At 71.5% G+C, this 56,858-nt stretch carries 54 protein-coding genes and 1 pseudogene (2 of these 55 cut by a window edge); 13 read left to right on the top strand and 42 right to left on the bottom strand.

The window, feature by feature from the left end; all coding sequences use genetic code 11:
• From ACFYOB_RS04975 to hisI, 10 genes are all read right to left on the bottom strand, one after another.
• On the bottom strand, positions 1–128 hold the 5' portion of the coding sequence (locus tag ACFYOB_RS04975) for a DsbA family protein (protein ID WP_388554626.1). It extends 784 nt beyond the left edge of the window; only the first 128 of its 912 coding nucleotides appear in the window; its start codon is at positions 126–128; the stop codon falls past the left edge of the window.
• A 120-nt stretch (positions 129–248) separates the two neighbouring features.
• Positions 249–1,079, bottom strand: coding sequence for a tryptophan synthase subunit alpha (gene trpA, locus ACFYOB_RS04980; RefSeq protein WP_388554629.1), 831 nt, complete (start codon positions 1,077–1,079; stop codon positions 249–251).
• Positions 1,076–2,320: a tryptophan synthase subunit beta gene (gene trpB, locus ACFYOB_RS04985; RefSeq protein ID WP_388554632.1), complete on the bottom strand. Its 1,245-nt coding sequence runs from the start codon at positions 2,318–2,320 to the stop codon at positions 1,076–1,078. Before trpB ends, trpA begins: the two co-directional genes overlap by 4 nt.
• 201 nt (positions 2,321–2,521) lie before the next feature.
• Positions 2,522–2,746 (bottom strand): tryptophan biosynthesis modulator TrpM, encoded by a 225-nt coding sequence (trpM, locus tag ACFYOB_RS04990; protein ID WP_388554635.1) that lies wholly within the window; start codon positions 2,744–2,746, stop codon positions 2,522–2,524.
• 8 nt (positions 2,747–2,754) lie between these two features.
• Positions 2,755–3,564, bottom strand: a complete 810-nt coding sequence (gene trpC / locus ACFYOB_RS04995) for an indole-3-glycerol phosphate synthase TrpC (protein ID WP_388554637.1) — start codon at positions 3,562–3,564, stop codon at positions 2,755–2,757.
• A 172-nt stretch (positions 3,565–3,736) separates the two neighbouring features.
• Positions 3,737–4,213 carry a DUF2752 domain-containing protein gene (locus tag ACFYOB_RS05000; protein ID WP_388554639.1) on the bottom strand — a complete coding sequence of 159 codons (477 nt, stop codon included), beginning with the start codon at positions 4,211–4,213 and terminating at the stop codon, positions 3,737–3,739.
• A gap of 83 nt (positions 4,214–4,296) precedes the next feature.
• Complete coding sequence (locus ACFYOB_RS05005; RefSeq protein WP_388554641.1) at positions 4,297–4,548, bottom strand: HGxxPAAW family protein; 252 nt, start codon at positions 4,546–4,548, stop codon at positions 4,297–4,299.
• Between the two features lie 112 nt (positions 4,549–4,660).
• Complete coding sequence (locus ACFYOB_RS05010) at positions 4,661–5,305, bottom strand: TIGR02234 family membrane protein (RefSeq protein WP_388554643.1); 645 nt, start codon at positions 5,303–5,305, stop codon at positions 4,661–4,663.
• A 14-nt stretch (positions 5,306–5,319) separates the two neighbouring features.
• A complete protein-coding gene (locus ACFYOB_RS05015; protein WP_388554645.1) occupies positions 5,320–6,810 on the bottom strand; it encodes an anthranilate synthase component I in 1,491 nt (496 codons plus the stop codon).
• A 15-nt stretch (positions 6,811–6,825) separates the two neighbouring features.
• Positions 6,826–7,194 carry a phosphoribosyl-AMP cyclohydrolase gene (gene hisI / locus ACFYOB_RS05020; protein ID WP_388554647.1) on the bottom strand — a complete coding sequence of 123 codons (369 nt, stop codon included), beginning with the start codon at positions 7,192–7,194 and terminating at the stop codon, positions 6,826–6,828.
• A 92-nt stretch (positions 7,195–7,286) separates the two neighbouring features.
• Here hisI and ACFYOB_RS05025 point away from each other — a divergent pair, with 92 nt between their 5' ends.
• On the top strand, positions 7,287–7,919 hold the full coding sequence (locus tag ACFYOB_RS05025) for a TIGR03085 family metal-binding protein (protein ID WP_388554650.1): 633 nt from the start codon (positions 7,287–7,289) through the stop codon (positions 7,917–7,919).
• 94 nt (positions 7,920–8,013) lie between these two features.
• On the opposite strand, the gene hisF is transcribed toward ACFYOB_RS05025, so the two are convergent.
• From hisF to hisD, 8 genes are read right to left on the bottom strand one after another with little or no spacing between them, the layout of a single operon-like run.
• On the bottom strand, positions 8,014–8,769 hold the full coding sequence (gene hisF / locus ACFYOB_RS05030; RefSeq protein ID WP_388554653.1) for an imidazole glycerol phosphate synthase subunit HisF: 756 nt from the start codon (positions 8,767–8,769) through the stop codon (positions 8,014–8,016).
• The gene (locus ACFYOB_RS05035; RefSeq protein WP_388554655.1) at positions 8,766–9,152 is read right to left on the bottom strand and encodes a RidA family protein; all 387 of its coding nucleotides are present in this window, start codon (positions 9,150–9,152) and stop codon (positions 8,766–8,768) included. The genes hisF and ACFYOB_RS05035 overlap by 4 nt, the downstream gene beginning before the upstream one ends.
• A complete protein-coding gene (priA, locus tag ACFYOB_RS05040; protein ID WP_388554657.1) occupies positions 9,149–9,877 on the bottom strand; it encodes a bifunctional 1-(5-phosphoribosyl)-5-((5-phosphoribosylamino)methylideneamino)imidazole-4-carboxamide isomerase/phosphoribosylanthranilate isomerase PriA in 729 nt (242 codons plus the stop codon). Before priA ends, ACFYOB_RS05035 begins: the two co-directional genes overlap by 4 nt.
• A complete protein-coding gene (hisH, locus tag ACFYOB_RS05045) occupies positions 9,877–10,536 on the bottom strand; it encodes an imidazole glycerol phosphate synthase subunit HisH (RefSeq protein ID WP_388554659.1) in 660 nt (219 codons plus the stop codon). The genes priA and hisH overlap by 1 nt, the downstream gene beginning before the upstream one ends.
• The gene (locus ACFYOB_RS05050; RefSeq protein ID WP_328925204.1) at positions 10,533–10,700 is read right to left on the bottom strand and encodes a hypothetical protein; all 168 of its coding nucleotides are present in this window, start codon (positions 10,698–10,700) and stop codon (positions 10,533–10,535) included. The genes hisH and ACFYOB_RS05050 overlap by 4 nt, the downstream gene beginning before the upstream one ends.
• A 2-nt stretch (positions 10,701–10,702) precedes the next feature.
• Positions 10,703–11,296, bottom strand: coding sequence for an imidazoleglycerol-phosphate dehydratase HisB (hisB, locus tag ACFYOB_RS05055; RefSeq protein ID WP_326591415.1), 594 nt, complete (start codon positions 11,294–11,296; stop codon positions 10,703–10,705).
• A complete protein-coding gene (locus tag ACFYOB_RS05060) occupies positions 11,293–12,399 on the bottom strand; it encodes a histidinol-phosphate transaminase (RefSeq protein ID WP_388554663.1) in 1,107 nt (368 codons plus the stop codon). The genes hisB and ACFYOB_RS05060 overlap by 4 nt, the downstream gene beginning before the upstream one ends.
• On the bottom strand, positions 12,396–13,718 hold the full coding sequence (gene hisD / locus ACFYOB_RS05065) for a histidinol dehydrogenase (RefSeq protein WP_388554666.1): 1,323 nt from the start codon (positions 13,716–13,718) through the stop codon (positions 12,396–12,398). Before hisD ends, ACFYOB_RS05060 begins: the two co-directional genes overlap by 4 nt.
• Before the next feature lie 123 nt (positions 13,719–13,841).
• Between hisD and ACFYOB_RS05070 the strand changes: the two genes are divergently transcribed.
• From ACFYOB_RS05070 to ybaK, 3 genes are read left to right on the top strand one after another with little or no spacing between them, the layout of a single operon-like run.
• Complete coding sequence (locus ACFYOB_RS05070; RefSeq protein ID WP_388554669.1) at positions 13,842–15,455, top strand: oxidoreductase; 1,614 nt, start codon at positions 13,842–13,844, stop codon at positions 15,453–15,455.
• A gap of 44 nt (positions 15,456–15,499) precedes the next feature.
• Positions 15,500–16,237 (top strand): LON peptidase substrate-binding domain-containing protein, encoded by a 738-nt coding sequence (locus ACFYOB_RS05075; protein WP_388554672.1) that lies wholly within the window; start codon positions 15,500–15,502, stop codon positions 16,235–16,237.
• A gap of 3 nt (positions 16,238–16,240) precedes the next feature.
• Complete coding sequence (ybaK, locus tag ACFYOB_RS05080; RefSeq protein WP_388554675.1) at positions 16,241–16,729, top strand: Cys-tRNA(Pro) deacylase; 489 nt, start codon at positions 16,241–16,243, stop codon at positions 16,727–16,729.
• A gap of 59 nt (positions 16,730–16,788) precedes the next feature.
• Here the strand turns inward: ybaK and ACFYOB_RS05085 are convergent, their stop codons facing one another.
• The 4 genes from ACFYOB_RS05085 to ACFYOB_RS05100 all read right to left on the bottom strand — a co-directional run bounded on the left by ACFYOB_RS05085 (position 16,789) and on the right by ACFYOB_RS05100 (position 20,671).
• Positions 16,789–17,433: a hypothetical protein gene (locus ACFYOB_RS05085; protein WP_388554677.1), complete on the bottom strand. Its 645-nt coding sequence runs from the start codon at positions 17,431–17,433 to the stop codon at positions 16,789–16,791.
• Between the two features lie 34 nt (positions 17,434–17,467).
• The gene (locus ACFYOB_RS05090; protein WP_388555559.1) at positions 17,468–18,277 is read right to left on the bottom strand and encodes an ABC transporter permease; all 810 of its coding nucleotides are present in this window, start codon (positions 18,275–18,277) and stop codon (positions 17,468–17,470) included.
• A gap of 11 nt (positions 18,278–18,288) precedes the next feature.
• Positions 18,289–19,263 carry an ABC transporter ATP-binding protein gene (locus tag ACFYOB_RS05095; RefSeq protein WP_388555562.1) on the bottom strand — a complete coding sequence of 325 codons (975 nt, stop codon included), beginning with the start codon at positions 19,261–19,263 and terminating at the stop codon, positions 18,289–18,291.
• Positions 19,264–19,366: 103 nt separating this feature from the next.
• A complete protein-coding gene (locus tag ACFYOB_RS05100) occupies positions 19,367–20,671 on the bottom strand; it encodes an NYN domain-containing protein (protein ID WP_388554679.1) in 1,305 nt (434 codons plus the stop codon).
• Positions 20,672–20,884: 213 nt separating this feature from the next.
• Here ACFYOB_RS05100 and ACFYOB_RS05105 point away from each other — a divergent pair, with 213 nt between their 5' ends.
• The gene (locus tag ACFYOB_RS05105) at positions 20,885–21,052 is read left to right on the top strand and encodes a hypothetical protein (protein ID WP_388554681.1); all 168 of its coding nucleotides are present in this window, start codon (positions 20,885–20,887) and stop codon (positions 21,050–21,052) included.
• Between the two features lie 105 nt (positions 21,053–21,157).
• Here the strand turns inward: ACFYOB_RS05105 and dnaE are convergent, their stop codons facing one another.
• On the bottom strand, positions 21,158–24,700 hold the full coding sequence (gene dnaE / locus ACFYOB_RS05110; protein ID WP_388554683.1) for a DNA polymerase III subunit alpha: 3,543 nt from the start codon (positions 24,698–24,700) through the stop codon (positions 21,158–21,160).
• Positions 24,701–24,891: 191 nt separating this feature from the next.
• Here dnaE and ACFYOB_RS05115 point away from each other — a divergent pair, with 191 nt between their 5' ends.
• From ACFYOB_RS05115 to ACFYOB_RS05140, 6 genes and pseudogenes are all read left to right on the top strand, one after another.
• A complete protein-coding gene (locus ACFYOB_RS05115) occupies positions 24,892–26,217 on the top strand; it encodes a DUF2252 domain-containing protein (RefSeq protein ID WP_388555565.1) in 1,326 nt (441 codons plus the stop codon).
• A gap of 71 nt (positions 26,218–26,288) precedes the next feature.
• The gene (locus ACFYOB_RS05120) at positions 26,289–26,978 is read left to right on the top strand and encodes a hypothetical protein (protein WP_388554685.1); all 690 of its coding nucleotides are present in this window, start codon (positions 26,289–26,291) and stop codon (positions 26,976–26,978) included.
• Between the two features lie 45 nt (positions 26,979–27,023).
• Positions 27,024–27,818 carry a DsbA family protein gene (locus ACFYOB_RS05125; RefSeq protein ID WP_388554687.1) on the top strand — a complete coding sequence of 265 codons (795 nt, stop codon included), beginning with the start codon at positions 27,024–27,026 and terminating at the stop codon, positions 27,816–27,818.
• Between the two features lie 130 nt (positions 27,819–27,948).
• A complete protein-coding gene (locus ACFYOB_RS05130; protein ID WP_388554689.1) occupies positions 27,949–29,610 on the top strand; it encodes an alkaline phosphatase D family protein in 1,662 nt (553 codons plus the stop codon).
• Positions 29,611–29,833: 223 nt separating this feature from the next.
• Positions 29,834–30,787 carry a zinc metalloprotease gene (locus ACFYOB_RS05135; RefSeq protein ID WP_388555568.1) on the top strand — a complete coding sequence of 318 codons (954 nt, stop codon included), beginning with the start codon at positions 29,834–29,836 and terminating at the stop codon, positions 30,785–30,787.
• A 36-nt stretch (positions 30,788–30,823) separates the two neighbouring features.
• Positions 30,824–31,771, top strand: a pseudogene (locus ACFYOB_RS05140) (serine/threonine-protein kinase); the annotation flags it as partial.
• Between the two features lie 21 nt (positions 31,772–31,792).
• Here the strand turns inward: ACFYOB_RS05140 and ACFYOB_RS05145 are convergent.
• On the bottom strand, positions 31,793–32,362 hold the full coding sequence (locus tag ACFYOB_RS05145) for a dienelactone hydrolase family protein (RefSeq protein WP_388554691.1): 570 nt from the start codon (positions 32,360–32,362) through the stop codon (positions 31,793–31,795).
• A gap of 56 nt (positions 32,363–32,418) precedes the next feature.
• Here ACFYOB_RS05145 and ACFYOB_RS05150 point away from each other — a divergent pair, with 56 nt between their 5' ends.
• A complete protein-coding gene (locus ACFYOB_RS05150; RefSeq protein ID WP_388555571.1) occupies positions 32,419–33,462 on the top strand; it encodes a mechanosensitive ion channel family protein in 1,044 nt (347 codons plus the stop codon).
• Between the two features lie 237 nt (positions 33,463–33,699).
• Here the strand turns inward: ACFYOB_RS05150 and ACFYOB_RS05155 are convergent, their stop codons facing one another.
• The 5 genes from ACFYOB_RS05155 to ACFYOB_RS05175 form a co-directional block, all read right to left on the bottom strand.
• A complete protein-coding gene (locus ACFYOB_RS05155; protein ID WP_388554694.1) occupies positions 33,700–35,292 on the bottom strand; it encodes a Na+/H+ antiporter in 1,593 nt (530 codons plus the stop codon).
• Positions 35,293–35,441: 149 nt separating this feature from the next.
• Entirely contained in the window at positions 35,442–35,864 is a 423-nt protein-coding gene (locus ACFYOB_RS05160) for a GNAT family N-acetyltransferase (protein WP_388555574.1), read from the bottom strand.
• Between the two features lie 41 nt (positions 35,865–35,905).
• A complete protein-coding gene (locus tag ACFYOB_RS05165) occupies positions 35,906–36,847 on the bottom strand; it encodes an RluA family pseudouridine synthase (protein WP_388554696.1) in 942 nt (313 codons plus the stop codon).
• Between the two features lie 41 nt (positions 36,848–36,888).
• Positions 36,889–37,449 (bottom strand): signal peptidase II, encoded by a 561-nt coding sequence (lspA, locus tag ACFYOB_RS05170; RefSeq protein ID WP_388554699.1) that lies wholly within the window; start codon positions 37,447–37,449, stop codon positions 36,889–36,891.
• A gap of 113 nt (positions 37,450–37,562) precedes the next feature.
• The gene (locus ACFYOB_RS05175; protein ID WP_388554702.1) at positions 37,563–38,459 is read right to left on the bottom strand and encodes a TraR/DksA family transcriptional regulator; all 897 of its coding nucleotides are present in this window, start codon (positions 38,457–38,459) and stop codon (positions 37,563–37,565) included.
• Between the two features lie 586 nt (positions 38,460–39,045).
• Here ACFYOB_RS05175 and ileS point away from each other — a divergent pair.
• Complete coding sequence (ileS, locus tag ACFYOB_RS05180) at positions 39,046–42,192, top strand: isoleucine--tRNA ligase (protein WP_388554704.1); 3,147 nt, start codon at positions 39,046–39,048, stop codon at positions 42,190–42,192.
• A gap of 500 nt (positions 42,193–42,692) precedes the next feature.
• Here ileS and ACFYOB_RS05185 read toward each other — a convergent pair whose 3' ends face one another.
• The 13 genes from ACFYOB_RS05185 to ACFYOB_RS05245 form a co-directional block, all read right to left on the bottom strand.
• Positions 42,693–43,880, bottom strand: a complete 1,188-nt coding sequence (locus ACFYOB_RS05185) for a DivIVA domain-containing protein (RefSeq protein WP_388554707.1) — start codon at positions 43,878–43,880, stop codon at positions 42,693–42,695.
• Between the two features lie 82 nt (positions 43,881–43,962).
• A complete protein-coding gene (locus ACFYOB_RS05190; protein ID WP_030155988.1) occupies positions 43,963–44,259 on the bottom strand; it encodes a YggT family protein in 297 nt (98 codons plus the stop codon).
• A gap of 60 nt (positions 44,260–44,319) precedes the next feature.
• The gene (locus tag ACFYOB_RS05195; RefSeq protein ID WP_388554711.1) at positions 44,320–44,940 is read right to left on the bottom strand and encodes a cell division protein SepF; all 621 of its coding nucleotides are present in this window, start codon (positions 44,938–44,940) and stop codon (positions 44,320–44,322) included.
• 149 nt (positions 44,941–45,089) lie between these two features.
• Positions 45,090–45,809 carry a YggS family pyridoxal phosphate-dependent enzyme gene (locus ACFYOB_RS05200; RefSeq protein ID WP_388554714.1) on the bottom strand — a complete coding sequence of 240 codons (720 nt, stop codon included), beginning with the start codon at positions 45,807–45,809 and terminating at the stop codon, positions 45,090–45,092.
• Positions 45,810–45,812: 3 nt separating this feature from the next.
• Positions 45,813–46,544 (bottom strand): peptidoglycan editing factor PgeF, encoded by a 732-nt coding sequence (pgeF, locus tag ACFYOB_RS05205; RefSeq protein WP_388554717.1) that lies wholly within the window; start codon positions 46,542–46,544, stop codon positions 45,813–45,815.
• Positions 46,541–47,743: a cell division protein FtsZ gene (ftsZ, locus tag ACFYOB_RS05210; protein ID WP_388554720.1), complete on the bottom strand. Its 1,203-nt coding sequence runs from the start codon at positions 47,741–47,743 to the stop codon at positions 46,541–46,543. Before ftsZ ends, pgeF begins: the two co-directional genes overlap by 4 nt.
• 277 nt (positions 47,744–48,020) lie before the next feature.
• Positions 48,021–48,857, bottom strand: a complete 837-nt coding sequence (locus ACFYOB_RS05215) for a cell division protein FtsQ/DivIB (RefSeq protein WP_388554722.1) — start codon at positions 48,855–48,857, stop codon at positions 48,021–48,023.
• A 31-nt stretch (positions 48,858–48,888) separates the two neighbouring features.
• Positions 48,889–49,983, bottom strand: a complete 1,095-nt coding sequence (murG, locus tag ACFYOB_RS05220; RefSeq protein ID WP_388554724.1) for an undecaprenyldiphospho-muramoylpentapeptide beta-N-acetylglucosaminyltransferase — start codon at positions 49,981–49,983, stop codon at positions 48,889–48,891.
• Between the two features lie 6 nt (positions 49,984–49,989).
• The gene (ftsW, locus tag ACFYOB_RS05225; protein ID WP_388554727.1) at positions 49,990–51,351 is read right to left on the bottom strand and encodes a putative lipid II flippase FtsW; all 1,362 of its coding nucleotides are present in this window, start codon (positions 51,349–51,351) and stop codon (positions 49,990–49,992) included.
• 66 nt (positions 51,352–51,417) lie between these two features.
• Positions 51,418–52,845: a UDP-N-acetylmuramoyl-L-alanine--D-glutamate ligase gene (gene murD, locus ACFYOB_RS05230; RefSeq protein ID WP_388554730.1), complete on the bottom strand. Its 1,428-nt coding sequence runs from the start codon at positions 52,843–52,845 to the stop codon at positions 51,418–51,420.
• Positions 52,827–53,897 (bottom strand): phospho-N-acetylmuramoyl-pentapeptide-transferase, encoded by a 1,071-nt coding sequence (gene mraY, locus ACFYOB_RS05235; RefSeq protein ID WP_388554733.1) that lies wholly within the window; start codon positions 53,895–53,897, stop codon positions 52,827–52,829. Before mraY ends, murD begins: the two co-directional genes overlap by 19 nt.
• Positions 53,894–55,318 carry a UDP-N-acetylmuramoyl-tripeptide--D-alanyl-D-alanine ligase gene (murF, locus tag ACFYOB_RS05240; protein ID WP_388554736.1) on the bottom strand — a complete coding sequence of 475 codons (1,425 nt, stop codon included), beginning with the start codon at positions 55,316–55,318 and terminating at the stop codon, positions 53,894–53,896. The genes mraY and murF overlap by 4 nt, the downstream gene beginning before the upstream one ends.
• On the bottom strand, positions 55,315–56,858 hold the 3' portion of the coding sequence (locus ACFYOB_RS05245) for a UDP-N-acetylmuramoyl-L-alanyl-D-glutamate--2,6-diaminopimelate ligase (protein ID WP_388554739.1). It continues 151 nt past the right edge of the window; 1,544 of the gene's 1,695 nt are visible here — the last part of the coding sequence; the start codon falls outside the window, past its right edge; its stop codon occupies positions 55,315–55,317. The genes murF and ACFYOB_RS05245 overlap by 4 nt, the downstream gene beginning before the upstream one ends.

Consider the following 56,858-nt stretch of genomic DNA (forward strand, 5'->3'; position numbering starts at 1 on the left):
GCCGCCGACACGACGAGGGTCCGCCGGCGCTTGTCCCGGGTCTTCTGCCGCTCGCGCTCCACGAGGAGTCGCTCCCGGGCCGATCGTTTCGTCGCATCGCGGTTCGCACCGTCGTTCTTCTCGCTCACGTTCGGCCAAACGAAGCGGGGAGGCACTCGCGTGCCTCCCCGCTCCCACTTCCACCCGATCGGGCTACTGGGGGCACCTCCCAGCGTTAGCCGGGGGACCGCCCGGACATGCCCTTCACGTCAGCTCCTGCGTACGCCTTCCGCGAGCTCGCCCGCCAGCGACCGTACGGCGGCCAGCCCGGCCGGCAGGTCCGGCGCGTCCAGCAGCAGCTTGACGAAGGCCGAGCCGACGATCACCCCGTCGGCGAAGGCCGCGACCTCCTTGGCCTGGGCCGGGTTGGAGACGCCGAGCCCGACGCAGACCGGGAGCTCGGTCGTCGCGCGGGTGCGCCGCACCAGCGCCTGGGCCTCGTTGCCGACCGATTCGCGGGTGCCGGTGACACCCATGAGGGAGGCCGCGTAGACGAAGCCGGAGCCGGCCGCCGTGATGGTGGCCAGACGCTCGTCCTTGCTGCTGGGAGCCACGACGAAGACGGTCGCCAGACCGTGCTTCTCCGCGTGCTCACGCCACAGCGCGGACTCCTGGACCGGCAGGTCGGGCAGGATGCAGCCGGCGCCGCCCGCCGCCGCGAGCTCGGCGGTGAACCGCTCGACGCCGTAGCGGTCGATGGGGTTCCAGTACGTCATCACCAGGACCGGGGCCCCGGTCGCCTCGTGCGCCTCGCGCACGGTGCGGATCACATCGGCGATCTTGACGCCGCCGCGCAGGGCGATGTCGTCGGCGGTCTGGATGATCGCGCCGTCCAGGACCGGGTCGCTGTGCGGGAGGCCGACCTCGACCACGTCCGCGCCGCCCTCGATGACGGCCTTGACCGCCTCGATGGCACCGTCGACGGTCGGGAAGCCCGCCGGGAGGTAGGCGACGAGGGCCGCGCGGTCCTCGGACTTCGCCTTGGCGAGCGTGTCGCTCAGCAGCTGGATGCGCCCGGTCTTCTCACTGGCCGTGCTCACTTCGGCTCCCCCTCGGTGGCGTCGTACAGCCCGAAGTAGCGGGCGGCCGTGTCCATGTCCTTGTCGCCGCGGCCGGACAGGTTGACGACCAGCAGGCCGTCCTTGCCCAGCTCCTTGCCGAGGTCGAGCGCGCCCGCGAGGGCGTGCGCCGACTCGATCGCCGGGATGATCCCCTCCGTGCGGGAGAGCAGCCGCAGGGCCTGCATCGCCGCGTCGTCGGTGACCGCGCGGTACTCGCCGCGTCCCGTGTCCTTCAGGTACGAGTGCTCCGGGCCGATGCCCGGGTAGTCCAGACCGGCCGAGATGGAGTACGGCTCGGTGATCTGGCCCTCCTCGTCCTGCAGGACGTAGGAGCGGGAGCCGTGCAGGATCCCCGGCTCGCCCGCGGTCAGCGTGGCCGCGTGCTCGCCGGTCTCCACGCCGTGCCCGGCGGGCTCGAAGCCGACCAGGCGGACGTCGGCGTCCGGGATGAAGGCGTGGAACAGGCCGATGGCGTTCGAGCCGCCGCCGACGCAGGCCGCGACGGCGTCGGGCAGCCGGCCCGCACGCTCGATGATCTGGCGGCGGGCCTCGACGCCGATGACCCGGTGGAAGTCGCGGACCATGGCCGGGAAGGGGTGGGGGCCGGCGACCGTACCGAAGAGGTAGTGGGTCCGGTCCACATTGGCGACCCAGTCCCGGAACGCCTCGTTGATGGCGTCCTTCAGCGTCCGGGAGCCGGACTTCACCGCGATGACCTCGGCGCCCAGCATGCGCATCCGGGCCACGTTCAGCGCCTGGCGCTGGGTGTCGATCTCGCCCATGTAGATGGTGCAGTCGAGGCCGAAGAGCGCGCAGGCGGTGGCGGTGGCCACGCCGTGCTGGCCGGCTCCGGTCTCGGCGATGACCCGGGTCTTGCCCATGCGCTTGGTGAGCAGCGCCTGGCCCAGCACGTTGTTGATCTTGTGCGAGCCGGTGTGGTTGAGGTCCTCGCGCTTGAGGAAGATCCGCGCGCCGCCCGCGTGCTCGGCGAACCGGGGCACCTCGGTGAGGGCGCTCGGGCGGCCGGTGTAGTTGACCATCAGGTCGTTGAGCTCAGCCGCGAAGGCCGGGTCGCCCTTGGCCTTCTCGTACTCGACGGCGACCTCGTCGACGGCGGCGACGAGCGCCTCCGGGATGAACTTGCCGCCGAAGTCACCGAAGTAACCCTCGGCGTTCGGGACGTGACCCTCCGGGTCCGGGATGAAGAATTGGCTGGACATGCCAGTGCTCCTACGGGAACGGAATGCGACGGGTGGTTTTCACCGTATTGCGCCGTCCGCCCGCGACACGCACACCACCCCACGACGGGTGGCCGGTTGCCTACGGGAAGGAGGACCCGCGCCCGGAGCCGGTCGGCCCGGACGGTGGGCCGCACGGGACCGGCGGGACGGTACGTCTCGTACCGTCAGCCGTGGTCCTCGTTACAGCGCGCCTCCGGGACGCCATCGCATGCCGTTGACCTGACCGGGCTCGGAGCCGATCACGTACCGGACCCGCCGCCCGTGCACACGCCGGGCCGGGGCACGGCAGCCGCGAGGGCGGCAGCCGCGCGCCAGGGGCGCGTGCGCCGTCGGCACGCCGACCGGGCCGCGGCGAACTGCCTGCGGCACGTGCGGCGTGCTGACGGAGGGACGGTCTTGGGTCATGGGAGCGGTCAGCTCCGCCCGTGACGCAGGGCGGGGTGGGCGCCGGCGGCGACGAGGTCGGCCACGGCCGTCTTCGGGTCGCGGCCGGTCACCAGGGACTCCCCGACGAGGACGGCGTCGGCACCCTCGTTGGCGTAGGCGATCAGGTCGTGCGGCCCGCGGATGCCGGACTCGGCAACCTTGACGATGTGGGCCGGGATCTCTCCGACGACGCGCTCGAAGGTGGAGCGGTCGACCTTGAGGTCCTTCAGGTTACGGGCGTTGACGCCGATGATCTTGGCGCCGGCCGCAACCGCACGCTCGACCTCTTCCTCGTCGTGGACCTCGACGAGCGGGGTGAGACCGATGGACTCGGCCCGCTCGATGAGGGAGACGAGGGCCTCCTGCTCCAGGGCCGCGACGATCAGCAGCGCGAGGTCGGCGCCGTAGGCGCGGGCCTCCCAGAGCTGGTACGCCGTGACGATGAAGTCCTTGCGCAGGATCGGGATGTCCACGCGGGCGCGGACGGCCTCCAGGTCGGCCAGCGAGCCACCGAAGCGGCGCTGTTCGGTGAGGACGGAGATGACCGCCGCACCACCCGCTTCGTAGTCTGCGGCGAGCCCGGCCGGATCGGCGATGGCGGCCAGCGCGCCCTTCGACGGGCTGGAACGCTTGACCTCGCAGATCACCTTGACGCTGTCGCCGCGCAGTGCGGCGACGCCGTCCTTGGCCTGGGGCGCCTTGGCGGCACGCTCCTTGAGCTCGTCGAGGCTCACGCGGGCCTGCCGTTCGGCAAGGTCTTCGCGGACCCCTTCGATGATCTCGTCGAGCACACTCACGCGAGCGGCCCCCTTCCGGGTCGATGACGGTCGGCCGCCTTGCAGACACGTACAACTGCAAGGTCAGCAATCAAATGGTATCCGCAGGAGGCGTTGCACTCCGCACCCGGTTGACGGCGTCCCAGTAACTGGACATTCGGAATCCGGGCTTCATGCGGGCCCCGGCCGGGGCTCAGGGCGCCAGCGCCGAGCCGAAAGAAAGATTTCGGACAACGGCGAATGTCAGGCCCACCACGCCGATGGCCCACCAGTACGGCGGCCGCAAGGCGAGGCGGGGTACGGGCCCGCCGCGGTAGGCGCGAACCAGCCACAGGGCCATGAATCCCGCGAAGACGAAGTAGCCGACGACAGCGAGGGCATTTGCCCCGAAAGCTGTGATCAGATCGCCGTGGGCGAACGCGTGCGCGCTGCGCAGGCCGCCACATCCGGGGCACAGGATTCCGGTCAGCCGCAGCAACGGACAGACCGGGTAATGGCCCGGCTCATTGGGATCCACGGTGCCCACATACGCAAAGGCCGCCGCGGCCGCGGCCAGCGTGAGCCCCGGGGTCGCGAGCCGCCGGGCCCGGGAGACCCGTACGGGGGGCGCGGTCCGCGGCGCGGCGTCGGGGGTGCGAGAGGCGTCCACCCGCCGATTCTCGCCGATCATGTCAACGGGCGCAGCACGACGGAGCGGGATGACAAAAGGCGCAGCCCGACCGGGCCGCGCCTTTCGGATCCTCGGTACCGCGCTCAGACCTTGGCGGGGACCTTCGAGGCGGCGATGACCTCGGCGAGGTCCTTGTGGGCGGACTTCGGCATGCCCATGCCCGCGGCCTTCATCGCCATGCCGACGACACCGCCGAGCGCGACGACGACGAGACCGGCCCAGAAGCCCAGCGGGTTCGCGAGCACCATGAAGGCGCCGGAGATGCAGAAACCGATGAAGGCGATGATGACACCGGTCCAGGCGGCCGGGGTGTGTCCGTGGCTAGTGCCCGCCATGAGTTGCTCCTCGTTGGTCTGTCGCTGTGCTGTATCGAAACGCGCGGCCTGTGTCGAACGCTCGGAGCCCATTGTCCCGCACAGGGCGGGGTCGCCGTCCACGGGGGGTACGTCAGCGGGTCGGGTCCTCGCCGCGGTCCAGAGCCTTCCACAGATCCTCCGGGCGGTCCGGATCCACCGCAGCGGGCCTGCGCGTGCGGGGGCTGCCGTCCCGCTCGTAGCGCCCGCCCATCGCGGGCCAGCTGCGGCCGAAGCGCAGGGCCAGCAGCCCGGCGGCCAGGATCAGGGCCGCTCCGGCGGCCGTGACGTACGGCCACGCCGTATGGGTCAGCCCCACCACCTGGGCCGCGGTGTCCGCGGTCGTACGGGCGGCCTCCGCGTCCAGGGCCCGGCGGCCGTCGGCGGCGAAGACCGCCGTCAGCGCGGCGCCCAGGCCGCTGAGCGCCAGCAGCCCCGACACCAGCAGCCGCCCCTTGCCGCGTACGGCGAAGACGGCGACCAGGGCGGCGAGCCCGACGATGGCCAGGGCGGCGGGGAGACCGGTCACGGCCCGCCCGTCCGCGGTCAGTGCGAGCGAGTCGCCGCCCATCGCGGTGGTGCCCCGGGCCCAGATCCGGCCGGAGGCGAGCAGGACGACGGTGGAGCCGAGCGTGCCGAGCAGCAGGGCGACGGCCACACTGCGGCGGCCGCCCTTGCTGTCGGGGGCCTCGGCGTCGGCATCGGTTCGGGGCGGGGGTACGGCACTCACGTACCCCACTATCCCCTACGCCCTCAGGAGCCGTGGAGGCGGTTCGCCGCTCCCACCGCGCGCAGCACCGCGGCCGCCTTGTTGCGGCACTCGTTGTCCTCCAGCTCGGGCACCGAGTCGGCCACGACCCCGGCGCCCGCCTGCACGTACGCCGTGCCGTCGCGCAGCAGCGCGGTGCGGATGGCGATGGCCGTGTCGGAGTCCCCCGCGAAGTCCAGATAGCCCACGCAGCCGCCGTACAGCCCGCGGCGGGTGGGCTCCAGCTCCTCGATGATCTGCATGGCGCGAGGCTTGGGCGCCCCCGAGAGGGTGCCCGCCGGGAAGCAGGCGGTGAGCACGTCGAAGGCGGTCCGGCCCTCGGCGACCCGCCCGGTGACGGTGGACACGATGTGCATGACGTGCGAGTACCGCTCGATGCTCATGAAGTCGACGACCTCCACGGAGCCCGGCTCGCAGACCCGGCCGAGGTCGTTGCGGCCCAGGTCGACGAGCATCAGGTGCTCGGCGCGCTCCTTGGGGTCGGCCAGCAGTTCCTCGGCGAGGTCGTGGTCCTCCTGCGGGGTGGCTCCGCGGTGGCGGGTGCCGGCGATGGGGTGGACCATGGCCCGGCCGTCCTCGACCTTGACCAGCGCCTCGGGGCTGGACCCGACCACGTCGAAGCCGTTCTCGAAGCGGAAGAGGTACATGTACGGGGACGGGTTGGTGGCCCGGAGCACCCGGTAGACGTCCAGCGCGGAAGCCTGGCAGGGGGTCTCGAACCGCTGCGAGGGCACGACCTGGAAGGCCTCGCCGGCGCGGATCCGCTCCTTGACGTCCTCGACGGCGGCCTGGTACTTCTCGCCGCCCCACAGCGCGGAGAACTCCGGCAGCTCGGAGGCGGGCAGCGGGGCCGGGACGTAGGGGGCGGGCCGCGCCAGGTCGGCCTCCATGGCGTCGAGGCGGGCCACCGCGTCGGCGTACGCCTCGTCCACACCCGATTCGAGGTCGTTGTGGTTGATGGCGTTGGCGATGAGCAGGACGGTGCCGTCCCAGTGGTCCATGACCGCCAGGTCGGAGGTGAGCAGCATCGTCAGCTCGGGCAGCTCCAGGTCGTCGGCAGCGTGCTCCCGGATGCGCTCCAGGCGGCGCACGATGTCGTAGCCGAGGTAGCCGACCATGCCGCCGGTGAAGGGCGGCATCCCGCCCGCGAGGTCGCGCGGGGTGTGCAGGGCCTCGACGGTGGCGCGCAGGGCTTCGAGGGGGTCGCCGTCGGTGGGCACGCCCACGGGCGGGGTGCCGATCCAGTGGGCCCGGCCGTCCCGGACGGTCAGCGTGGCGTCGCTGCGCACGCCGACGAAGGAGTACCGCGACCAGGAGCGGCCGTTCTCGGCGGACTCCAGCAGGAAGGTGCCGGGGCGTTCGGCGGCCAGCTTGCGGTAGAGCCCGACGGGGGTGTCCCCGTCGGCCAGCAGCTTGCGGCTCACGGGGATGACGCGGCGGTCGGCCGCGAGCTTGCGGAACGAATCGAGATCCATGTGCGTGGGACCTGTCTAGTCGGCGTCGCGGAGGAGGACATCGTCGTCGAAGCAGGTGCGGGCGCCGGTGTGGCAGGCGGCTCCGACCTGGTCGACCTTGACGAGCACGGTGTCGGCATCACAGTCGAGGGCGACGGACTTCACGTGCTGGAAGTGGCCGGAAGTATCCCCCTTCACCCAGTACTCCTGGCGGCTGCGGGACCAGTAGGTACAGCGGCCGGTGGTCAGGGTGCGGTGCAGGGCCTCGTCGTCCATCCATCCGAGCATGAGCACCTCACCGGTGTCGTACTGCTGGGCGATGGCCGGTACCAGGCCGTCGGCGGAGCGCTTGAGGCGCGCGGCGACGGCGGGATCGAGGTTGCCGGGGCGGGGGGACGTACTCATGCGGCCATTGTGCCGGGCCACGACGCTCGAAACGGATCTCTGTCCGCCTGATGGGCAGGCGCGCGGCGGGATCCAGCCGTAGGCTGACCGGCATGTCTACCCATGCGAAGCGTGAACGACTACTGCTGGCCGATTTGTTGGAGGCGGCGGGGCCGGAGGCGCCGACGCTGTGCTCCGGCTGGAGCTGCCGGGAGCTGGCGGCGCACGTGGTCGTCCGGGAGCGTCGGCCGGACGCGGCGGGGGGCCTGCTGCTGAACGTGCTCAAGGCGCGCCTGGACAAGGCGATGGACGAGTACACGGCCAAGCCGTACGAGGAGCTCCTCCAGCTGATCCGGACCGGGCCGCCGAAGCTGTCGGTGTACGCCCTGAAGCCGATCGACGAGGCGGCGAACGCGGTGGAGTTCTTCGTCCACTCGGAGGACGTCCGGCGGGCGCAGCCGGACTGGTCGCCGCGGGAGCTGGACCCGGTGTTCGCGGACTCCCTGTGGACCCGGCTGGAGAGGCTGGCCCGGCTGACGGGCCGGCGCTCGCCGGTGGGCCTGGTCCTGCGGCGGCCCGACGGCCGCACGGCGGTGGCGCACAAGGGCGTGCCGGTGGTGACGGTGACGGGCGAGCCGGGTGAGCTGACGCTGTTCTGCTTCGGCCGCCAGGACTCCGCCGCGGTGACCCTGGACGGTGACAAGGAGGCCGTCGCGCTGCTGACGACGGCGCAGCTGGGCATCTAGCGGGACTGACATCCGGGCGGGGTGCACCTGGCTCTGCCTGGGCGGCTGAGGCGATCGGCGGGCCCGCCCGGAGACCGGGCGGGCCCGCAGCGCGTCAGCGGACCGGGTGGCCGGCCTCTCGCAGGGCTGCCTTGACCTCGGAGATCCGCAGGTCGCCGAAGTGGAACACCGAGGCCGCGAGCACCGCGTCGGCGCCCGCCGCGATCGCCGGCGGGAAGTGCTCCAGCTTGCCGGCGCCGCCCGAGGCGATCACCGGGACCGTGACGTGCTTGCGCACCGCCGCGATCATCTCGGTGTCGTACCCGTCCTTGGTGCCGTCGGCGTCCATCGAATTGAGCAGGATCTCCCCGGCGCCCAGTTCGGCCGCCCGGTGGGCCCACTCGACGGCGTCGATGCCGGTGCCCCGGCGGCCGCCGTGGGTGGTGACCTCGAAGGAGCCCGACGCGGTCCGGCGGGCGTCGACCGACAGGACGAGGACCTGGCGGCCGAAGCGTTCGGCGATCTCCTGGATGAGCTCGGGGCGGGCGATGGCGGCGGTGTTCACGCCCACCTTGTCCGCGCCGGCCCGCAGCAGCTTGTCCACGTCGTCGGCGGCGCGCACGCCGCCACCCACGGTCAGCGGGATGAAGACCTGCTCGGCGGTGCGGCGCACCACGTCGTAGGTGGTCTCGCGGTTCCCGGAGGACGCGGTGATGTCGAGGAAGGTCAGCTCGTCGGCGCCCTCGGCGTCGTACAGCTTGGCCATCTCCACCGGGTCACCGGCGTCGCGCAGGTTCTGGAAGTTGACGCCCTTGACGACCCGGCCGTTGTCCACGTCCAGGCAGGGGATCACCCGTACGGCGAGGGTCATGCCGCACCTCCGTACGCTTCCACCTCGACCTCGACGACCATGCTGGGGTCGACGAAGCCGGAGACGATGATCATCGATGCGGCGGGGCGGACCGCGTCGAACAGTTCCTTGTGGGCGCGGCCCACATCGTCCACGTCCCGGGCGTGGGTGAGGTACATCCGCGTGCGGACCACGTGCTCCGGGCCGAGCCCGGCCTGGGCGAGGGCCTTGAAGGCGACGCCGAAGGCGGCGACGGCCTGGTCGTACGGGCCATTGGCGTCGGCCGCGGTGCAGCCGGAGACCAGGACGAGGCCGTTCGGGAGCTGCACGGCGCGGGAGTAGCCGATGACGTCCTCGTAGGCGCCACCGGAGGAGATGCGGCGCACCTCGGAAGTGCTGCTCATGCGGAGACCACCTTCAGGGCTTCTTCCAGCGTGAAGGCCTTGGCGTACAGGGCCTTCCCGACGATCGCGCCCTCGACGCCCAGCGGGACCAGCTCGGCCAGCGCCCGCAGGTCGTCCAGGGAGGAGATGCCGCCGGAGGCCACGACGGGCCGGTCGGTGGCGGCGCAGACGTTCCTCAGCAGCTCCAGGTTGGGGCCGGTCAGCGTGCCGTCCCTGCCGATGTCGGTGACGACGTACCGGGCGCAGCCCTCGGAGTCCAGGCGGGCGAGGGTCTCGTACAGGTCGCCGCCCTCGCTGGTCCAGCCGCGGCCCTTGAGGGTGGTGCCGCGGACGTCGAGGCCGATCGCGATCTTGTCGCCGTGCTCGGCGATCGCCTTGGCGGCCCACTCGGGGGTCTCCAGGGCGGCGGTGCCGAGGTTGACCCGGGTGCAGCCGGTGGCGAGGGCAGCGGCGAGCGAGGCGTCGTCGCGGATGCCGCCGGACAGCTCGACCTTGATGTCCATGGCGGCGGTGATCCCGGCGACCAGGGCGCGGTTGTCGCCGGTACCGAAGGCGGCGTCCAGGTCGACCAGGTGCAGCCACTCGGCGCCGGAGGCCTGCCAGGCGAGGGCCGCCTCCAGCGGGGAGCCGTAGGAGGTCTCGCTGCCGGACACCCCGTGCACGAGGCGGACGGCCTGTCCGTCGCGGACGTCGACCGCGGGGAGGAGCTCAAGCGTCTTGTGCATCAGAGGGTCTCGATCCAGTTGGTGAGGAGCTGGGCTCCGGCGTCGCCGGACTTCTCGGGGTGGAACTGGGTCGCCCACAGGGCGCCGTTCTCCACCGCCGCGACGAACGGCTCGCCGTGGGTGGCCCAGGTGACGCGGGGGGCACGGATCGCCGGGTTGGTGACCTCCAGGGTCCACTCGCGCGCCGCGTAGGAGTGCACGAAGTAGAACCGGGCGTCGGCGTCCAGGCCGGCGAAGGCCTGGCTGTCGGCCGGGGCGTCGACGGTGTTCCAGCCCATGTGGGGGACGACCGGGGCCCTCAGCGGGCCGACCGTGCCGGGCCACTCGTCGAGGCCCTCGGTCTCGACGCCGTGCTCGATGCCGCGCTCGAAGAGGATCTGCATGCCGACGCAGATGCCCATGACCGGGCGGCCGCCGGAGAGCCGGCGGCCGATGATCCAGTCGCCGCGGGCGTCCTTGAGGCCCTGCATGCAGGCGGAGAAGGCGCCGACGCCGGGGACGAGGAGTCCGTCGGCGTCCATGGCCTTGTCGTAGTCGCGGGTGATCTCGACGTCGGCGCCGACGCGCGCCAGGGCGCGCTCGGCGGAACGGACGTTGCCGAAGCCGTAGTCGAAGACGACGACGCTCTTGGTGGGACGGGTGGTTGCGGCAGTGCTCATGCCCAGATTCCTTGGATTCGCAGGACCCCGGCGGCCAGACACATCGCCGAGGCGATGGCGAGCAGGAAGACGACCGACCTGGGCATCTGCTGCTTCTGGAAGGAGTAGACGCCTCCGGCCAGGAACAGGCCGAGGACGATCAGGATCGTGTTGAGCCCGTTCACGGTTAGAGGGCGCCCTTCGTGGAGGGCAGGATGCCGGCCGCGCGCGGGTCGAACTCGGCCGCGTAGCGCAGGGCGCGCGCGAGCGCCTTGAACTGGCACTCCACGATGTGGTGGGCGTTGCGTCCGTACGGGACGTGGATGTGCAGGGCGATCTGGGCCTGCGCGACGAAGGACTCGAAGATGTGCCGGGTCATCGTCGTGTCGTAGGTGCCGATCATCGGCGCCATGTTCTCGGGCTCGGTGTGCACGAGGTAGGGGCGGCCGGACAGGTCGACGGTGACCTGGGCGAGGGACTCGTCGAGCGGCACGGTGCAGTTGCCGAAGCGGTAGATGCCCACCTTGTCGCCGAGGGCCTGCTTGAAGGCGGCGCCGAGCGCGAGGGCGGTGTCCTCGATGGTGTGGTGGGTGTCGATGTGCAGGTCGCCGTCGGTCTTGACGGTGAGGTCGAAGAGGCCGTGGCGGCCGAGCTGGTCGAGCATGTGGTCGTAGAAGCCCACGCCCGTCGAGACGTCGACCTGGCCGGTGCCGTCGAGGTTTATCTCGACGACGACCGAGGTCTCCTTCGTGGTCCGTTCGACCCGTCCGATGCGGCTCATGCGTGCTGCTCCTTCTTCAGTGCGCGAACCGCTTCCAGGAACGCGTCGTTCTCGGCCGGGGTGCCCGCGGTGACCCGCAGCCAGCCCGGTACGCCGTTGTCCCGGACCAGGACACCCTGGTCGAGGATCTTCTGCCAGGCGGTGTGGGAGTCCTCGAACCTGCCGAACTGGATGAAGTTCGCGTCGGACTCGGTGACCTCGTAGCCGATGGCCCGCAGTTCGACGACGAGCCGGTCCCGCTCGGCCTTGAGCTGCTCGACGTAGCCGAGCAGGGTGTCGGTGTGTTCCAGGGCGGCCAGCGCGGTCGCCTGGGTGACGGCCGACAGGTGGTACGGCAGGCGCACCAGCTGGACGGCGTCGACCACGGCGGGGTGCGCGGCCAGGTATCCCAGGCGCAGTCCGGCGGCGCCGAAGGCCTTGGACATGGTCCGGGAGACCACCAGGTTCGGCCGGCCCTCGATGAGGGGCAGCAGCGAGTCGCGGTGGCTGAACTCCACGTACGCCTCGTCCACGACGACCAGGGACGGCTTGGCCGCCTGCGCGGCCTCGTACAGGGCGAGGACCGTCTCGGCCCCGACCGCCGTGCCCGTGGGGTTGTTGGGCGAGGTGATGAAGACGACGTCGGGGGCGTTCTCGGCGATCGCCTGCTCCGCCGCCGCCACGTCGATCGTGAAGTCGTCCCGGCGCGGGCCGGAGATCCAGCCGGTGCCGGTGCCCCGGGAGATCAGCGCGTGCATCGAGTACGAGGGCTCGAAGCCGATCGCGGTGCGGCCGGGCCCGCCGAAGGTCTGCAGCAGCTGCTGGATGACCTCGTTGGAGCCGTTGGCGGCCCATACGTTCTCCCGCGCGACCGGGTGCTTGGCCGTACGGGTGAGGTAGGCGGCCAGCTGGGTGCGCAGCTCGACCGCGTCCCGGTCGGGGTAGCGGTTGAGGGTGCGGGCGGCGTCGGCGACGCGCTCGGCGATGCGCCGGACCAGCTCCTCGGGCAGCTCGTACGGGTTCTCGTTGGTGTTCAGCTGGACGGGCACGTCGAGCTGCGGGGCGCCGTACGGGGTCTTGCCGCGCAGTTCGTCCCGGATGGGGAGGTCGTCGATTCCGGTCACGCCTGGGGGACCTTCCATCCGAAGCGCGCCTTCAGGGCGGCGCCGTGCGCGGGCAGGTCCTCGGCCTCGGCCAGCGTCACCACGTGGTGGGTGACCTCGGCGAGGGCCTCGCGGGTGTAGTCGACGATGTGGATGCCGCGCAGGAAGGACTGCACGGACAGGCCGGAGGAGTGGCAGGCGCAGCCGCCGGTGGGCAGCACGTGGTTCGAACCGGCGCAGTAGTCGCCGAGCGAGACCGGGGCCCACGGGCCGACGAAGATCGCGCCGGCGTTGCGTACGCGGGCGGCCCAGGCGGCGGCGTCGGCCGTCTGGATCTCCAGGTGCTCGGCGCCGTACGCGTCGACGACCTTGAGGCCGTCCTCCAGGCTGTCGACCAGCACGATCGCGGACTGCTTGCCCGCGAGGGCCGGCTTGATCCGGTCGTGGACGTGCTTGGACGCCGCGACCTGCGGCTCCAGCTCGCGCTCGACGGCGTCCGCGAGCTCGGCGGAGTCCGTGACGAGGACGGCCGCGGCCAGCGGGTCGTGCTCGGCCTGGCTGATCAGGTCGGCGGCCACGTGCACCGGGTCGGCGGTGGAGTCGGCGAGGACCGCGATCTCGGTCGGGCCGGCCTCGGTGTCGATGCCGATCTTGCCGGTGAAGTAGCGCTTCGCGGCGGCGACCCAGATGTTGCCGGGGCCGGTCACCATGTTGACGGGCAGGCAGTCCTCCGTGCCGTACGCGAACATCGCGACGGCCACGGCGCCGCCCGCCGCGTACACCTCGTCCACGCCGAGCAGCGCGCACGCGGCGAGGATCGTCGGGTGCGGCAGGCCGCCGAACTCCTTCTGCGGCGGGGAGGCCAGCGCGATCGACTCGACGCCCGCCTCCTGTGCCGGTACGACGTTCATCACGACGGAGGACGGGTAGACCGAGCGGCCGCCCGGGGCGTACAGCCCCACGCGCTCCACCGGAACCCACTTCTCGGTCACCGTGCCGCCGGGGACCACCTGGGTGGTGTGCTCGGTGCGGCGCTGGCCCCGGTGCACGATCCGGGCGCGCCGGATCGACTCCTCCAGGGCGGCGCGGACGGCGGGGTCGAGCTCGTCGAGGGCGGTCTTGAGGGCCTCGGCCGGCACCCTGACCTGCTCCAGCGTCACCCCGTCGAACTTCTGCGCGTACTCGATCAGCGCCGCCGTGCCACGATGATGGACGTCCTCGCAGATGGGCCGCACCTTGTCCAGGGCAGCTTCTACGTCGAACTCGGCACGGGGCAGCAGGTCGCGCAGGGCGCCGCCCTCGGGAAGGGCGTCACCGCGCAGGTCGATACGAGAGATCACCCCCCAATTCTCTCAGACCGTCTCGCGCCACCGTTCGCCCGTATCACTGGCTGATACACGCCCCGGATGTCACAGGCGCCCGTTAGCTTGGATCTACACGTATGACAGCGGAGGGGGGCCGCCATGACCGACGCACGCGCGGGTACCGAGGAACGCGTGGGCGAGGAGCCGGCCGACCTCTCCGCCTCCGAGCGCCGCATGTGGACCGCGTACCGCACGGGCAGCGTCTGCGACCTCAGCGTCCGCATCGGCGACCGGGACGATCCGCACGGCCGGCACGTCTGGGGCCCCGAGCGCAGCGTGCGTGCCCGGGTGGTGGCGCTGCTGCTGCTCCACGGGCCGCCGCCCGTGCCGGGCCGGGTGGCCTCGCTGAAGCTGCGCGGCGTACGGATCACCGGGCGGCTCGACCTGTCCGGGGGCACCGTGAGCCCGTACGTGGAGCTGCAGTCCTGCAGCTTCGACAGCGAGATCCAGCTGTCCGAGGCCCGGTTCGGCACCCTGCGCCTGGTGAACTGCGCGATCCCCCGGCTGGAGGCGGCCCGCCTGCACACCGAGGGCGATCTGCACATGCCGCGCTGCCGGGTGGCCCGGGGCATCCGGCTGACCGACGCGCAGATCGGCACCGACCTGCTGATCAGCCAGGCAGTGGTGCAGAAGGACTCCAAGGGCCGGGCGATCGCCGCCGACGGGATGTCGGTGGCGCAGGACTTCCAGGGCGAGCTGCTGGAGACGTACGGCGAGGTGAGCCTGCGCGGCGCGAAGGTCGGCGTGTCGATGAACCTGCGCGGGGCCCGCCTGCGCAACCCGAACGGGCGGTACGCGCTGAACGCGCCGCAGCTGACCGTCGAGCGGACCCTGTACCTGACCTCGATCGCCCTGGACTACGTCCCCGGGTCGAACTCCTCCACTCCCCCGTACGGACTGGGGCTGACGCCGACGCGCGGTCAGCCCTCGCAGCGCTTCGAGTGCCGGGGCGGGCTGCGGATGGACGACGGCCGCTTCGGTGACGCCATCGACTTCTACGGGGCGCGCTTCGTGCTCACCGACGAGCAGGAGATATCCCTGCGCCGGATCCAGACCCCCGAGTTCCGCTTCGTCGGCGAGCGGCCCGAGCACGGCAGGGTCGTGGTGTCGGGGTCCAAGGTGGTCAAGCTCGTCGACACCTCCACCAGCTGGCCGGGGCCGGGCGGGGTGTCGATCGAGGGCTTCGTCTACGAGAACCTCGCCCCCCGGGGCCACTTCCCCCTGTCCCGCCGGCTGGCGTGGGTGGAGGCGGCCACGCCCGAGTACTCGCCGGAGCCGTACGAGCGGCTGGCCGCCGTACTGCGCGCCAGCGGTGAGGACGCGGACGCCCGCGAGGTGCTGCTGGCCAAGCAGCGCCGCCGCCGGGCCACCCTGCCTCCCGCGGCCAGGGCCTGGGGCTACGTCCAGGACTGGACGGTGGTCTACGGGTACCGCCCGGGCCGGGCCGCGCTGTGGATGCTGGTCCTGTGGGCGGCGGGCGCAATGTTGTTCTCCCAGCACCGGCCGCCCCCGATCAAGGCGGACGAGCATCCGACGTGGGACGCCGCCCTGTACGCCCTGGACCTCCTGCTCCCGGTGATCGACCTCGGTCAGCAGGGCCAGTGGAAGGTGGAGGGCGGCTGGCAGTGGGGAGCGGCGGCCCTGGTCCTGCTCGGGTGGATCCTGGCCACCACGGTGGCGGCGGGCGCGTCGCGGCTGCTGCGGCGGGGGTGACGGGGGATAGGGCGGGTCGGCCCGCGGCCATTACCCTGTGCCTCGTGACCACCGTTCGCCTGCCCCTCTTCCCCCTGAACTCGGTGCTGTTCCCGGGACTCGTCCTCCCGCTGAACATCTTCGAGGAGCGTTATCGCGCCATGATGCGCGAGCTGCTGAAGACGGGCGAGGACGAGCCGCGCCGTTTCGCGGTCGTCGCCATCCGCGACGGCCGCGAGGTCGCCCCGACCGCGCCCGGCCTGCCCGACCAGACGGCCCTGCCCGAGCGCGGCCCCGCGGCGGGCTTCGGCCCGGACCCGGTCCAGGCCTTCCACCGCGTGGGCTGCATCGCGGACGCGGCGACGATCCGGGAGCGGGAGGACGGCAGCTACGAGGTCCTCGCGACGGGCACCTCACGGGTCCGGCTGATCTCGGTCGACGCCTCGGGCCCCTTCCTCACGGCGGAGCTGGAAGAGCTCCCGGAGGAGGCGGGCGAGGGCGCGGGGGCCCTGGCCGAAGGGGTGCTGCGGGCCTTCCGCAACTACCAGAAGCGGCTGGCCGGAGCCCGCGAGCGGTCCCTGACCGGCGCGGAACTCCCCGACGAGCCGTCGGTGGTCTCGTACCTGGTGGCAGCGGCGGCGGTGCTGGACATCCCGGCGAAGCAGCGGCTGCTCCAGGCCCCGGACACGGCGACCCGCCTGGCGGAGGAGCTCAAGCTGCTGCGCACGGAGACCGCGGTGATCCGCCACCTGCCCTCGCTGCCCGCGGTGGACCTGACCCGTACCCCGACGAGCCCGAACTGACCGATGGCGAAGAAGAAACCGGCCGGGACCCCGGCCATCGTGGCCCTCACCGCGGCGGGCGCCGAGTTCACCACGCACGCCTACGAGCACGACCCTGCGCATCCCTCGTACGGCGAGGAAGCCGCCTCGGCGATGGGCGTCTCACCCGACCGGGTCTTCAAGACTCTCGTCGCGGAGGTGGACGGAGTCCTGACGGTGGCGGTGGTCCCGGTCTCGGGCTCGCTGGACCTGAAGGCCCTCGCCTCGGCGGTGGGCGGCAAGCGGGCGGTGATGGCCGATCCCGCCCTGGCGGAACGCACGACGGGCTACGTCCGGGGCGGCATCTCCCCGCTCGGCCAGCGCAAGCGCCTGCGCACGGTGATCGACGCCTCGGCCTGCGACCACCCGACCATCTGCTGCTCGGCGGGCCGCCGCGGCCTGGAGGTCGAGCTCTCCCCGTCGGCCCTGGCCGAATTGACCGGCGCCACGCTGGCCCCGATCGCCCGCCCGTAACGTCTGCGGCGCCGCCGCTGTCAGGGGCTCCGCCCTCCCCGGCCACCGCCTGCGGCGGGTCAGGTTCGCGGGGGCTCCGGCGCGGTCGGGTCGGCGTGGACGTGCGGCGGCGGGTAGACGGCCCAGGCGGGCTCCGGGTCCGGGTCCCGCGGGGACCAGAGGGCGGTCAGGCCCAGGTGCACCAGGACGGCCGTCATCGGCCAGACCAGCAGCACCCCGTGCGCCAGCATCTGCAGCGGCGCGTCGAACGGGACGCCCTTCCCCGCCTTCAGCGCGGCGGCCGGCAGGTCCGAGGACGGCCCCAGCCACAGCCCGAACCGCCACCCCACCAGCGCGGCGAAGAGGGACCCGAGCCCGAGCCCGATCACCAGCGGCACACCGCCGCGCCGGCGCCACAGGAAGACGGCGACGGCGCTCAGTACGCCCAGCCCCGCCGACAGCAGGAAGAAGGTCCCGTCGGCCCCGATCCGCGCCTCGCTCTCGCTGTTGCGCAGGAACACCGCCTCGCCGTTGGAGACGTACTGCACCCGTGGCGCCAGCCACACCCACAGCAGTCCGAGGAGCAGGCCCGCGACCCCGACCGCCAGGGCGACGACGGCCCCGTCCCGGATGTCCTGCGGGGCGATGGCCGCATCGGCCCCCGGCTTCTCGGGCGGGAGCGAGGGCGGGTCGAGAGGAGACGACGGGGTCACGGCTTCGGTCACCCCCACATCGTGCCAGGTGCGTCCGCCGTCGGCGTCAGCGGACCGCCGCCCGCCGGTACGCCCAGGTGGCGACGGCCAGCGACAGGACCCCGACGGCCCCGCACACGCCGAGGTCGAAGGCGACCGCGGCCCAGTCCGGATCCGGGGCGAAGGTCCGTGCGAACGCCTCCACCCCGTACGTGGAAGGCAGCAGGTCCCGCGCCCACACGATCACCTCCGGCATCCGCTCGGGGGGCAGCACCCCCAGCAGCAGCGCCGCCGACATGCCGAGCTGCCCGGCCAGGGTGGCCAGCTCCTGCCGCGGCGCCAGCAGCCCCAGCGCCGCGCCGAGCCCGGCCAGCGCGGCCCCGGCGAGCGGCACCACCGCGACCAGGATCCACAGGCCGCCCATCGGCAGCCCGAAGAGCACGGACCCGAAGACGGCGGTGACCAGGGTCCCCGGCAGCGTGAAGGAGGCGTACGCGGCGGCCGCGCCCAGCACCACCGACGCGGGCGGCACCGGCAGGGTGGCGTAGTGGTCGAGGCCGCCGCCCGCCCGCAGCTGCCCGAAGTACTGAGCGAGCAGGTTCAGCGCCACGAAGGCCACGACGAGGACGGAGGAGCCGGCCACGACGGCCCGGGCCTCGGAGCCCCCGTCCACCACCCCCCGCATCAGGATCATGATCCCGACGGACTGGAAGGTGGCCACGAACAGCAGCGGGATCCGCGCCACCCGGGCCCGGGACAGCTGCGCCCGGTACACGGCGGCCAGCGCGGGGAAGAACCGCGCCTTCGCAGCCAGCTCGGCGGGAGCACACTCGGCGGGCACGGCGCCCGCGGCGCCCACGGCACCCGCGGTGCCCACGGCAGCGGTAGTCACGACTTGACCAGACCCTTCATCCGCCCGCCCAGCGCCAGGTAGACGTCCTCCAGGCTCGGTGTCGCCAGCGTGAAATCGTCGAGGGCGGCGAAGGCCGGCCCCCCGGTGACGGCGGCCACCGCCGCGCGCGCCTCCTCGGGCGGCAGCCGCAGCACCCAGCGGCGCCCCGACTCGGTGGCCAGCGGGGCGAGCGCCGCGACCTGCGGAACCTCCAGCGGCGGGACGGACCGCCACACCAGCTCCAGCCGGACCTCGCCCGAGACCTTGGCCTTCAGTCCGGCCGGGGTGTCGCAGGCGATGACCCTGCCCTGGTCGATGACGGCGACGCGGTCGAGGACCGTCTCGGCCTCGATGACGTTGTGGGTGACGAGCAGGACGGTGGCGCCGTGCTGCTCGCGCCGCCGGTCCACGGCGGACCACACCGCGCGGCGGGCCACCGGGTCCATGCCGGTGGTCGGCTCGTCGAGGACCAGTACCGGCCGCTCCCCCACCAGCGCGGCGGCGAAGCAGGCCAGGCGCCGCTGTCCGCCGGAAAGCTTCTTCAGGGGCCGCCCGGCGAGGGCGGTCAGCCCGAGCTCCTCCAGTACGGCGTCACGCGCCGCCCGCGCCGCCCGGGCGTCGAGCCCGCGCAGCCGGCCGGTGGTCTCGGCGGCCAGCGACACGGTGAGCTCGTCCAGCGCGGTGGACTCCTGCCCCAGGTAGGCGAGCAGTCGCGCCGCACGCCCGGGGTGGCGTACGAGGTCGTGGCCGAGCAGGGTCACGGTGCCCGCGTCGGGGCGCATCAGCCCGGTGAGCTGGCGGACCAGGGTGGACTTGCCGGCGCCGTTGGGGCCGAGCAGACCGAAGATCTCGCCGCGCCGGACGTCCAGGGACACGCCGTCGTTGGCACGGGTCTCGGGCAGGGCCGGAGCCCCGCGCCGGCCCCGTACGGCGGGATACGTCTTCACCAGGTCACGCACGGCGCAGACCACGTCGGAGGCCGCTGCCGCTGTTGCCGCCGTCTCCGGCGTCCCGCGGGGTCCTGCCTGTGCTGTGCCCGTACTCACGAGGGAGCAGCCTACGCGGCTCCCGCCCCTACTCGGCCGCCGGGGTCGACGGCGCGGCCGCTCCCAGGGGCGGTGATCCCGGCACCGCGGCCGGTACGGCGGCCACGTGTTCGGCGGCCGCCCGGACGTCGATCTCCCGCCAGAAACCGGCGCGGATGGCGTAGCGGTCGTGCTCGTCGATCTGGTCGTCCTTGTGCGCGAGCAGCCCGAACCGGGCGGCGTAGCGCAGCAGCTCCCCGTCGATCCGGTGCGGGATGCGCGGGTACATCGTGGCCAGCTTCTGCAGGTGGACGGTCTCCGGGAGCCGCTCCATCCAGCGCCGGGCGAACACCTGTCCCACCTCGAACGGGTCGCCGCCGACGGTGGTGATGTCCTCCTCCCGGTCGGCCCAGCGCTGCTCGGCGCTGGTGAGCTGGGCGAGGGTGGGCAGCGAGGCGGTCTCGGCGGGTTCGCCGAGCGGTCCGGCGCGGTCGATCCAGCCCTTGTCGGAGGACCACCGCAGGGCGCTGCCGGCGGGGGGCTGGCTCCCGTTGGAGGCGGGCGCGGCCTGCTGCCCGGGTGCGCGCAGCGAGCCGGCCAGGTCCTTGGGCGTGGGCACGGCCCGGCCCCCGGGGGTGGCGGGCGCGGGTACGGGGGCTCCGTCGGCCTCGTCCTCCCGGGCGTCGGCGGAGCCGTTGCGGGCGGCTTCGGCGAGCGCCGCCTCGGGCAGCGGGGCGGAGAGGATGGCGGCGATTTCGGGGCGCGGGGCGGGCGGCGGGGAGCACAGCCCGGTGAGGTCCTTGGCACGGACGGCCCGGGTGATCCAGGCCCGGTCGAGGACGCGGCGTTCGTCGGCCTCCGCGACGAGGTCCTCGGACTGGTTGTAGTCCCCGTCGGCGGCCTGTACGGCCCACAGGTGGACGGCGACCCCGTGCTCCTTGGCGGACATCAGGCCGGGCAGCAGGTCTCCGTCGCCGGTCACCAGGACCACGTCGGAGCAGGCGCGGTTGCGGGCCAGCTCTGTGAGTTCCGCGTGCATGGCGGCGTCGACGCCCTTCTGCGCCCAGCGGCCGTCGCTGCGGGTCAGGGCGCCGAGGCGGACGGTGACGCGGGGCATCACGCGCAGCCGCCGGTGCTCGGGCTGCGGCACCCGGTCTGGTGCCCCGTCGAACCAGTAGATGCGCAGCAGGGGCTGCTCGGTATCCGCTTCGGCGCGCTCACGCAGGCCCTGGATGAGGGCGGCATGGTCGACGGTGATGCGGGATCGGGAGGGCTCTCCTGCGAGAAGGCTCGCGGCGGCGCCCAGCAGATAGCCGGCGTCCACCAGGACGACGCAGCGGTCCACGCGTACCACCCTCTTCCCTGGGGGTCCTCGATAGGTTTTCCCCGAGTCTGCCCGACCGCAAGGGTGTTGACGGCCGGAACTCGATCATCGGCGTGGCGGATCTCACAGGCGGGAAGGAGACGGGCTCCGACTACGCGCGGTAATGATCCAAAATGCGCGATTTCTGGCGTTGTGTGAGTGTGAAGGCGGTCCTGGCCCCTAGACCCTCACGGAGGCTCCACCATGGCCAAGAACAAGCAGCAGAAGCAGCCGAAGCAGCAGCAGGCCCGTTCGTCCGCGTCGGACCCGTCGCGCAGCTCCTCGGAATCCTCGCCCGGCTCGACCTCGCAGGCGCCGAGTCCGATGGACATGGCCCACAAGAGCAAGACGAAGAAGTTCGGCCACAACTGACGCCTTCGCGTCCCGTGACCGGAAAAGGGCCTGCCCGGCGATGCCGGGCAGGCCCTTCCGTACGCGGTGCACCCCCAGACCTGCCCCGACCTGCCCCGTCCGGCCCTATCCGGCCAGGCAGGACGGGCCGAGCAGCACCTTGAGGTCGCCGAAGAGGGCGGGGTCGGGCTGGACCCGGTGCCTGTCGAGACGCAGCACCGTGGTGGTCCGCGGCCCTTGGAGCTTGATCCGTACCTCGGTGTTGCCCTTGTGGTGGCGCAGGATCTCCCCCAGTCGGGTCACCATCGGCGGAGTGACCTTGACGGTGGGGATGGTGAGGACCACCGGGGCGTTGGTGCCGGCCGAGGAGAGGTCGGGGACCATCATCTCCATGGCGACCAGGCGGGGCACGTCCTCGCGCTTGTCGAGGCGGCCCTTGACGAAGACGACGGTGTCCTCGACCAGCTGGGTGGAGACGAGCTGGTAGGTCGCGGGGAAGAACATGCACTCGATGGAGCCGGCGAGGTCCTCGACGGTGGCGATGGCCCAGGCGTTGCCCTGCTTGGTCATCTTGCGCTGGAGGCCCGAGATGATGCCGCCGATGGTGACGACGGCGCCGTCCGAGTGCTCGCCGCCGGTCAGCTGGGAGATCCCGGCGTCCGTCTTGTCGGAGAGGACGTGCTCCAGGCCGAAGAGCGGGTGGTCGGAGACGTAGAGGCCGAGCATCTCGCGCTCCTGGGCGAGCAGGTAGGACTTCTCCCACTCGACGTCGGAGAACTCGACGTCGAGGCCGAAGCCCGGCTCGTCGCTCGCGCCCTCGTCGCCCATTCCGCCGAAGAGGTCGAACTGGCCCTCGGCCTCCTTGCGCTTGACCGCGACCACGTTGTCGATCATCGACTCGTGGTGGGCGACCAGGCCCTTGCGGGTGTGGCCCATCTCGTCGAAGGCGCCGGCCTTGATCAGCGACTCGACGGTCCGCTTGTTGCAGACGACGGCCTCGACCTTGTCCAGGAAGTCGGGGAAGGAGGAGAACTTCCCCTTGGCCTTCCTGGTCTTGATGATCGACTCGACGACGTTCTGGCCCACGTTGCGCACTGCGGTGAGGCCGAAGAGGATCACGTCGTCACCCTGGGCGGCGAAGTTCGGCTCGGACTCGTTCACGTTCGGCGGAAGGACCTTGATGCCCATCCGGCGGCACTCGTTCAGGTAGATCGCGGACTTGTCCTTGTCGTCCTTGACCGAGGTGAGCAGGCCGGCCATGTACTCGGCCGGGAAGTTCGCCTTGAGGTAGGCGGTCCAGTACGAGACCAGTCCGTACGCGGCCGAGTGCGCCTTGTTGAAGGCGTAGCCGGCGAAGGGGACCAGGACGTCCCACAGGGCCTGGATGGCCTGGTCGCTGTAGCCGTTCTTCTTGGCGCCCTCCTGGAAGATGACGAAGTTCTTCGCCAGCTCCTCGGGCTTCTTCTTGCCCATCACGCGGCGCAGGATGTCGGCCTCGCCGAGCGAGTACCCGGCGATGATCTGGGCGGCCTTCTGCACCTGCTCCTGGTACACGATCAGGCCGTAGGTGACCGCGAGCACCTCTTCGAGGGGCTCCTCCAGCTCCGGGTGGATCGGGGTGATCTCCTGCTGCTTGTTCTTGCGCAGGGCGTAGTTCGTGTGCGAGTTCATGCCCATCGGGCCCGGCCGGTACAGGGCCGAGACGGCGGAGATGTCCTCGAAGTTGTCGGGCTTCATCAGGCGCAGCAGCGAGCGCATGGGGCCGCCGTCGAACTGGAAGACGCCGAGGGTGTCACCGCGGCCGAGCAGTTCGAAGGTCTTGGGGTCGTCGAGCGGCAGGGCCAGGAGATCGATGTCGATCCCCTTGTTGGCCTTCACCATCTTGACGGCGTCGTCCATGATCGTGAGGTTGCGCAGGCCGAGGAAGTCCATCTTCAGCAGGCCGAGCGACTCGCAGCTCGGGTAGTCCCACTGGGTGATGGTGACGCCGTCGGTGTGCCGCACCCAGACGGGCACGTGGTCGGTGATCGTCTCGCTGGACATGATCACGCCGGCGGCGTGCACGCCCATCTGGCGGACCAGGCCCTCCACACCGCGGGCGGTGTCGATGACCTTCTTCACGTCGGGCTCGTTCTCGTACATCCCGCGGATCTCGCCGGCCTCGCCGTAGCGGGGGTGCGAGGGGTCGAGGATGCCGGAGAGCGGGATGCCCTTGCCGAGGACGTCGGCGGGCATGGCCTTGGTGAGCCGGTCGCCCATGGCGTACGGGTAGCCCAGCACGCGCGCGGAGTCCTTGATCGCGTTCTTGGCCTTGATCGTGCCGTACGTGCCGATCATGGCGACCTTGTCGGCGCCGTACTTCTCGGTCACGTACCGGATCACCTCGACGCGCCTGCGCTCGTCGAAGTCGATGTCGACATCGGGCATGGAGACGCGCTCGGGGTTCAGGAAGCGCTCGAAGATCAGGCCGTGGGTGAGCGGGTCGAGGTCGGTGATGCCCATGGCGTACGCGACGATCGAGCCTGCCGCGGAGCCTCGTCCCGGACCGACCGCGATGCCCTGGTTCTTGGCCCACATGATGAAGTCGGCGACCACGAGGAAGTAGCCGGGGAAGCCCATCGAGATGATCGTGTCCATCTCGTACTCGGCCTGCTTCATCCGGTCGTCCGGAATGCCTCCGGGGTAGCGGCGGTGCATGCCGCGCATGGTCTCCTCGCGGAACCAGGTGACCTCGGTGTAGCCGTCCGGGATGTCGAACTTCGGCATCAGGTTCCGGAACTTGAACATGCCCTCGGTGTCGATCTGGTCCGCGACCAGCTTCGTGTTGGCGCAGCCCTCCTGCCAGGCGTCCGAGGAGTCGATCGCGTACATCTCGTCGGTCGACTTCAGGTAGTAGCCGGTTCCGTCGAAGCGGAAGCGGTCCGGGTCCGAGAGGTTCTTGCCGGTCTGGATGCAGAGCAGGGCGTCGTGGGCGCCGGCCTCGCTCGCGTACGTGTAGTGCGAGTCGTTCGTCACCAGCGGCGGGATGCCGAGCTTCTTGCCGATCTCCAGCAGCCCGTCGCGGACCCGGCGCTCGATCTCGATGCCGTGGTCCATCAGCTCCAGGAAGTACCGGTCCTTGCCGAAGATGTCCTGGTACTCGGAGGCCGACTTCAGGGCCTCGTCGAACTGGCCGAGGCGCAGCCTGGTCTGGAGCTCGCCGGAGGGGCAGCCGGTGGAGGCGATCAGCCCCTCGGACCACTTGCTGATGGTCTCCTTGTCCATGCGCGGCCACTTGGTGAGCCAGCCCTCGGCATACGCGTCGGAGGAGAGCCGGAAGAGGTTGTGCAGGCCGGTGGCGTTCGACGCCCAGATCGTCTTGTGGGTGTAACCACCGGAACCGGAGACGTCGTCCCGCTTCTGGTGCGGCTGGCCCCACTGGATGCGGCGCTTGTTGCGCCGGGACTCGGGGGCGACGTACGCCTCGATGCCGATGATCGGCGTGATCCCGGCCTTCTGGGCGGTGTGGAAGAAGTCGTAGGCCCCGTGGAGGTTGCCGTGGTCGGACATGGCGATGTGCGTCATGCCCATCTCGTTGCACGCGTTGAACATGTCCTTCAGCCGCGCGGCACCGTCCAGCAGCGAGTACTGGGTGTGGACGTGCAGGTGCGTGAACGGCGGCTTGGTCACGGTGGGAGTCCTCCGGGGGGAGAGAGGGGCGGCAGCTCTGAATCCTACGTCTCCCGGGTGACACATCCGGGGCACCGACCGGTACCTTCATCCGTTGCAGAGCCAGAGAGGAAGGACACCTGTCCGAGCCCCTCCGGATCAGATACGTGATCGGCAAGCGATCCACCCCGCACCACCAGGAGGCACCGGCCATGGCGGTTCCCGAGACGACCGACGAGCAGCGCGCCGAGCAGATACTCGACGTCTTCGACACCGCGTTCGGTGAGCTCCTCGCCGCCGACCCCGCTGCCTTCCAGGTCAAATTCCGGAAGATGGCGGCTTCCGCCTTCGCCTTCTACCGGGGCACGGCCTGCCTCTTCTACGCGGACCTGGAGCGCGACCGCCACGGCGGCCCGTACCTGGACGAGCGGACCGGCCGGGTGTGGATCCACGGCGATCTCCACGCGGAGAACTTCGGCACGTACATGGACTCGAACGGCCGGCTGGTCTTCAACGTCAACGACTTCGACGAGGCCTACGTCGGCCCCTTCACCTGGGACCTCAAGCGGTTCGCCGCCTCCGTCGCCCTGATCGGCTACACCAAGGCTCTCAGCGACGACCAGATCAGCGAGCTCGTCCGCGTCTACGCGGGCGCCTACCGGGAGCGGATCCACCACTTGGCCGCCGGGGCCAAGAACGAGGAGGTGCCCTCCTTCACCCTCGACACGGCCGAGGGCCCGCTGCTGGACGCGCTGCGCTCGGCCCGCGCCCGCACCCGCTTCTCGCTCCTGGACTCGATGACGGAGATCCGCGACTTCGAGCGCCGCTTCACCCCGGGCCCGGGCACCATCGAACTGGACGCGGCCACCCGCTACAAGGTGCTCTCCGCCTTCGACGGGTACCTGGAGACCCTGCCCGACGAGTCGCTCGTACGGCCCGACTCCTACCGGGTCAAGGACGTCGTGGGCCGCCGTGGCGTCGGCATCGGCTCGGCCGGCCTGCCCTCGTACAACATCCTGCTGGAGGGGCACAGCGACGCCCTGGAGAACGACGTCGTGATCTACCTCAAGCAGGCGCAGACCCCGGCGGTCTCCCGGCACATCACCGACCGTGCGGTGCGGGAGTACTTCCAGCACGAGGGACACCGCACGGTGATCTCCCAGCGGGCGCTCCAGGCGCATGCCGACCCGTGGCTGGGCTGGACCGAGCTGGGCGGCTCGGGTCAGCTGGTGGCGGAGGTCTCCCCGTACGCGGTGGACCTGGACTGGTCGGACCTGGACGACCCGGAGGAGATCGCCGCCGTCGTCGCGGACCTCGGCCGGGCCACGGCGACCATGCACTCGGCGGCGGACGAGGCCGAGAGCGGCCACTCGCTGGTCCCCTTCTCCACCGAGCGGGCCATCGACGCAGCCATCGCGGCCGACGAGGAGGGCTTCGCCCGGCTGCTCGTGGACTTCGCCCACGCGTACGGGGCCCGGGCGCGCGCCGACCACCAGATCTTCGTGGACCTCTTCCGCAACGGCCGGCTCACGCCATAAGGGCGGGGTGATCCAGGCGGGAACGGGACCTGCGGGCCGCTTTCACAGGGACGCGTGGCAGACTCGCGGCGATGGACATATCAGGGGTGAGGCTACGAGGGCTGCGGGCCGCGCTGTTCAGCGCGCTCGTGGTGCTGCTCTCGGCGGGCTCACACGTCCTCATGTCCCGGGTGCCGCTGCCGCCCGCGCTGGCGGGCGGGGCCTTCGCCGCCGTGTTCACCGTCTCCTACGCGCTGGCGGGCCGCGAGCGCGGCTTCGGCCCGATCGCGGCGCTGCTCGTCCCGCTGGAGCTGGCCGCCGACACCGTCTTCACCGCCGGACAGCACGTCTGTTACGGCCCCGCCGGCGGCCCGGTCTCGGGCCCGCTGCGCGCCCTGGGCCTGGACGAGCTGTGCGGCGGGACGCCGGTGGGCGGGCCGCTGGCCGAGGTGGCCGGGCCCGCCGCCGATCCGGCCGCGCTGCTTTCGGCGCCCGGGCCGTGGGCGCCCTGGCTGCTGCTCGCCGCCCACGTCTCGGTCGGGCTGCTCGCCGCCGGCTGGCTCCACCACGGCGAACGGGCGCTGGCCCGGCTGCTGCGCGCGCTGGCCGCGTTCGCGTTCCGGCCGCTGCTGCTGACGGAGGCCGGGGCGCCGGTCGCCGCCGGCCCCGCGCGGCGGGCGCCGCGGCCGGTCCGGCCGGGCACGGTGGCCCGTACGCGCTTCCCCGCACACTCCGTGGGACGGCGGGGACCTCCCGTGCCGGGCGCGCTCGCGAGCGCCTGACGCACGTACGGCACCCCTGACACGTCACACCCCACGGAGATCATGATGAGTTCACGCAACAGCCAGGCCAACAAGGCGGCGGCCCGCGAGCGGCTGCGCGCCGAGCGCGAGGCGCAGGCGAAAAAGGACAAGGTGCGCCGCCAGGTGATCGTGGCGGGCGCGGTCCTCGCCGTACTCGCCCTGGCCGGCGGCGTCGGCTACGCGGTCGTGCAGTCCAACCAGCCCGGCCACTGGGAGAAGGCCGCCAAGGCCGCGCTGGTCAAGCCCAAGAACACCGAGGGCGAGGACGGCACCACGGTCGTCATCGGCAAGGCCGAGGCGAAGAAGACCCTGGAGCTGTACGAGGACTCCCGCTGCCCGGCCTGCGCCCAGTTCGAGCAGGCGGCCGGCGAGCAGGTCAAGAAGGACGTCGACGCGGGCAAGTACAAGCTCCAGTACTTCGGTGCCACCTTCATCGACAACATGGCCAAGGGCGAGGGGTCGAAGAACGCGCTGAGCGCGCTCGGCGCGGCGCTGAACGTCAGCCCGCAGGCCTTCCTCGACTACAAGGGCGCGCTCTACTCCAAGGACCTGCACCCCGAGGAGACCGTCGACAGCTTCGCCAAGGACGACTACCTGCTGAAGGTCGCGGACACCGTCCCGGCACTCAAGGGCAACGCCGAGTTCAAGAAGGCCGTCGAGGACGGCACCTACGACCGGTGGGCGCTGGAGATGTCCAAGGCCTTCAACAACTCCAGCGTGAAGGGCACGCCCACGCTGAAGATGGACGGCAAGAAGATCGACACCCCGCAGACGGCGGAGGCGTTCACGGCTGCGATCGACAAGGCTCTGCAGGGCTGAGCCCCTGCCGTTCCGGAGGCACATTTCCGGACAGGCCTGGCCAATGGGCGGGCGGACTCCCAGAGTTCGCCCGCCCGTTGCATTCCCGAGCCTGTTCCCACGCCCATACCCGTCAGTAATATGATCATCCGTGACCAGTCATCTCTCCTCTTCCGCTGCCGCGGCAACTCCTCGCCGCCGTACGGTCGTCCTCGCCGCCGCGGCCACGGCCACGCTGGCCCCCCTCACCTCGCTGGGTGCCTCGGCCGCCCATGCCGCCGCCGGCGCGCCGGCCTTCCTGCACGGCGTCGCCTCGGGTGACCCGCTGCCCGACGGGATCCTGCTGTGGACCCGGGTGACCCCCACCGCCGAGGCCGTGCCCGGTTCCGGCCTCGGCCCGGCCGTCCAGGTGGGCTGGGAGGTGGCCTCGGACAAGGCCTTCTCCCGGATCGTCGCGAGCGGCACCACCACCGCGAGCGCCGCCACCGACCACACGGTCAAGGTGGACGTGCGCGGGCTGCAGCCGCAGACCCCGTACTGGTACCGGTTCACCGCCGGCGCCACCGTCTCCCCCGCCGGGCGCACCCTGACCACCGCGGGCCACGACGTGACCACCGCCGGGGTCCGCTTCGGCGTGGTCTCCTGCGCGAACTGGGAGTCGGGCTACTTCTCCGCCTACCGGCACCTGGCCGCCCGTACCGACCTCGACGCGATCCTGCACCTCGGCGACTACATCTACGAGTACCAGACCGGGGGCTACCCGGAGTCGAAGTACGTCGTGCGCCAGCACGAGCCGAAGAACGAGATCGTCTCGCTCGCCGACTACCGCATCCGGCACGGCAAGTACAAGACGGACGCCGACCTCCAGGCGCTGCACCACGCGCACCCGGTCATCGCCATCTGGGACGACCACGAGTTCGCCAACGACGCCTGGGCGGGCGGCGCCGAGAACCACACGGCGGGCACCGAGGGCGAGTGGGCGGCCCGCGCGGCCGCCGCCAAGCAGGCGTACTTCGAGTGGATGCCCGTACGCACCTCCATCGCCGGCACCGTCTACCGGCGGCTGCGCTTCGGCACCCTCGCCGACCTGCACCTCCTCGACCTGCGCTCCTTCCGCTCGCAGCAGGTCAAGGTCGGCAGCGGATCGGTGGACGACCCGGAGCGCACCATCACCGGGCGCGCCCAGCTGGACTGGCTCAAGTCGGGCCTGGCGGGCTCGAACGCGACCTGGAAGCTGGTCGGCACCTCGGTGATGATCTCGCCGGTGGCCTTCGGCTCGCTGCCCGCGCACCTGCTGGGGCCGCTCGCCAAGCTGCTCGGCCTGCCCGAAGGCGGCATAGCGGTCAACGTGGACCAGTGGGACGGGTACACGGACGACCGCAAGGAGCTGCTGGGCCACCTCAAGGACCGGAACATCAAGAACACCGTGTTCCTGACCGGTGACATCCACATGGCCTGGGCGAACGAGGTCCCGGTGAACATGGCCACCTACCCCGGTTCGGGGACGGCGGCGACCGAGTTCGTGGTCACCTCGGTGACCTCCGACAACATCGACGACTTGCTGCACGTACCGGAGAACACCGCCTCGCTGGTCGCCGAGTCGGCCATCAAGGCCGCCAACTGGCACGTGAAGTGGCTGGACATGGACGCGCACGGATACGGCGTGCTCGACGTCACGGCCGAGCGCTCGCAGATGGACTACTACGTGGTCTCCGACAAGCGCCGCCAGGACGCCACCTCCGCGTGGGCCCGCTCGTACCGCACGCTGAACGGCACCCAGAAGGTGGAACGGGCCGACCGACCGGTTCGCTGACAGACCGTCAAATTTGCTGTTTCGAGGGGCTCCTGGTGCAGACCAGGAGCCCCTCGTGCGTCAGAAGCAACAAATCTTTTACGTAAGGGTCTTGACCGGATAATGACATGAACACATAAGCTTCGCGCCATCCGAGGAGATCCCTCGGCCTGAAACCCCCCCACCGCGAGGAGCACTCGTGCGCGCTGTTGCCCGCATATCCCCCCTTCTCCGCCGCCGCCTGATGGGCACGGCGGTCCTGGCCGGAACCCTGGCGTTCTCCCCGCTCGCCGCCCCCACGACGATCGCCGCCGCCAAGTCCCCCGCCGAGGCGTGCGCCGACTCGGGCGCCACCGGAGCCCCCGCCAACGCCCGTGTCGCGCGCCCCGCCGACCAGCACGCGGCCGAGCCCAACGAGGTCACCGACACCCAGGCGAAGGCCATGGACGCCGACCTCAAGGCGAAGCTGGACAAGGCCCTCAAGAACCAGCCGCAGCGCAGCCTGCGTGCCGCCGAGGCCGTCACGACGATCCCCGTGTACTTCCACGTCGTGCACTCCGGCAACACCGGAAAGCTGTCGGCCACCCAGATCGACAGCCAGCTCGCGGTCCTCAACGCGGCCTACGGCGGCCAGGGCACCGGCAACGTGAACACCAACTACCAGTTCACCCTCGCCGCGACCGACTACACGGACAACGCCTCCTGGTACAACCTGGCCGACGGCTCCCAGGCCGAGAAGGACATGAAGAACACCCTGCGCAAGGGCGGCCCCGGCGCACTCAACTTCTACACCGCCAACCTGTCGGGCGGCCTGCTCGGCTGGGCGACCTTCCCGACCTCGTACGCCTCCAGCCCCAAGATGGACGGCGTGGTCGTGCTCGACACCTCGCTGCCGGGCGGCTCTTCCGCCAACTACAACGAGGGTGACACCGCGACCCACGAGGTCGGCCACTGGATGGGGCTGTACCACACCTTCCAGGGCGGCTGCAACGGCAACGGCGACTACGTCTCGGACACCCCGGCCGAGAAGACCGCGGCGTACGAGTGCCCGACCGGCCGCGACTCCTGCGCCAGCAAGTCCGGCGTGGACCCGATCCACAACTTCATGGACTACACGTACGACTCCTGCATGTACCAGTTCACGGCCGGCCAGGTCGCCCGCATGACGAGCAGCTGGACCGCCTACCGGGCCGGCTGACCCTCACTCAGGTCCCGACTGCTCTAACCTGGCGCCATGAGCGCGCCGGGGGACGTGATCGACGGACGGTTCGAGCTGGTTGAAAAGCTCGGCAGCGGAGGTATGGGCACGGTCTGGCGAGCGCTGGACCGTGCCCTGCACCGTGATGTGGCCGTCAAGGAGGTCCGGCCTCCCGTCGGCCACGAAGCGGGCGAGCCCGCGCGGCTGCTGCGCGCACGCGTACTGCGCGAGGCCCGCGCCCAGGCCCGGATCAGCCACCCCAACGTGGTCACCATCCACCACATCGTGGACGAGGACCCGCACCCGTGGCTGGTGATGGAGCTGCTGCCCGGCCACTCCCTCCAGCACCGGCTGGACCGGGGCCCGCTGGAACCGGCCGAGACCGCCCGCATCGGCCGCGAGGTCCTCGCCGGACTCCGCGCGGTCCACGCCGCCGGGATCCGCCACCGCGACGTGAAACCCGCCAACATCCTGCTACGGGCGGACGGTTCCGCGGTCCTGACCGACTTCGGCATCGCCGCCGTCCAGGACGCACCCTCGCTGACCCCGGCCGGGGACGTCATCGGGACCCCCGAATACCTGGCGCCCGAACGCATCCGCGGCGCCGATCTGCCCGCCTCCGACCTGTGGTCGCTCGGCGTGACGCTGTACGTGTGCGTCGAGGGCGTCAGCCCGATGCGCCGCGCCACCAGCCTGGCCACGCTGGCCGCCGTCCTGGACGATCCCGTCCCGCCGCCGCGCAGGGCCGGCGCCCTGGGCCCCGTACTGGCGGACCTGTTGGTCCGCGATCCGGCCGCCCGGCCCGCCCCCGAGGAACTGGACGCGCGGCTCGCGGCGGTCGCCGGCGGCGCGTCGGCCCCTTCCGCCCCGTCAGCCCCTTCGGCCCCGCCTCCCGCACCGCGGGACCGGGTTCCCCCGCCGCGGCGCCCGGCCTCCGGCGGCCGCTTCGGTCCGCCGCCCGCGCTGCCCCCGAGACCGGCACCCCGCGGCTGAACGGGCGCCGTCCTACAGGGTGTCGAGGAAACCGATCGCGACCTTCCAGGCCTGCTCGGCGGCCTCGGCGTCGTAGTCCTCCAGCCCCGGGTCGGTGAACAGGTGCCCGGCGCCCGGGTAACTGTGGACCTCCACATCGACCCCCGCCCGCTGCATCCGCAGGTACCAGGCCGTCAGCCAGTCGTGGGGCTCGAAGGGGTCCGGGTCCGCGATGTGCAGCTGCACGGGCAGTTCGTCGACCGAGGCGTCGTCCGCGACGTCGGCCGTGCCGTGCAGGAGCAGCAGCCCGCGCGCCTTGTCGTCGGCCAGCGCCAGGTGCTGCGCGACGGAACCGCCGAAGGAGAAGCCGGCGTAGACCAGGCCCTGGTCGGAATAAGGGGCCGAGGCCAGCACCGCGCGCTTGAGCAGCTCGTCACGGCCGATCTCGTCCTGGTGGGCCATGCCCTCCTCGACGGTCTCGAAGGTGCGCCCATCGAAGAGATCCGGTACCTGGACCTGGTGCCCGGCCGCGCGCAGCCGGTCGGCCGCCGCGTGCACCGCGGGCCGCAGCCCGTACGTCGAATGGAAAAGCATGATGTTCATGCCTCCATCGTGCCAGTTTGCGCAGGCCCCTTCCGGTTACGTTCCTACCCATGGAAATGGAGACCGTCCTGCGCCCCGTCACGGTCGTCGGCGGCACGCTGGTCATCACGCTGGTCGCCGGATGGATGCTGGACCTGCTGCTGCGCCGGGCCGACGCCCGGCACAGCGAGACCCCCCTGTGGGGTCTGCTGCGCCGCTGCCGTCTGCCGTTCCAGGTCGTGCTCTGCACCTCTCTGCTCAGAGCGGCCTACCGCAAAGCCGGGATCCTGCCCGATCACGCCTTCACCGTCGGCCGGACCCTCACCCTGGTGCTGATCGCCTCCGTGGCCTGGCTGGCGGTGCGCGTCGCGACCGCCGCCGTCGACTCCACGTACGCGCGCTACGCCGCGGTGACCCAGGACGACGCCCGGGTCCGCCGGGTCCGCACCCAGGTCACGCTGATCCACCGGGTGGTCACCGCGGTCGTCGTCGTGGTCGCGGCGGCGGCCATGCTCCTGACCTTCCCGCCGATGCGTACGGTCGGCGCCTCGATGCTGGCGTCCGCGGGTGTGCTCGGCATCGTCGCGGGCATCGCCGCCCAGTCCTCGCTGAGCAACCTCTTCGCCGGCCTCCAGATCGCCTTCGGCGACACCGTCCGCATCGGCGACACGGTGGTGGTCGACAAGGAGTGGGGCAAGGTCGAGGAGATCACCCTGACGTTCCTGACCGTCCGCACCTGGGACGAGCGGCGGATCACGATGCCTGTGTCGTATTTCACGAGCAAGCCGTACGAGAACTGGTCGCGCGGCGGCGCTCAGATGACCGGGACGATCTTCTGGCACCTGGACCACAGCGCCCCCCTCGACCTCATGCGGGAGCAGCTCCGACACATTCTTGAGGACATCCCGGAGTGGGACGCCCGCGGCTCCAGCCTGGTTGTGACCGATACCACACCGCATACGGTCCAGGTCCGCGCGGTGGTCACGGCGAAGGACGCGGACGACCTGTGGACGGTCCGCTGCGCGGTCCGCGAGCGCCTGATCACCTGGCTGGTGACGCACCACCCGTACGCCCTGCCCCGCATCGCGGCCTCCGAGGCCGTTCCGCGCCCGGAGGCCTGAGGCCCGGCCCGGGCGGATCCCCGGGACCCGGCGGGTCGGCCGGAACAGGGCCCCCGCCCCCGGGACCGGCCTCCGCCGTCAGCTCCGCTCCGTGCGCCCGCGCGATCCGCCGCGCCATGGCCGGCCCCAGCCCGTACCCGGCGCCGAGGGCTCCATCGGCCTGCGCCGCACCTCGGAGTGGACCGCGCCCCGGACCGCTGCCAGGTCTGGTCCCCGGCGCACCGGGGCCCGGTACGCCTAGGAGCCGCGCAGGCTCCGTACGTCCAGATGCCGCAGCACCCGGTCCACGATCTCCGGATCGGCGCCGGGTTCGCTGCGCGCCGCCAGCACCTCGTGGCGGGCGGCCGACATCATCTCGCGCTGGATCCGCTGGACGTCCCGGATCCGCTCCACCCGCTGCGCGTACGCCTCCCGCCGCTCCTCGTCGACCATGTCGGGGCTGATGCGGGCACCCACGTCGTACGCGCGCCGGTACAGCGTCTCCACCAGGTCCTCCGGCAGCTCCTCCGCCTCCTCGATCTCCTTCAGCCGCCGCTTCGCGGCCTTCGCGGCGCGGATCGCCAGCTGCCGCTCGGTCTCCCGCTCCGCGTCCGTGTCGGATTCGACCCCCAGCCGCCGTACCAGCGACGGCAGGGTCAGCCCTTGCAGGACCAGCGTCGCCATGATCACGGCGAAGGCGATGAAGATGATCTGGTCCCGCGCGGGGAAGGGCTCACCCGCATCCGTTCGCAAGGGGATGGCGAGGGCCAGAGCCACCGAGGCCACCCCCCGCATCCCGGCCCACCACATGACCACGCTCTCCCGCCAGCTCAGCGGGATCTCCTCGTCGTAGTCGCGCCGCTTGTGCAGCTTCTGCGCGAGCCAGCCCGCCGGGAGCAGCCACACCAGCCGTACCCCGACCACCACCGCGATCACGGCCGCCGCCCAAGCGCTCACCTCCGCCTCACGACCGCCCGCCGCGGCGAACACGTTGTGCAGCTCCAGCCCGATCAGCCCGAACGCCACGCCCGTGACCAGCATGTCGACGACTTCCCAGAAGGTGTGCCCGGCGAGCCGCCCCAGCACGTCGTCGGCGTCGTTCGCGTACTCGGCGAGGAACAGGGCCGTCGTCAGGACGGCCAGCACCCCCGATCCGTGGAGTTCCTCCGCCACCACGTACGACACGAACGGCACCAGCAGCGTCAGCCCGATCTGGAGCGTGGCGTCGCCGAGCCGCCCCATGAGCCGGCCGGTCGCCCAGCCGAGGGCCAGTCCGACCACCACGGCGACGACGGCGGACAGGACGAACTCCCCGAGCGCGTCGGGCCAGGAGAAGCTGCCGCTGACGACCGCGCCGATGGCCACGTGGTAGAGCACGATGGCGGTGACGTCGTTGAAGAGGCCCTCGCCCTCCAGGATCGACACCATCCGGCGGGGCAGGCCGAGCGAGCCCGCGACGGCGGTGGCGGCCACCGGGTCGGGCGGGGCGACCAGCGCGCCGAGCGCGACGGCGGCGGCGATCGGCAGCCCCGGCACCACGGCGTGCGCGACGGCGGCCACGGCGGCGGTCGTGACGAACACCAGGGCCACGGCGAGCAGCAGGATCGGCCGGACGTTGGCGGCGAACTGCCGCCAGGAGGTGCGCTGCACGGAGGCGTACAACAGCGGCGGCAGCACCAGCGGCAGGATGAACTCGGGCGGGATGTCGACGTCGGGCACGAACGGCGGCAGCGCCAGGACCACCCCGCCGATGGTCATGAGTACGGGCGCGGGCAGCCCGAGCCGGTCCCCGAGCGGCACGGTGACCACGGCCCCGAGCAGCAGCACGAACAGCAGAGCAAGCTGATCCACTCCCCCACCCTGCCAGCCCGCTGCGCTCGGCCTGCGCGGTGAGGGGCGCGCCCCGCCGTGTCGGGCTCCGCCCGGCCCCTACGGCGGCTCCGCGCCCGCGGCGGCGCCCCGGTCCTTGATCCGCGCGGGCCCGGCCTCGGGGCGGACGGCTACGGGAGGGTGCGCCGCATCGAGCGGTGCGGGATGCCCGCGTCCTTGAACTCCGGGCCGTAGGCCTCGTAGCCGAGCCGCTCGTAGAAGCCGAGCGCATGCGTCTGCGCGCCCAGGTCCACGGCCGCGAGGCCGAGCCGCACCGCCTCCGCCTCGATCGCGCGCACCAGGGCGACACCCACGCGCAGCCCGCGCGCGGACTTCCGTACGGCCAGCCGGCCCAGCGAGCCGACCGTCAGGTCACCCGTCTTGGCCAGCACGCCGGGCCCGTGGAGCAGGCGCCCCGTGCCGAGCGGCACCCCGTCCGGCCCGACGGCCAGTACGTGCACCGCGTCCGCGTCGTACGCGTCGTACTCGATCGACTCCGGGACGGACTGTTCAACCACGAACACCTCGGTCCGGACCTCGAAGCAGGCCGCCATGTCGGCCTCGCCGACGGCGACCCGGACCTCGACGGGAGTGGTCACTCGCTCTCCGCCCGGATCACGTCCAGCGCGTGCTGGAGGTCGGCCGGGTAGTTGCTCTCGAACTCGACCCACTGCCCGTCCGACGGGTGCTCGAAGCCGAGCCGCACGGCGTGCAGCCACTGGCGGGTCAGCCCCAGCCGCTTGGCGACGGTCGGGTCGGCGCCGTAGGTCAGGTCGCCGACGCAGGGGTGCCGGTGCGCGGACATGTGCACGCGGATCTGGTGCGTACGGCCGGTCTCCAGCTTGATGTCCAGCAGCGAGGCGGCGCGGAAGGCCTCGATCAGGTCGTAGTGCGTGACGGAGGCCTTGCCCTCCTGGGTCACGGCCCACTTGTAGTCCGCGCTCGGGTGCCGGCCGATCGGCGCGTCGATCGTGCCGCTCATCGGGTCGGGGTGCCCCTGGACCAGCGCGTGGTAGCGCTTGTCGACGATCCGCTCGCGGAACTGGTTCTTCAGCGAGGTGTAGGCGCGCTCCGACTTCGCGACGGCCATCAGGCCGGACGTGCCGACGTCGAGGCGGTGCACGATGCCCTGGCGCTCGGCCGCGCCGGAGGTGGAGATCCGGTAGCCGGCCGCGGCGAGGCCGCCGATGACCGTGGTGCCGGTCCAGCCGGGGCTCGGGTGGGCGGCGACGCCAACCGGCTTCATGATGACGACGATGTCGTCGTCGTCATGGACGATCTCCATGCCCGGGACGGGCTCGGCGACGACCTCGACCGGCCGCGGCGGGGCCGGCATCTCCACTTCGAGCCAGGCGCCGCCGTGCACACGCTCGGACTTCCCGACGACGCTGCCGTCGACCGCCACCTTCCCCGCGGCCGCGAGTTCGGCCGCCTTCGTCCGGGAAAAACCGAACATACGGGCGATGGCGGCGTCGACGCGCTCGCCCTCGAGGCCATCGGGAACGGGCAGGGTGCGGATCTCGGGAATCGTACTCACCCGTCGAGTATGCAGGACTCGGCAGAAGAGCATTCCCGCGATCAGTCCTTGTGGACGGTCCCGTCCGGGTCCAGACCCTTGAACGACAGCAGGACGATCAGGATGCCGCCGCACACGATCGCCGAGTCGGCGAGGTTGAAGACGGCGAAGTGGGCCGGGGCGATGAAGTCGACGACCGCGCCCTGGAACACACCCGGCGAACGGAAGATCCGGTCGGTGAGGTTGCCCAGCGCGCCGCCCAGCAGCAGGCCCAGCGCGATCGCCCACGGCAGGCTGTAGAGCTTGCGCGCCAGCCGCACGATCACCACGATCACGGTGGCCGCGATGCAGGTGAAGATGATCGTGAAGGCCTCGCCGAAGCCGAAGGCGGCGCCGGGGTTGCGGATCGCCTCGAACCTCAGCAGGTCGCCGATGAGCTCGATCGGCGGCCGGTGCTCCAGCTTCGCCACGACCAGCATCTTGCTGCCGAGGTCCAGCAGGTACGCGAGCACCGCCACCACGAGCAGTGCCACGATCCGCCGACGCCCCTTGGGCGCGGCGGACTCAGGCTCGGCGTCGTCCCCGACCTCCGGCGTACCGATGATGCGCTCCGCCTCTGCCACGTGAGTCCCTCGAACTAGCTCGAACCAGGTTGAGACACGAGGGTACGTCAGGGCACCCGCGGACCGCCCGCCCGAGGCCCACCGGAAGCCCGCCCGGGGCTCCCGGACACGGGCTAGTGCCGCCGCTCCTGCTTCTGCTTGCAGTCCACGCACAGCGTGGCCCGCGGGAAGGCCTGCATCCTGGCCTTGCCGATGGGCTGCCCGCAGTTCTCGCAGAGGCCGTACGTGCCCGCCTCCAGCCGTTCCAGGGCCCGCTCGGTCTGCTCCAGCATCGAGGTGGCGTTCGCCGCCAGGGCCAGCTCGGACTCCCGGGTGATGTTCTTGGTGCCCGTGTCGGCCTGGTCGTCGCCCGCGCCGTCGCCCGAATCCCGCATGAGGCCGGAGATGGCCACCTCCGAGGCGTCGAGCTCCGCGCGCAGCCGCAGCACCTCGCTCATCAGCTCGCTGCGGGCCTCATCGACCTCCGTGGGCGTCCAGGGGTCCTCCCCGGGCCGTACGGCGAGGTCGCCGGGCGCGGTGGCCGCCGTGACCCTCACCTTGGGCAGCCCGCTGGTCGCGGCCGCGGCCGTCTTCCTCGCCGTACCGGTGCTCTTCTTGGCAACCACTTTGCGGACTCCCGTCTTCTTCGCGGCCTGCGCCGCCCCCTCGGCCCCGGCCGGCTTGGCCGTGGCCTGCCGCTTCGCGACGGCAGTCGTCTTCTTCACGGCGGTCGCCCTGACGGCGTCCGTCGCCTTCTTCGCGGTCGCCTTCTCGGCGGTCGCCTTCGCCGTGGCCGTGGCCGTGGCCGTGGCCGTCTTCGTCGCGGTCGCTTTCGTCGTGGTCGCCTTCTTCGTCGTCGCCTTCTTCGTGCTCGCCTTCTTCGTGGCCGCCCTCCCGGCGGTCGCCTTCCCGGCCGGTACCGCGTCGACGGGGGTCGCCCCGGCGGCGCCCGCCCTCCCGGTCGGCGCCTTCTTCGCCGGTGCCTCGGCCAGTGCCTTCCCGGCAGTACCGGCGGTCTTCTTCGCCACCATGGCCGCGGCCCCTTCACATACTGTGATCTTTGCTCGCGATTCGTGCCGGAACGATAAATCGGCACCGGCCCCGCAGCAACGGGGCACGCATCCCGCGAGGTCAACCTGCATCCGTTGTGCCCATCCGGAAGCCCCGTAACCCGCCCCACCCGCCCCACGCGAGTCCGTACCGGCGCGTCGGCCCATTCGGGTCACGCGAGCGGCCCTGCCGCGCCCCCGCCACGCCGTGCCGCGGGGCCCCGCGCGGGCCCCCGTAAACCGGTCTGCCGTGCGCCCCCCGGCCCCGTACACTGGGCCCAGCGAGAGGCATGGATGGGGACGAGTAGCGTCGGACGCAGCCACGAGCGACCCGGGGACGGTGAGAGCCCGGGGGCGAGCGCGATGTGAAGGATCACCCCGGAGCCGCCGGAAGAAAGCGCGCACGGACGCCCGCAGGGTCCCGTACGGCGAGTAGAACCGGCTTCGCACCCCAATGAGGGGGCCACCGGACCCGTCCGGAGGCCAAGGAGGGTGGTACCGCGGGAGCAGCAGCGCTCTCGTCCCTCCGGACGGAAGTGACACCCCGCCGGAGGAAGAGTTCAGCCTCATGACCACACCGCCGCAGTACCGCCCGGTCCCCGCCCAGGTCGACCTGCCTGCCCTGGAGCACGCAGTCCTCGACTTCTGGCGCGAGAGCAAGACCTTCGCCAAGACCCTGGAGCAGTCCGAGGGCCGCCCCGAGTGGGTCTTCTACGAGGGCCCGCCGACCGCGAACGGCATGCCCGGCGCGCACCACATCGAGGCCCGCGTCTTCAAGGACGTCTTCCCCCGGTTCCGCACCATGCGCGGCTACCACGTGGCCCGCAAGGCCGGCTGGGACTGCCACGGCCTGCCCGTCGAGCTCGCCGTCGAGAAGGAGCTCGGCTTCAACGGCAAGCAGGACATCGAGGCCTACGGCATCGCCGAGTTCAACGCGAAGTGCCGCGAGTCCGTGACCCGGCACACCGACGCGTTCACCGAGCTCACGACCCGCATGGGCTACTGGGTCGACCTGGACGACGCCTACCGGACCATGGACCCCGAGTACGTCGAGTCCGTGTGGTGGTCGCTGAAGGAGATCTTCAACAAGGGCCTGCTCACCCAGGACCACCGCGTCGCCCCGTGGTGCCCCCGCTGCGGCACCGGCCTGTCCGACCACGAGCTGGCCCAGGGCTACGAGACGGTCGTCGACCCCTCGGTCTTCGTCCGCTTCCCGCTGACCTCCGGCCCGCTGGCCGGCCAGGCCGCGCTGCTGGTCTGGACGACGACGCCCTGGACCCTGGTCTCGAACACCGCCGTCGCCGCGCACCCGGACGTCACGTACGTGGTGGCCACCAACGGTGAAGAGAAGCTCGTCGTCGCCCAGCCGCTGCTGGAGAAGGCCCTCGGTGAGGGCTGGGAGGCCACCGGCGAGTCCTTCACGGGCGAGGAGATGGAGCGCTGGACGTACGAGCGCCCCTTCGACCTGGTCGAATTCCCGGCCCCGGCCCACTACGTCGTGAACGCCGAGTACGTCACGACCGAGGACGGTACGGGTCTGGTCCACCAGTCCCCCGCCTTCGGCGCCGACGACCTCGCGGTCTGCCGCGCGTACGGCCTGCCCGTCGTGAACCCGGTCCGCCCCGACGGCACCTTCGAGGAGGACGTCCCGCTGGTCGGCGGCGTCTTCTTCAAGAAGGCCGACGAGAAGCTGACCGCCGACCTCGACGCGCGCGGCCGGCTCTTCAAGCACATCGCCTACGAGCACAGCTACCCGCACTGCTGGCGCTGCCACACGGCCCTGCTCTACTACGCGCAGCCGTCCTGGTACATCCGCACCACCGCCGTCAAGGACGCGATGCTGCGGGAGAACGAGAAGACCAACTGGTTCCCGGACTCCGTCAAGCAGGGCCGCTTCGGCGACTGGCTGAACAACAACATCGACTGGGCGCTGTCGCGCAACCGCTACTGGGGCACCCCGCTGCCGATCTGGCGCTGTGAGGAGAACCACCTCACCTGCGTCGGCTCGCGCGCGGAGCTGAGCGAGCTGTCCGGGCAGGACCAGTCCGCCCTGGACCCGCACCGCCCGTACATCGACGACGTCACCTTCACCTGCACCGCCCAGGGCTGCTCACTGACCGCGGTCCGCGTGCCCGAGGTCATCGACGCCTGGTACGACTCGGGCTCGATGCCGTTCGCGCAGTGGGGCTACCCGTACAAGAACAAGGAGATCTTCGAGAAGCGCTACCCGGCGCAGTTCATCTCGGAGGCCATCGACCAGACGCGCGGCTGGTTCTACACGCTGATGGCGGTCGGCACCCTCGTCTTCGACAAGTCCTCCTACGAGAACGTGGTCTGCCTGGGCCACATCCTCGCCGAGGACGGCCGCAAGATGTCCAAGCACCTGGGCAACATCCTCCAGCCGATCCCGCTCATGGACCAGCACGGCGCGGACGCGGTGCGCTGGTTCATGGCGGCCGGCGGCTCCCCGTGGGCGGCCCGCCGCGTGGGCCACGGCACGATCCAGGAGGTCGTCCGCAAGACCCTCCTCACGTACTGGAACACGGTCGCCTTCCAGGCCCTGTACGCCCGTACGTCGAGCTGGGCCCCCTCCGCGGCCGACCCGGCGCCGGCGGACCGCACGGTCCTGGACCGCTGGCTGCTCTCCGAGCTCCACAGCCTCGTCACCGAGGTCACCGACGCGATGGAGTCGTACGACACCCAGCGCGCGGGCAAGCTGCTGTCCTCCTTCGTGGACGACCTGTCGAACTGGTACGTCCGGCGCTCCCGCCGCCGCTTCTGGCAGGGCGACGCGGCCGCGCTCCGCACCCTGCACGACGTGGTCGAGACCGTCACCCGCCTCATGGCGCCGCTGACGCCCTTCATCACGGAGCGGGTCTGGCAGGACATGGTCGTCCCGGTCACCCCGGAGGCCCCGGAGTCGGTGCACCTGTCGTCCTGGCCGGAGGCGGACGCCTCCCAGGTCGACCGGACCCTGTCCCGGCAGATGCTGCTGGTCCGCCGCCTGGTCGAGCTGGGCCGGGCGACGCGGGCCGAGTCGGGCGTGAAGACCCGCCAGCCGCTGTCGCGTGCGCTGGTGGCCGCGAACGGCTTCTCCGCCCTCTCGCCGGAGCTGCAGTCGCAGATCACGGAGGAGCTGAACGTCTCCTCCCTGGCCTCGCTCTCCGAGGTCGGCGGGTCACTGGTGGACACCACGGCGAAGGCGAACTTCCGGGTGCTGGGCAAGCGCTTCGGCAAGGGCGTGCAGGACGTGGCGAAGGCGGTGGCCGCGGCCGACGCGGCGGCCCTGTCGCTGGCGCTGCGCTCGGGCGAGGCCTCGGTGGAGGTGAACGGGGAGCAGGTCACCCTCACCCCGGAGGAGGTCATCATCACGGAGACCCCGCGCGAGGGCTGGTCGGTGGCGTCCGACTCGGGCGCGACGGTGGCCCTGGACCTGGAGATCACCCCGGAGCTGCGGCTGGCGGGCCTGGCGCGTGACGCGATCCGCCTGATCCAGGAGGCCCGGAAGAACTCCGGCCTCGACGTGGCCGACCGCATCGCGCTGCGCTGGACCTCCGAGTCCCCGGAGGTCGTGACGGCCCTGACGGACCACGCGGCCCTCATCGCGGACGAGGTCCTGTCCACGGACTACGCGCAGGGCCCGGCCGACGACGCGTACGGCGAGCCCTTCACGGACGAGTCCCTGTCCCTGACGTTCCGCCTCCGCAAGGCGTAACACAGGCCCCGAACGGCCCGTACCTCCCCTGACCGGGAGGTACGGGCCGTTCGTTTTCACGGACCTCACACGGTCACGGACCTCACACGCCGGGACGGCTCACGGCACGGCGCTCCGCGCCCGCGCCTCAAACGCCGGCGGGGCTGAAGTTGCGCTCCGCCCGATCCAGCCCCACCGGGCACGTCCACCCCGGGCACATCCAGCCCTGCCAGCCGCAATCCGTCCTCCCGGCACGTCCACCCCGGGCACGTCCACCCCGCTGGGGGTGACTCCAGCCCTGCCAGCCGCAATCCGTCCTCCCGGCACGTCCAGCCTGCCGGACACGTCCAGCGCCGCCGGGCACGATTCAGCCCCGCCGGCGATTGAGGCGCGGGGGTCCGGGGGCAGAGCCCCCCGCCCCGCAGCGGCGCCGCAGCCGGGTACGCGAACGGGCCGGGCCCGGGTTCCGATAGGAACCCGGGCCCGGCCCGTAAAGCGACTGCCGACAGGCGCGGCGGCGCCTAGTTGTCGTCCTCGTCGATCAGGAAGCCCCGCATGGGAGACGGCGCCTGCTGCATCGGCTGCGGCGCGGCAGGCCGCACCGGAGCCATCGGCTGGGTCATCGCCGGGGACATCTGCTGCTGGCCGCCGTACGACGGGCCTGCGCCCATCGGGGAGGGGCCGCCCATGGGGGACGGGCCACCCATCGAGGGACCGCCCATGGAGTGGCCCATGGCACCGGCCGGAGCCATCGAAGGCGACGGCGAGGGCGGCAGCGCGGGACCGGCGGGCCCACGCGGCGGGGCCAGGGAGTCGTCGGCCTGGGTCTCCAGCTGACGCAGCTGCGACTCCAGGTAAGACTTCAGGCGCGTACGGTACTCACGCTCGAAGCCCCGCAGGTCCTCGACCTTGCGCTCCAGCGTGGCGCGGGCGGACTCCAGGGAGCCCATCGCGACGCGGTGCTTCTCCTGCGCGTCCCGCTCCAGCGCGTCGGCCTTGGCGCGGGCGTCCCGCTCCAGGCCCTCGGCGCGCGAACGGGCCTCGCCGACGATCTTGTTGGCCTCGGAACGGGCCTCCGCGATCGCCTGGTCGGCGGTCTGCTGCGCCAGCGACAGGACACGGGCGGCGCTGTCGCCACCGGGACCCTGCTGCGGGAGCTGCTGCGGCTGCTGCTGGTGCATCTGCTGGCCCATGGGCTGCATCTGCTGGCCCATCGGCTGCATCTGCTGGCCCATGGGCTGCATCTGCTGGCCGAGCGGGTTCTGGCCACCCATGGACTGCTGACCCATGCCCTGCGGGCCACCCATGGGGTGCTGCTGCATGGGGCCGCCCATCGGGCCCGGACCCTGCGGTCCGTGTCCACCGGGGCCGGCGGGCAGCTGCGGCTGGCCGCCCGGCAGCTGCGGCGGGCCCATCTGCGGCTGCTGCTGCTGCTGCGGCGGGCCGGATATGGCTGCGGGCACGGGGGCACCGGGGCCGCGCTGGTCCTGGGGCTCCGGCTTGCGCATGCCCTGCTGCTGCTGGTTCTGCGCGGCGGCACGCGTGGCGGCGGCCAGCTTCGCGCGCAGGTCCTCGTTCTCGCGCAGCAGGCGCGTCAGCTCGGACTCGACCTCGTCGAGGAAGGCATCGACCTCGTCCTCGTCATAGCCTTCTCGCAGGCGGACGGTCGTGAACTGCTTGTTCCGCACGTCCTCGGGAGTCAGCGGCATGTCTTCTTCACCTCTACGTAGTCGTCGGCAGTCGGCAAGACCGTATCGGGACCGTCCCCGCGCGCGCGGAGAAGTTCATCGTTCACACGCTTCTCGCAGCGGTGCTCACGAAACTGATGAGGATGTAAACGATGATCATCAGAACGAAGAAGGACAGGTCGAGTGCCACGCCCCCGAGACGCAACGGCGGAATGAAACGCCGGAGAAGCTTGAGCGGTGGATCGGTGACAGTGTAGGTGGCCTCCAGAACGACCACCATCGCCTTGCCGGGCGTCCATGAACGTGCGAACTGGAACACGTAGTCCATGACCAGTCGGAAGATCAGCACGATCAGGAAGCACATCAGCGCGATGTAGACCACTTGCAGTGCGACGCCCATCCCGCGCTTCCCTCTCCCCGTTTCTCGCTCTGTTCCCGGTCCCGTGTCTGACGGATCGGTCTAGCTTTGGTTGAAGAACCCGCCCTCCGCGATGCGGGCCTTGTCCTCCGCCGTGACATCGACGTTAGCAGGCGACAGCAGGAACACCTTCTGTGTCACTCGTTCAATACTGCCGTGCAGGCCGAAGACGAGACCGGCGGCGAAGTCCACGAGACGCTTCGCATCCGTGTCGTCCATCTCCGTGAGATTCATGATCACCGGAGTGCCCTCACGGAAGTGTTCCCCGATGGTACGGGCCTCGTTGTAGGTCCGGGGGTGCAGCGTCGTGATGCGGTACGGCTCCCGCTCGGAGACGACCTTGGGCATGATCACGGGGGCGTTCTTCTCCAGGTTGGTGCGGTCAGGTGTGATGGACGCCACGGGGGCAATTCGCGCAGGACGTGCGTTTTCCACCGGGATTGGGATGGGTTCCCGCTGCGCCGGCGGCTGTGCGACTCGTACAGGTTCGTCCGTTTCGGGCGTTTGATGCACGGGTTGCCGGCGATCCCGGTCCCGATCCCGGGCCCGCTCCGGTTCCGGCTCGGGCTCGAACTCGTCGTCGGGGTCGTACCCCGGGTTGTCGTACCGGTCGTCCTCCACGAGGCCGAGGTAGACCGCCATCTTGCGCATCGCGCCGGCCATTCTCCGAGTCCTCCGCTCTGTGGTGGATCGCCCTGTCGCAGGTGCCGCTGTGTCACGAATGTCACCAACTGCCCGCGATCCACGTGGTCTGCCCGCCCATCAGCGGTAATGACCATATTTTCTGCTGTGGTCCGACTTTCTTGGCGACGTTACCCGAGCCGGGGTCTCGCGCCGAGTACCGCAGTGCCGACGCGTACATGTGTCGCACCGGCCGCAACGGCCTGTTCCAGATCCGCGCTCATCCCGGCCGACACCATCGTGGCAGCCGGATGGTCCGCGCGCAGGCGGGATGACAATTCCACCAGCCGCTCGAAAGCGGCCTGTTCGCGTCCCGCGTACGGACCGGACAGCGGGGCGACGGTCATGAGGCCGTCGATCCGCAGTCCCGGCGCCCCCGCGACGAGGTCCGCCAACTCCGCGAGCTGCTCCGGCGCCGCCCCGCCCCGGGCCCCCCGCTCGCCCGACTCGGCATCGAGGGCGATCTGCACGAGGCAGCCGATTTCCCGGCCGGCGCTCGAAGCGGCCGCAGAGAGGGCGGTCACGAGCTTCGGACGGTCGACGGACTGCACGACATGCGCGTATCCCGCCACGGAACGGACTTTGTTCGTCTGCAACTGGCCGACGAAGTGCCAGCTGAGTGGCAGATCCGCGCAGGCCGCCGCCTTGGGGGCCGCATCCTGGTCGCGATTCTCCGCAACATGACGGACGCCCAGCTCCGCCAGCAGTCGTACGTCGCTCGCGGGATAGGTCTTGGTGACCACGATGAGCGTCACCGATTCCCGCTCGCGTCCCGCGGCCGCGCAGGCGGACGCGATGCGTTCCTCCACCCGCTCCAGGTTCTCCGCGAGTTCCGACTTACGGTCCGTCATTTCCTATTCCAACCAGACATATCCGGCAAGCCGCCCGGTCACCCGGTCGCGGCGGTACGAGAAGTGGTCCCGCGACTCCAGTGTGCAGACCGCCGACCGGAGACTTCCGGTCACCCCCGCCTCCGCGAGCTGGGCGTGCACCCCGGCGACCACGTCGACAGCCGGTGTCCCCCAGCTCGTCTCGGCCCGGGCGGCCGGAACCACTTCGGATACCGCGTCCCGCATCTCGGCGGGCACCTCGTAGCACCGCCCGCAGACGGCCGGTCCGGTACGGGCGACGATCCGCCCCGGCTCGGCCCCGAGGGCGACCATCGCCTCGACCGCGGCGGGGACCACCCCCGCGACCAGGCCGGGCCGGCCCGCGTGGGCGGCGCCCGCGACCCCGGCGACGGGGTCGGCCAGCAGGACCGGCGTGCAGTCCGCGGTGAGCACGGCGAGGGCCAGGCCCCGACGGGCGGTCACCACCGCGTCCACCGAGGGGATCCCGGCCTCCGCGTTCCAAGGACCGTGGACCACCGCCACGTCCCGGCCGTGCACCTGGTTCATCCAGACCACCAGGTCCGGATCGAGTCCCAGGGACCGGGCCGCGCGCGCCCGGTTCGCGAGAACGGCGGCCGGGTCGTCTCCGACCGCGCCGCCGAGGTTGAGCTCTTCGTACGGAACGGCGCTCACCCCGCCCCACCGGTCGGTGAAGGCGAAGTGGGCGCCGCCCACGTGGTGCTGCTCCGGTGTCACTTCAAGAAGTCCGGGACATCCAGTTCCTCGGCCGGGCTGTCCTGGTACGGCCGGGCCGTCGGGACCTGCGGCGCGGAGGCCTGGGCCTCGACAGGAACCTCCACCGGGGCCGGGGGGTCCTCGCGGGGGGTGACCGTACCCAGGCCGCCGAAGGCCGGGCGGACCGGCTCGGCCGCGCGGACCGGCGCCGGGGCCGGCTCCTCGCGCTTCGTGGACGCGGCGCCGATGACGTTGTCCCGGCGGGCCGGGGGCTGTCCGCCGTCGAAGCCGGCGGCGATGACGGTGACCCGTACCTCGTCGCCGAGCGCGTCGTCGATGACGGCGCCGAAGATGATGTTCGCCTCGGGGTGCGCGGCCTCGCTCACCAGCTGCGCGGCCTCGTTGATCTCGAAGAGACCGAGGTCCGAGCCACCGGAGATGGAGAGCAGCACGCCGCGGGCGCCGTCGATGGACGCCTCCAGCAGCGGCGAGGAGATCGCCATCTCGGCCGCGGCCACCGCGCGGTCGTCGCCGCGGGCCGAGCCGATGCCCATCAGGGCCGAGCCCGCCTCGGACATCACGGACTTGACGTCGGCGAAGTCGAGGTTGATCAGACCCGGGGTGGTGATGAGGTCGGTGATGCCCTGGACGCCCGAGAGCAGGACCTGGTCGGCCGACTTGAAGGCGTCGAGCACGCTGACCTGGCGGTCCGAGATGGACAGCAGCCGGTCGTTGGGGATGACGATGAGGGTGTCGACCTCTTCGCGGAGCTCGGCGATGCCGTCCTCCGCCTGGTTCGCGCGGCGCCGGCCCTCGAAGGTGAACGGCCGGGTGACCACACCGATCGTCAGGGCGCCGAGCGAGCGCGCGATGTTGGCGACCACGGGTGCGCCGCCGGTGCCGGTGCCGCCGCCCTCACCGGCGGTGACGAAGACCATGTCGGCCCCCTTGAGGACCTCCTCGATCTCCTCGCGGTGGTCCTCTGCCGCCTTGCGACCGACGGCCGGATTGGCGCCGGCGCCGAGGCCCCGGGTGAGTTCACGGCCGACGTCGAGCTTGACGTCGGCGTCGCTCATCAACAGCGCCTGGGCGTCCGTGTTGATGGCGATGAACTCGACGCCCTTGAGACCGACCTCGATCATTCGGTTGATGGCATTGACACCACCGCCGCCGACACCGATGACCTTGATGACTGCGAGGTAGTTCTGCGGTGCTGCCACGTCGAAGGCCTCTCGCCTCGATTACGTGTCGTCGCCTCGCGGCCTGCGTTGCGACGACTGATGCCGAAATGGGGACGGTCCGAACGCGCCGACCCGAACCCTCACCCTGAAGTTTAGGGTTAGGGGTATGTCTGTTCCTTGGACTCTTCCGAACAGGACACTAAGTCGACAAGTAGCGCGTGTTCAACGAACACGCCGAACCTCCCGTTTTTCTTTTCACCCTATGTGATCACCCGTATCGCTGGCCAACCAGGGTGCTCCGCTGTTGGACCGGGCGTCAACTCCCGGACACCGCAGGGGCGGTGGGGACGCTCACGTCGAAGTGACCGGACTTGGGCGCGGCTTTCAGCAAAGCGGTCAGCGCCCGCCCCTTGGCGTCGTTCTGTTCGCCGCTCCCCCACGCCACGGTCCGGCCCCGGGTCAGCTCCAGCACCACCGAATCGTACGAACCAACCTTGACCTGCAGCGTCTCCTTGGCGACCGGTTCCGGGAGGGAGCCGGCGACGAGTACGGCCTCGTGCAGCAGCCGCTCCTCGTCGAAGCGGCGGGCGCTCGGGGACTGCTTCGCGTTCAATTCGAGGACCGGAACGCCCGCTGGTGCTTTCGCAACCGTGTCGAACCGCACACCCGAAGCGTCCACTTCTACGAAGTTGGCGTCCTTTTTGATGAGCAGGACGGGTTTGCGTTCCGTCACTTTCAGCCCGATCCCGTGCGGCCAGGCCCGCACCACATCGACCGAATCGATGCGGGGCAGGCGGCCGCGGACGCGGCCCTCGATCTCGTCCGTGTCGACGCTCGCCAGGGGGGCGCCGACCGGGACGGCCGCCGCGGCCAGCACCTGCTCGGGGGTGAGCACCTCGATGCCGGTCGCGGTGACCTTCTCGACGCGGAGCCAGGAGGAGCCGTAGAGCGCCCAGGTGCCGCCCGCGGCGAGGAGCACCACGGCTGCCAGCGAGGCGAGCGCAGGGCCCCGGCGCAGGCGCCTGCCGGGGCCCTGAGGGCCGGATCCCTTCGACGACTTCGGGGGTTTGGGCGGCTTGGGAGAGCCGCTGCCCTTGCGGGCGGACGGGCCGGAGCCCTGGTTCCCACGCTGTGCCGTCGTCGCTCCGGCCACTCCTGCGCCTCCTGCGTCTGTGCTGCCCGCCTCAGCGGGACCGGTGGGCCGCGATCGCCTCGTACACCATTGCGACCAGCAGGTCGTCGGCGTCCCGGCGGCCGAACTCACCTGCGGCCCGGGACATCTCGTACAGACGGTGCGGGTCGGACAGCACCGGGAGGACCTGGCCGAGCACCCACTCGGGCGTCAGTTCCGCGTCGTCCACGAGCAGGCCGCCACCGGCCTTGACCACCGGCTGGGCGTTGAGCCGCTGTTCGCCGTTGCCGATCGGCAGCGGGACGTAGGCGGCGGGGAGCCCGACGGCGGACAGTTCGGCGACGGTCATCGCGCCCGCGCGGCACAGCATCATGTCGGCGGCGGCGTACGCGAGATCCATCCGGTCCACGTACGGTACCGGCACATACGGCGGCATCCCGGGCATGTTGTCGACACGCGGCAGTTCGTTCTTCGGCCCGACGGCGTGCAGGATCTGGATCCCGGAGCGCTGGAGGGTCGGAGCGACCTGCTGGATCGTCTCGTTGAGGCGGCGGGCGCCCTGCGAGCCGCCGGAGACCAGCAGCGTCGGCAGGTTGGGGTCCAGGCCGAAGGCGGCGCGCGCCTCCGGGCGGACCGCGGCCCGGTCGAGGGTCGAGATGGAGCGGCGCAGCGGGATGCCCACGTAGCGGGCGCCGCGCAGCTTGCTGTCGGGCGTGGAGACCGCGACGGCGTGCGCGTACCGGGAACCGATCTTGTTGGCCAGTCCGGGCCTGGCGTTGGCCTCGTGGACGATGATCGGCACCCCGAGCCGCTTGGCCGCGAGGTAGCCGGGCAGGGCCACGTAGCCGCCGAAGCCGACGACGCAGTCGGCCTTGGTGCGCAGCAGGATCTCCTCGGCGGCCTTGATCGTGCCGCGCAGCCGCCCGGGGACGGTGATCAGTTCCGGAGTGGGCTTGCGCGGCAGTGGCACTGCGGGGATCAGGCCCAGCTCGTAACCGCGTTCCGGCACGAGGCGGGTCTCAAGTCCGCGCTCGGTGCCGAGGGCGGTGATGCCCACTGAAGGGTCCTGCCTGCGCAGGGCGTCCGCGAGGGCGAGCGCCGGCTCGATGTGGCCGGCGGTCCCCCCACCGGCGAGTACGACATGCACCGAAATTCACCGCTCTCCGGACGGACGCTTCTTGACGCGCCGTCTCATCGACTTCCATCTCACCCCGGTCCGCCTCCAGCCGGTCTTCGGCTGCCGCATCGCGAGGGCCGCGCGCGCCGCCGGCTCCTCACGCGCGAAGGCGATGAGCAGTCCGACCGCGAACATGGTCGGCAGCAGGGCCGACCCTCCGTAGGAGAACAGCGGGAGCGGGACACCGGCGATCGGCAGCAGGCCGAGCACCGCACCGATGTTGATCACGGCCTGGGCCGTGATCCAGGTGGTCACGCCTCCCGCGGCAAACCGTACGAAGGAGTCCTCCGTGCGTCCGGCCACGCGGATACCCGCATAGCCTAGAGCCGCGAACAGGGCGAGCACCGACAGCGTCCCCGCCAGACCCAGTTCCTCCCCGGTGATGGCGAAGATGAAGTCCGTATGGGCTTCGGGTAGTTGTCCCCATTTTTCCACACTGGCCCCCAGACCGGAACCGAACCATCCGCCCGAAGCGAGGGCGTAGATCCCGTGGACGGCCTGCCAGCAAAGGTCGTTCTTGCCCGGATCTGTCGCACCGAGGCACTCCAGCCGGTCCATCCGGTGCGGGCTCGTCTTGATGAGCAGTGCGACGATCACACCAGTGAACGCCAGCACCGCGACGAACAGCCGTGTCGGCGCGCCCGCCAGCCAGAGCAGGCCGAACAGAACGGCACCGAGGATCATCGCGGTGCCCATGTCACCGCCCAGCATGATCAGCCCGAGCAGCAGGAAGGCCACCGGGACCAGCGGCACCAGCAGGTGCTTCCACTGGCTGAGCAGCCCCTTGTCGCCCTTGCGCGCCAACAGGTCGGCGCCCCACAGGATCAGGGCCAGTTTGCCGAACTCACTGGGCTGCAACATGAACGGACCGCCAAGGGAGATCCAATTCTGGTTGCCGTTGATCGAGACCCCTATCCCGGGGACCTGGACCAGGACCATCAGGAACAGGGTGCCGGCGAGCACCGGATAGGACAGCGCCCGGTGCAGTTTGACCGGCATCCGCGAGGCGACCAGCATCAGTCCGGTCCCGATCAGGGCCGCCACGAACTGCTTCTTGAAGAAGTACGCGTCACCCAGGCCGAGCTGGAGCGCCTTGATCATGGAGGCCGAGTAGACCATCACCAGGCCGAGCACGGTGATGAGCAGCGAGCTGCCGAAGATCAGGTAATACGCCGTGAGCGGGCGGTCCCAGGCCTTGCGCAAGTGCGCTTGCGTACGCCGCAGACCGGACAGCGGCCCGCGCCCGGCGGGCCGCCGCACACTCGCCGCGGGGCGCTTGCGGCCCTGCGCCTTGACGGCGGACGGCCGCCGCCCCGGCAGCATCTGCTTCGCCGGCATCTGTGATCTTCCCCTCCACTCGTACGAGGCGAGCGGTCGGCCGGAGGACCCGTCGGCCTGGTCGACCTAGGATCTCTCGGCGGCCAGTTCGCGCACCGCGTCCGCGAACGCGTCCCCACGCTTGTTGTAGTTCGCGAACATGTCCATCGAGGCGCAGGCAGGTGCCAGCAGGACCGTGTCGCCGGGCTCGGCGAGCCGGGCCGCTTCCCGGACCGCTGCGAGCATCGCCCCAGTGTCGGTCCGGGCGAGGTCGACGACCGGGACCTCGGGGGCGTGTCGCGCCAGCGCGTCGGCGATCAGCGCCCGGTCGGCGCCGATCAGCACCACGCCGCGCAGCCGCTTCGCCGACTTCCGGACCAGTTCGTCGAAGGTCGCGCCCTTGGCGAGGCCCCCGGCGATCCAGACGACCGGCTCGAAGGCGGCCAGGGAGGCCTCGGCCGCGTGCGTGTTGGTGGCCTTGGAGTCGTCGATGTACGTGACCCCGTGCACCGCCTCCACGTGCGCGACCCGGTGGGCGTCGGGGCGGAAGTCGCGCAGCCCGTCGCGGACCGCGCGCGGCGGGACGCCGAAGGCGCGGGCCAGGGCTGCCGCGGCGAGCGCGTTGGCGATGTTGTGCGGGGCGGGCGGGTTGACGTCCGAGACGTGCGCGAGCTCCTGGGCGTTCTTCTGCCGGTTCTCCACGAAGGCGCGGTCGACGAGGATGCCGTCGACGACACCGAGCATGGAGGGGCCGGGGGCGCCGAGGGTGAACCCGATCGCCCGGCAGCCCTCTTCGACGTCGGCGTTCTCGACCAGCTTCTCGGTGGCCGGGTCGGCGACGTTGTAGACGCAGGCCACGGTGTTGCCCTCGTAGATGCGGCCCTTGTCGGCGGCGTACGCCTCCATGGAGCCGTGCCAGTCGAGGTGGTCCGGGGCCAGGTTGAGGACGGCCGCCGAGTGGGTGCGCAGCGAGGGCGCCCAGTGCAGCTGGTAGCTGGAGAGTTCGACGGCGAGCACGTCGTACGTCTCCTCGCCGAGCACCACGTCGATGATGGGCGTGCCGATGTTGCCGACGGCCGCGGTCCGCAGTCCCGCCGACTTCAGGATCGACGCGAGCATCTGGGTGGTGGTGGTCTTGCCGTTGGTTCCGGTGATCGCCAGCCAGGGGGCCGCATCGGGGCCGCGCAGCTGCCAGGCGATCTCCACGTCCCCGACCACGTCGACGCCGGCCTTCGCGGCGGCCGCGAACAGCGGGCTGTCGGGCTTCCAGCCGGGCGAGGTGACGACGAGGCCGGTGCCCTCGGGCAGGGTTTCCGCGTCGCCGAGGCGTACGGAGATCCCCAGCTCGCCGAGTTCGGCGGCGCGGGCGCGGTGGCCCTCGCTGTCGCCGCCGTCGACGACGGTCACGACGGCGCCGAGGCCGGCCAGGGCGCGGGCGGCGCTGATGCCGCTCACGCCGAGGCCGGCGACGGTGATGTTCTTGCCCTGCCAGGAGGTCACTTGTCGGCTGCCCATCCCGCGTAGAAGAGACCGAGACCCACGATCACGCACATGCCCTGGATGATCCAGAAGCGGACCACGACAAGGACTTCGGACCACCCCTTGAGTTCGAAGTGGTGCTGCAGCGGTGCCATCCGGAAGACGCGCTTCCCGGTCAGCTTGAAGGAGCCGACCTGGATGACGACCGACATGGTGATGAGGACGAAGAGGCCGCCGAGCAGGGCGATCAGGAACTCCGTGCGGGAGCAGATCGCCAGACCGGCGAGCGCGCCGCCCAGCGCCAGCGAGCCGGTGTCACCCATGAAGATCTTGGCGGGCGAGGTGTTCCACCACAGGAAGCCGAAGCAGGCGCCCATCAGGGCGGAGGCGACGACCGCGAGGTCCAGCGGGTCGCGCACCTCGAAGCAGGCGCCCGGGTTGGTGAGGTCCTGCGCGTTCACGCAGGACTCCTGGTACTGCCACACGCCGATGAAGGTGTATGCGCCGAAGACCATCACCGCCGCGCCGGTGGCCAGGCCGTCCAGACCGTCGGTCAGGTTCACGCCGTTGGACATCGCCAGGATCATGAACAGCGCCCAGACGACGAACAGCACCGGGCCGATCGACCAGCCGAAGTCCGTGACGAACGACAGCCTGGTGGAGGCCGGGGTCAGCCCGCGCGAGTCGGAGAACTGGAGCGCGAGCACCGCGAAGGCGATGCCGACGATCAGCTGTCCGGCCATCTTGGCCTTGGCCCGCAGACCCAGCGAACGCCGCTTGACGATCTTGATGTAGTCGTCCAGGTACCCGACCAGGCCCATGCCCGCCATCAGGAACAGGACGAGCAGACCCGAGAACGTGGGCTCGCTGGAGGTGATCACCTTCGTCAGGGCGTACGCGATGATCGTGGCCAGGATGAAGGAGATACCGCCCATGGTGGGCGTGCCCTTCTTCCCGGCGTGGCCGCGGGGGCCGTCGTCACGGATGAACTGGCCGTAGCCCTTGCGGGCCAGCAGCTTGATCAGCAGCGGCGTTCCGACAACGGTCAGGAACATGCCGATGACACCGGCGAACAGGATCTGCCTCATCGGTCGGCGACCTCGCCCTCGCGCTCAAGGAGCGCCAGCGCGACCCGCTCCAGGCCGATCGACCTGGAAGCCTTCACCAGCACGACGTCCCCCGGGCGCAGTTCACTGCGCAAAAGGTCCACCGCCGCCTGCGCGTCGGACACGACCACCGACTCCTCACCCCACGAACCCTCGTTATATGCGCCCAGTTGCAGCCAGGACGCTTCCCTGCCCCCGACTGCCACGAGCTTGCTCACGTTGAGCCGGACGGCAAGCCGTCCCACCGCGTCGTGCTCGGCCAGCGATGCGTCACCGAGTTCGGCCATGGGGCCGAGCACCGCCCACGTGCGCCCCCCGTTCGCCCTGGCGGCGCCGCCCATCGCGGCCAGCGCTCGCAGGGCGGCCCGCATGGACTCGGGGTTCGCGTTGTAGGCGTCGTTGACGATCGTCACGCCGTCGGCCCGCTCGGTGACCTCCATCCGCCACCGGGACAAGGTGCCCGCTCCGGAGAGCGCGGTGGCGATCTCCGAGGTGGACATGCCCAGTACATGGGCCACGGCGGCAGCGGCGAGCGCGTTCGACACGTGGTGCTCACCGTACAGGCGCAAGGTCACATCACTGCACCCGGTCGGTGTGTGGAGTGTGAAGGCGGGCTGTCCCCCGGGGGTCATCCGTACCTCGGTGGCCCGGATGTCGGCGTCGTCCGCCTCGCCGAAGAGGACCGTACGGGCCTTCGTACGGGCGGACATGGCGCGCACGAGCGGGTCGTCGGCGTTGAGGACGGCGACTCCGCCCTCGCTCTCCGCGGGCAGGGCCTCGACCAGTTCGCCCTTGGCCCGGGCGATCTGCTCGCGGCCGCCGAACTCGCCGATGTGGGCGGTCCCGACGTTGAGGACGAGCCCGATGCGCGGCGGTGTCAGGCCGGTGAGGTACGCGATGTGGCCGATCCCGCGGGCCCCCATCTCCAGTACCAGGTGCCGGGTTTCGGCGGTGGCCTTCAGGGCGGTGAGGGGCAGGCCGATCTCGTTGTTGAGGGAGCCCGGGGTCCACACGGTGGGCGCGTGGGCCTGGAGCACCTGCGCGATGAGGTCCTTGGTGGAGGTCTTGCCGGCGGAGCCGGTCAGGGCCACCACGTCGGTGCCGAGGCGCCCGACGACGGCCCGCGCGAGGGCGCCGAGCGCCTTCTCCACGTCGGGGACGACGATGGCGGGTACGCCGACCGGCCGGGCCGCGAGGACGGCCGCGGCTCCGGCGGCGACGGCGCGCCCGGCGTAGTCGTGGCCGTCGACGTGCTCGCCGTCGAAGGCGGCGAACAGGCTGCCGGCCTCGACCTGGCGGGAGTCGATGACGACCGGACCGCTGATCTGCACGGAAGGATCCGGTATGTCGTGGGGCCGCCCGCCGGTGATGTCGGCGATCTCGGCGAGGGAGAGGGCGATCACTGGTTCACCTCGGCCTGTCGGGCATTGCGCTGCTGTGTCTCGATGGCCGCGCGGAGCACCTCGCGGTCGTCGAAGGGGCGTACGACGCCCGCGGTGTCCTGGCCCTGCTCGTGGCCCTTGCCCGCCACCAGCACGGTGTCGCCGGGCCGGGCGCGCGCGACGGCGGCGGCGATCGCCGCGGCCCGGTCGGCGTCGACGAGGACGGCGCCGCGTTCGGCGGGCGGTACGGACACCGCGCCTTCGAACATCGCGGCGAGGATCGCGAGGGGGTCCTCGGAGCGCGGGTTGTCGGAGGTCAGGACGGCCACGTCGGCGAAGCGGGCGGCCGCGGCGCCCATCGGGGCGCGCTTGGTGGTGTCGCGGTCGCCGCCGCAGCCGAGCACGATGTGCAGCTTGCCCTCGGTGACCTCGCGCAGGGCGCGCAGGACGGATTCGACGGCGTCCGTCTTGTGCGCGTAGTCGACGACGGCCAGGTACGGCTGTCCCGCGTCGACCCGCTCCAGCCGGCCGGGGACCCCGGGGACCGCGGCGACGCCGTCGGCGGCGGTCTGCGGGTCGAGGCCGGCGGCGGCGAGGGTGACGATCGCGGCGACGGTGTTGGCGACGTTGAACGGGCCGGGCAGCGGCGCGGTCGCCCGTACGCGCTGTCCTTCGGGGCCGACCAGGGTCAGGGTGGAACTCGCGGGTCCGAACACGACGTCCTCGGCGCGCCAGTCGGCGGCCGGGTCGCCCGCGGCGGAGAAGGTGACGACCGGGATCGACGCCTCCTTGGCCAGGCGGCGGCCGTACTCGTCGTCGAGGTTGACCACGCCCCGGCGGGCCCGGCGCTCGGTGAAGAGCCCCGCCTTCGCCTGGAAGTAGTCCTCCATGCCCGTGTGGAACTCCATGTGCTCCGGGCTCAGGTTGTTGAAGACGGCGACGTCGAAGACGCAGCCGTCGACGCGGCCGAGCACCAGGGCGTGGCTGGAGACCTCCATGGCGACGGCCTCGACCCCGCGCTCGCGCATGACCGCGAAGAGGGCCTGGAGGTCGGTCGCCTCGGGGGTGGTCCGCTCGGACTTGATGCGCTCGTCTCCGATGCGCATCTCGACGGTGCCGACGAGTCCGGTGGTGCGGCCCGCCGCGCGCAGTCCGCCTTCGACGAGGTACGCCGTGGTGGTCTTGCCGGAGGTACCGGTGATACCGATCTGGAGCAGGTGCTCGCCCGGACGGCCGTAGATCGTGGCGGCGAGTTCGCCCATCCGGCCACGCGGGTCGGCGACGGTGAGGACGGGCAGGCCGGTCGCGGCGGCGCGCTCGGCCCCGGCGGGATCGGTCAGCACGGCGGCGGCGCCGAGGCCCGCCGCCTGGGCGGCGAAGTCGGCGCCGTGCGTCCTGGCTCCCGCCAGCGCCGCGTACAGGTCTCCGGGGCGGACCGCACGGGAGTCGTGCGTGATGCCGGTGATCTGCGCGGCGCCCGGCGCCGGGACGCCCAGCAGGGTGGCCAGCTCGCCCAGAGGGGTCGGGCGGGCGGACACGGGCCGGGGCGCTCCCGGCGGCA

This window comes from Streptomyces sp. NPDC006463, assembly GCF_042870715.1.
Taxonomy (GTDB): domain Bacteria; phylum Actinomycetota; class Actinomycetes; order Streptomycetales; family Streptomycetaceae; genus Streptomyces.

Bases quoted from the DNA above. Each gene is read 5' to 3' on its own strand.
- trpB (WP_388554632.1), bottom strand. From the start codon at position 2,320: ATGTCCAGCCAATTCTTCATCCCGGACCCGGAGGGTCACGTCCCGAAC.
- trpM (WP_388554635.1), bottom strand. From the start codon at position 2,746: ATGACCCAAGACCGTCCCTCCGTCAGCACGCCGCACGTGCCGCAGGCA.
- ACFYOB_RS05000 (WP_388554639.1), bottom strand. From the start codon at position 4,213: ATGATCGGCGAGAATCGGCGGGTGGACGCCTCTCGCACCCCCGACGCC.
- ACFYOB_RS05005 (WP_388554641.1), bottom strand. From the start codon at position 4,548: ATGGCGGGCACTAGCCACGGACACACCCCGGCCGCCTGGACCGGTGTC.
- ACFYOB_RS05015 (WP_388554645.1), bottom strand. From the start codon at position 6,810: ATGGATCTCGATTCGTTCCGCAAGCTCGCGGCCGACCGCCGCGTCATC.
- hisI (WP_388554647.1), bottom strand. From the start codon at position 7,194: ATGAGTACGTCCCCCCGCCCCGGCAACCTCGATCCCGCCGTCGCCGCG.
- ACFYOB_RS05025 (WP_388554650.1), top strand. From the start codon at position 7,287: ATGTCTACCCATGCGAAGCGTGAACGACTACTGCTGGCCGATTTGTTG.
- hisF (WP_388554653.1), bottom strand. From the start codon at position 8,769: ATGACCCTCGCCGTACGGGTGATCCCCTGCCTGGACGTGGACAACGGC.
- ACFYOB_RS05035 (WP_388554655.1), bottom strand. From the start codon at position 9,152: ATGAGCAGCACTTCCGAGGTGCGCCGCATCTCCTCCGGTGGCGCCTAC.
- priA (WP_388554657.1), bottom strand. From the start codon at position 9,877: ATGCACAAGACGCTTGAGCTCCTCCCCGCGGTCGACGTCCGCGACGGA.
- hisH (WP_388554659.1), bottom strand. From the start codon at position 10,536: ATGAGCACTGCCGCAACCACCCGTCCCACCAAGAGCGTCGTCGTCTTC.
- hisB (WP_326591415.1), bottom strand. From the start codon at position 11,296: ATGAGCCGCATCGGACGGGTCGAACGGACCACGAAGGAGACCTCGGTC.
- ACFYOB_RS05070 (WP_388554669.1), top strand. From the start codon at position 13,842: ATGACCGACGCACGCGCGGGTACCGAGGAACGCGTGGGCGAGGAGCCG.
- ybaK (WP_388554675.1), top strand. From the start codon at position 16,241: ATGGCGAAGAAGAAACCGGCCGGGACCCCGGCCATCGTGGCCCTCACC.
- ACFYOB_RS05105 (WP_388554681.1), top strand. From the start codon at position 20,885: ATGGCCAAGAACAAGCAGCAGAAGCAGCCGAAGCAGCAGCAGGCCCGT.
- ACFYOB_RS05115 (WP_388555565.1), top strand. From the start codon at position 24,892: ATGGCGGTTCCCGAGACGACCGACGAGCAGCGCGCCGAGCAGATACTC.
- ACFYOB_RS05120 (WP_388554685.1), top strand. From the start codon at position 26,289: ATGGACATATCAGGGGTGAGGCTACGAGGGCTGCGGGCCGCGCTGTTC.
- ACFYOB_RS05125 (WP_388554687.1), top strand. From the start codon at position 27,024: ATGAGTTCACGCAACAGCCAGGCCAACAAGGCGGCGGCCCGCGAGCGG.
- ACFYOB_RS05135 (WP_388555568.1), top strand. From the start codon at position 29,834: ATGGGCACGGCGGTCCTGGCCGGAACCCTGGCGTTCTCCCCGCTCGCC.
- ACFYOB_RS05145 (WP_388554691.1), bottom strand. From the start codon at position 32,362: ATGAACATCATGCTTTTCCATTCGACGTACGGGCTGCGGCCCGCGGTG.
- ACFYOB_RS05150 (WP_388555571.1), top strand. From the start codon at position 32,419: ATGGAGACCGTCCTGCGCCCCGTCACGGTCGTCGGCGGCACGCTGGTC.
- ACFYOB_RS05160 (WP_388555574.1), bottom strand. From the start codon at position 35,864: ATGGCGGCCTGCTTCGAGGTCCGGACCGAGGTGTTCGTGGTTGAACAG.
- ACFYOB_RS05175 (WP_388554702.1), bottom strand. From the start codon at position 38,459: ATGGTGGCGAAGAAGACCGCCGGTACTGCCGGGAAGGCACTGGCCGAG.
- ileS (WP_388554704.1), top strand. From the start codon at position 39,046: ATGACCACACCGCCGCAGTACCGCCCGGTCCCCGCCCAGGTCGACCTG.
- ACFYOB_RS05185 (WP_388554707.1), bottom strand. From the start codon at position 43,880: ATGCCGCTGACTCCCGAGGACGTGCGGAACAAGCAGTTCACGACCGTC.
- ACFYOB_RS05190 (WP_030155988.1), bottom strand. From the start codon at position 44,259: ATGGGCGTCGCACTGCAAGTGGTCTACATCGCGCTGATGTGCTTCCTG.
- ACFYOB_RS05195 (WP_388554711.1), bottom strand. From the start codon at position 44,940: ATGGCCGGCGCGATGCGCAAGATGGCGGTCTACCTCGGCCTCGTGGAG.
- ACFYOB_RS05200 (WP_388554714.1), bottom strand. From the start codon at position 45,809: ATGACGGACCGTAAGTCGGAACTCGCGGAGAACCTGGAGCGGGTGGAG.
- ftsW (WP_388554727.1), bottom strand. From the start codon at position 51,351: ATGCCGGCGAAGCAGATGCTGCCGGGGCGGCGGCCGTCCGCCGTCAAG.
- murD (WP_388554730.1), bottom strand. From the start codon at position 52,845: ATGGGCAGCCGACAAGTGACCTCCTGGCAGGGCAAGAACATCACCGTC.
- mraY (WP_388554733.1), bottom strand. From the start codon at position 53,897: ATGAGGCAGATCCTGTTCGCCGGTGTCATCGGCATGTTCCTGACCGTT.